Genomic DNA, 54,210 nt, shown 5'->3' with positions numbered 1-54,210 from the left:
GATATTTCCTTCCCCGAAATCGAAAAATTCGACCACATCCCGCCAGCGCGGGTCGAAGGCGGCGCGGCCTTTGTCTCCATCATGGAGGGGTGTTCGAAGTACTGTTCCTACTGCGTGGTGCCTTACACGCGTGGCGAAGAAGTCTCCCGCCCCTTCGACGATGTACTGGCCGAGGTGGCCGGACTGACGCAGCAGGGCGTGAGGGAAATCACCCTGCTCGGTCAGAACGTCAATGCCTACCGCGGCGAAATGGCCGATGGCGAAATCGCCGATTTCGCCCTGCTGCTCGAGTATGTGCACGCCATTCCCGGCGTCGAGCGCCTGCGCTTCACGACCAGCCACCCTCGCGAGTTTACCGAACGGCTGATCCAGTGCTTCGCTACGCTGCCGAAACTCGTTTCGCACCTGCACCTGCCGGTGCAGAGCGGCTCCGACCGCATCCTGATGGCGATGAAGCGCGGCTATACCTCGCTGGAGTACAAGTCCATCGTTCGCAAATTGCGCGCGGTACGCCCCGACTTGTGCCTGAGCTCCGATTTCATCGTCGGTTTTCCCGGCGAAACCGAAGCCGACTTCGACGCGACACTGAAACTGGTCGCCGATGTGGGCTTCGACCTGAGCTATGTGTATATCTACAGCTCGCGCCCCGGCACGCCCGCCGCCAACCTGGCCGACGACACCCCGCACGAGGAGAAGGTGCGCCGGCTGGAAGCGCTCAATCGCCTGATCGAGACCAAGGTGTTCAGCATCAATCAGGGCATGGTGGGGACAGTCCAGCGGGTGCTGGTCGAGGGCGTGGCACGCCGGGACGAAGGCATGCTCGCGGCCCGCACGCTGAATAACCGGGTGGTCAACTTCGCAGGCCATCCGCGACTGATCAAGAGCACGATAGATGTCGTCATTACCGATGCGAACCCGCACTCGCTCATCGGCGAAGCGGTCGTCGCAGATCCTGCCGTGGAGTGATTTTGCAAACCGAGCATATCAGCTTTACCCCTGTCGATAACGAACGGCTCGCCAGCCTGTGCGGGCCGCTCGACGAGAACCTGAAACAAATCGAAGTCGGCCTCGACGTCAGCATTGTCCGGCGCGGCGAAAGCTTTCGCGTCAAGGGCGAGCAGGCCCGCCGCGCGATCGAGCTGCTGACGCGCTGCTACCTGCAGGCAGAGAAACGCGCACTCGACATCGACGACATTCAGCTCGGCCTGGTCGAAGCGCGCCAGAACACTGGCACGGACAGCGAGGATGAAGCACCGGTGCTGCATACCCGCCGCGGCGAACTGCGCGGCAGGACGCTGCGCCAGAGCCGCTACATCACGGCGATCCGCGAGCACGACATAACCTTCGGCATCGGCCCCGCCGGGACCGGCAAAACCTATCTGGCGGTAGCCTGCGCCGTCGACGCGATGGAACGCGACCAGATCAAGCGCATCGTGCTGGTGCGCCCGGCGGTGGAAGCCGGCGAAAAGCTCGGCTTCCTGCCCGGCGACCTTGCGCAGAAAGTCGACCCCTATCTGCGTCCGTTGTACGACGCGCTGCACGACCTGATGGGCTTCGACCGTGTGATCCGCCTGCTTGAAAAAAACCTGATCGAGATCGCGCCGCTCGCCTACATGCGCGGCCGTACGCTCAACAACGCATTCATCATTCTGGACGAAGCGCAGAACACCACGCCGGAACAGATGAAAATGTTCCTGACGCGCATCGGCTTCGGCTCGCGCGCGGTCATTACCGGCGACGTGACGCAGATCGACCTGGCGCGCAATCAGAAAAGCGGCCTGGTCGAAGTGGAAAACATCCTCGGGACGGTCCGCGGCATCCACTTCCATCATTTCACTAGCGAAGATGTGGTGCGCCATCCACTGGTGCAGAAAATCGTCGACGCCTACGAAGCCTGGGAAAATGAAAAGAGCTAAACGTTATAATCCGGTACGGCAGGCCGCCGAACGGCTGACCCTGAGCATCCAGTTCGCCACGGCGGCCGACGGCCTGCCCTCGGCGGCGGACCTGACGCGCTGGGCACTCGCCGCCTTGCGGCCGGGCCGCAGCAACGCCGAAGTCAACCTGCGCCTGGTCGCCGCCGATGAGGCGCGCGCCCTCAACCGCGACTTCCGCGGCAAGGACTACGCCACCAATGTCCTGACCTTTGCCCTGCATGAGGACGAAGACGAGGGGTACGCCACCGGACAGGATCTGTTCGGCGACATCGTGCTGAGCACCGACGTCGTTGCCAGCGAGGCGACCGCTCAGGGCATCGCCCTAAGCGCGCATTATGCCCATCTTGTGGTACACGGCATGTTGCATTTGCAGGGCTTCGACCACGAAGAGGATGACGAGGCTCAAATCATGGAAGCACTGGAAACTGTCATCATGCTTCGGTTAGGATATTCCGATCCCTACGCCATGGAGAAAGCCTGAACACATGGAAGACCCCGGCAAGCCCAGACCCAGTTGGCTGGAGCGCCTTTCCGCTCTGCTGCTGCGCGAACCCGAAGACAGGGAGCAGCTGGTTGAACAATTGCACGCGGCATTCGAGCGCAACCTGCTCGACGCCGACGCGCTCGGAATGATAGAAGGTGTACTGTCGGTCAGCGAGTTGATGGTGCGCGACGTCATGATCCCGCGCAGTCAGATCGACGTCATCCGGCAGGACGAGGCGATAGAAAGCCTGCTGCCCACCGTCATCAACAGCGGACACTCGCGCTTCCCCGTCATCGGCAACGATCGCGACGATGTCATCGGCATCCTGCTGGCCAAGGACTTGCTCCGCTATTTTCACAATCCCGAAACCTTCAGCCTGGCCGATGTCCTGCGCCCCCCGATCTTTGTACCCGAGACCAAACCGCTGAACGTGCTGCTCACCGATTTCCGCAGCACGCGCAACCATCTGGCCATTGCGGTCGATGAGTACGGCGGTGTCGCCGGCCTGGTCACCATCGAAGATGTGATCGAGCAGATCGTCGGCGATATCGAGGACGAGTTCGACCCGGAAGGCGAAGAAGAACTTATCGTACCGGTGCGTGGCCAGCGCTACCGCGTCAGCGCCCTGACCCAGATCGACAATTTCAACGCCTACTTCGACACCCGCTTCCCGGATACCGAGCTGGACACGGTCGGCGGGCTTGTGATGTCAGTCTGCGGCACCGTCCCGAAACGCGGCGAAACCTGCGATGTGGAGGGACTGCGCTTTACCGTGCTAAAAGCCGACAGCCGTCGTCTGCACACCCTGCTGGTGGAAAAAATCCATTTCAGCACCGAACGACCGGACAGCCACTAGCCGATGCGTACCTTTCCGTCCTGCCTCGCCGCCACGCTTGCCGGCGCCGCCACCCTGTTCGCCTTTGCCCCGTGGCGCCTTTTCTGGCTGATGCCGCTGTCGCTCGCGGCCCTGGCCTGGATCGTCGAAAAAAATCGCGACCGCGCGTTTGCCTGCGGTTATTTGTGGGGAGCCGCAGCCTATCTCGGCAACTTTCACTGGGTATACAACAGCCTGCACGACATCGCCGACATGCCATCCTGGCTGGCGCTGCCGCTGACGGCCCTGCTGCCCGGTTATCTGGCGCTCTATCCCGCACTGGCGGTTCGCGTCGCCGCACGACTGGGGCACACCCCGCTTACCCGCTGGTCACTGGTTTTTCCCGCCTCCTGGCTGCTCGGCGAATGGCTGCGCGGCGTCCTGTTCACCGGCTTCCCCTGGGGCCAGATCGCGTACTCGCAAATCACGGAGAGCCCGCTGGCCGGCTTCGCGCCCGTCACCGGCATCTATGGGGTCAGCCTGCTGCTCGCCCTGCTTTCCGGACTGCTCGCCACGCTGGCCTTGACGGACTGGCGCTGGCGCACAGGCCGCCCCGTGCCCCCCGACTGGCGCCGCCGCATCGCACTGGCGGGGGGAATAGCCGCAATCGCTCTTGCCGGCAGCGCCCTGAAATCCATCAGTTGGACCGAACCGGTCGGTAAGCCGCTGACGGTAGCGCTCGCACAAGGCAATATTCCGCAAAGCATCAAGTGGGATCCGGTTTCCTACCAATCGACGCTGGAGCTTTACTATCGCCAGGTCGCCGAGACGCGCGCCGACCTGATGATCCTTCCTGAAACGGCGCTGCCAGTCTTCCTCGAGCAACTGCCGCCCGGCTATTTGTCCATGCTGGCCGGCGACGCACAGCGGCACGGCATGGCGGTTGCGCTCGGCGTGGTACGCCAGAGTCCCGACGGGCAGCACTATTACAATGCGGTCGTGGCCCCGACCGAAGTCGGCTTGCCCGGCTATGCCAAGGACCATCTGGTCCCCTTCGGCGAGTTCATTCCCCTGCCGGCGTTGACCGGCTGGATCTACCGCTTCATGAATATGCCGATGTCCGGTTTTAGCCGCGGCGGCGCCGACCAGCCCCCTTTGACGCTGGCCGGACAGCAGGTCGCGTTCAATATCTGCTACGAGGACAGCTTCGGTGAAGAATTGATCGGTCCTGCCGCGCACGCCACCTTGCTCGCCAATGTCAGCAACCTGGCCTGGTTCGGCAAAAGCAGCGCGGCCAGCCTGCATTTGCAGATGTCGCAGACACGTGCGCTGGAAACGGGGCGCTATATGCTGCGCGCGACCAATACCGGCATGACGGGGATCATTCTGCCCAATGGCGAGGTCTCGGAAGTCGCGGCGCCGTTCTCGCGCCAGGTACTGGAAGGACAGGTGGAGGGGCGGCGCGGGCTCACGCCATACATGAGAAGCGGCAACGCCCCGACGCTGATCGTGGCGTTGCTCATGTTGCTGCTCGCCTGGCGCCTGCCCCGCAGCGCCCGCGTGCCGGCTTACAGCCGGAAACGCGACACCAGCTCGCGCAATTGATCGGACAGACCGCGCATCTCGACGACGGCTTCGGACACGGTGGCCGAAGCCGTCGCGTTATTGCTGCTGCTTAGTGCGATCTTTTCGACGAGCTGCGCGATTTCCTGGCTGGCCTTGCCCTGCTCGGCCAGGGAACCGGAAATCTCGTTGACGGCTTGCACCACCGCCATCGCGCTCTCCCGGATGCGGGCGACGGCAACACCGCCTTGCTCGGCCAGCGCCAAGCCGGCGCCAACCCGCTCGACCGCCTCCCCCATATACTGATGCGACGTCTGCGAGCTACTCTGGATATCGGCAATCATACCGGCAATTTCCTGCGTCGCCGTGCCGGTGCGTTCCGATAGTTTGCGCACTTCATCCGCCACCACGGCAAAGCCGCGTCCGGTCTCGCCCGCGCGTGCCGCCTCGATCGCGGCATTCAGCGCCAGCAGATTGGTCTGGTCCGAAATGTCGCGGATGACCTGCATGATGGTCGAAATTCGCTGCACCTTGTCCGCCAACTGCCCTATCGTGCCCGCCGTATTGCCGACCGATTCGTGGATGCGCCGCATTTCCTGCGCCGCCTGCGCGATAACGTCGCTTCCCTCTTGCGATTGCTGACCGGACACCTCCGACAAATTCCGCGCATCGTTGGCATTGTCCGATATATGCTGGATGCTGACCGTCAGTTGCTCGACCGCCGCCGCCATCGATGCCGCCGCCTGGCTCTGCTGTTCGGACCCCTGCGCGACAGCTACCGCATTCTCCGTCACATGCGCGCTCGTCGAGGACAAACGCTTGGAGCTCATCGAAATCTCGCGGACCAGTTTGCGCAGCTGCTGCTGCATATTCGCCACCGACGCGAGCAAGCTGCTCTGATCCCCTGCCGCCAGCACCACTTCTTCATCCAGCTGATTACTGGCAATGCGCTGCACCACGACCGTCGTCACCAAGGGATCGGCACCGAGCTGACGCAGGATATTTCGAATCAACAGCATGCTCATGCCCAGCATCAGCAGCAATACGACCACCATCTCGGCAGCGAAACGCCATAGGGCGTGAAAGAAAAGGGCATCGACATCATCCACATACATGCCGGTACCGATGCGCCAGTGCCAGCGCTCCGAAGTGGTGATATAGGCAATCTTGGGCTGCGGCAGTTCCGAACCGGCCCGCGGAAAATAATAGTTGATATAGCCTTTGCCCCCGCCCTGCTCCATCGCTTGCGCAAACAACGCACCGATGCTTTGACCGGACGAGGGATCCTTGAGATTATGCGGGTCGCTGCCGACCAGGGCCGGCTTGGGCCCGATCACAACGTAATGAGTAAAGTCGTAATTTATTACGAAGAAATAATTGCCATTATCATACCGTATCGCCGACAACGCCCCCGCCGCCAAAGCCTGAGCCTGCGCCTCCCCGAGCCGGCCGCTAGCGGCCTGATCTTCAAAATTCCTCACCAGAGTCGCCGCCACGTCGACCTGGTTACGAACCTGTTCCTGACGACTGGACAGCATCGACGCTCGCTGGTGAAACAGACTGACCGCGCCCAGACCACAGATCAGCAACATCGCCGCAGCGACCAGGCCCAGCAACTGTCCCCGCAAGGTCATCCGATTAAACCGATTCATACCGCCCCCCAATTTGAATTTTTTCTTTGTAATACGCCACTCCCATCAGTATAACGACCATGATATGAAATTCTGTAAAGAGAAATAGGCAAGCCGCGCTTGCGACATGGAATTCTCCGGCTTCAAAGCCCAAAAAAACCGGCCCCATGGGCCGGCTGGCTCGTGCACAGACAGGTGCACCGCTAATATCCCGCCCCTCGGCGGGGCGGGAGGGACACTCATCGATTTACCGGCATCGCAAACTCGGCTCCGAGCGCTTCCGGCCAGCGCGTCGTCACCGCCTTGTGCCGCGAGTAGAAGCGTACCCCTTCGGGGCCATGCATATGCACGTCGCCGAACAGGGATGCTTTCCAACCGCCAAAACTGTGGAAGGCCATGGGCACCGGCAGCGGCACATTGACCCCGACCATGCCGACTTCGACCCGGTGCGCGAATTCGCGCGCCGCGCCGCCGGAACGCGTGAAAATACTGGTGCCATTAGCAAACGCATGCCCGTTCACCAAACGCAGGGCCGATTCGAAATCAGGCACCCGGACAATGGCCAGTACCGGACCGAATAATTCCTCGCGATAGACATCCATGTCCGGCGTCACGGCATCAAACAGGCATGGCCCCATGAAAAATCCGTTCTCGCGCCCAGGATGTCGGTAAGCACGACCGTCGACCACCAGATGCGCGCCCTGCGCAAGCGCGTGATCGACATGCCTGAGCACCGAGTCGCGGTGGGCGGCGGTGATCAGCGGGCCCATTTCGGCGCTGGCATCGTCGCCATGCCCGACCTTGATCGCACGCACCCGCGCCGCCAGTTTCTCCAACAGCGCATCCGCCCCATCCCCGACCGCCACCGCCACCGAGATCGCCATGCAGCGCTCGCCAGCCGAACCGAAGGCGGCCCCGATCAGCGCCGAAACCGCCTGCTCCAGGTCGGCATCCGGCATCACGACCATGTGATTCTTGGCTCCGCCCAGCGCTTGCACCCTCTTGCCGTGCCGAGTGCCGGTCTCGTAGACATGCCGCGCGACAGGGGTCGAGCCGACAAAGCTGACGGCAGCGACATCGGGATGAACGAGTAACGCGTCGACCGCGTGCCTGTCGCCTTGCACGACATTGAAGACGCCGTCGGGCAGGCCGGCTTCGCGCAACAGTTCAGCCAGAAACAGGGCCGCCGACGGAGCGCGCTCGGAAGGCTTGAGCACGAAGGTATTGCCGCAGGCCAGCGCAAGCGGAAACATCCACAGCGGGACCATCGCCGGAAAATTGAACGGCGTGATCCCGACCACCACCCCCAGCGCCTGGCGTACAGTATAGGCATCGACTCCGCTGCCGACCTGCTCGGTAATCTCCCCTTTCAATAACTGTGGAATACCGCAGGCAAACTCCACGACCTCGAGTCCGCGCGCCACCTCGCCCAACGCATCCGAAACCAGCTTGCCATGCTCCCGCGAGATCAATCGTGCGAGAGTCTCGCGCTGCTGCTCCAGCAGTTCCCTGAAACGAAACAGCACGCGTGCACGTCGCAACGGCGGCAGCGCCGACCAGGCAGGCAAAGCCGCACGCGCGCACGCCACGGCGGCATCGGCCTCGCCTTCGTCGGCCAGCGCAAGCTGTGCCACCACCTCACCAGCGGACGGGTCGTAGACGTCGACGTGGCGCCCGCTGGTGCCGGGGCAAATCCGTCCCGCCATGAAATGACCTAGTGTTGGCATCGCAGAATCCTATTCAGTGGCACGCAAGGCATCGGCCAGGGTAGAAAAAAGTCGATCGACATGGCTGGCCTCGTAAATCAGCGGCGGCGAAACGGCGATGATGTCACCGGTTTGTCGCACCAGCACCCCACGCTCCCAGCACTTGAGAAATACCTCATAACCGCGCTGTCCCGGCATGCCAGGGCGTGGTTCCAGCTCGATGCCGGCAACCAGCCCCAGATTGCGGATGTCGCGCAGATTCGGCAGGCCGCGCAACGCATGCGCGGCCTCGCCGAAACCGGGCGCCAGGTCGGCGCCGCGCTGGAACAGCGCCTCGTCGCGGTAAAGACGCAATGTTGCCAATGCGGCAGCGCATGCCAACGGGTGAGCGGAATAGGTATAGCCATGCGGGAACTCGACGGCAGACGGCTGGGCGGAAGCGGCCAGCAAGGTATCGTGGATATCGCGCCGCGCCAGCACCGCGCCCATGGGAACCATGCCGTTGGTCAGCCCTTTGGCGCAGGTCAGCAGATCCGGCTTCACGGCAAACAGATTGCTGGCCCAGTCGGCGCCAAGCCGACCGAAGCCGGTAATTACTTCGTCAAAGATAAGCAAAATTCCGTATTTGTCGCAGATCTCGCGCAAGCGGCGCAAATACCCGACCGGGGGCAGGATCACACCGGCCGAGCCCTGCATCGGCTCGACGATCAAAGCGGCGACCGTGGAGGGATCGTGCAGCGTAAGCAGACGCTGTTCAAACTCTTCGGCCAGTTCCGCGCCAAAGAGCGGCAAGCCCGTGCTAAAAGCATTCCGCGCAATATCCAGCGGGTGGCGCAGATGGTCGATGCCGGGCAAGCCGACGGAAAAATGCTTGCGGTTACCGGCGATCCCGCCGACCGCCATCCCTCCGAAATTGACGCCGTGGTAGCCCCGCTCGCGCCCGATCAACTTGACGCGCCCGGCCTCGCCACGGGCACGGTGATAGGACAATGCGATCTTGAGGGCCGTCTCGGCGGCTTCGGAGCCCGAATTGACAAAAAAGACACGATCCAGCCCCGTCGGCGCCATCTCGGCCAGCGCCGTCGCCGCTTCGAACGCGAGCGGGTGCCCCATCTGGAACGGCGGGGCGTAATCCAGACACGCGACCTGCCGCTGCACCGCTTCGACGATGGGACGCCGGTTATGCCCGGCGTTGACGCACCACAGCCCGGATGTCCCGTCCAGCACGCTGCGGCCCGCATCGTCGGTGTAGTACACGCCATCGGCTGCCACCAGCATCCGCGGGGCCGCCTTGAATTGGCGGTTGGCGGTGAACGGCATCCACAAAGCATCAAGATTCGGCTCCGACATCAGAAATCTCCCTGAGCGCCCGCAGGCGAATGCATCCAATGTAGGCGTACTCAGGGGACAGCAACAGATACGCCATGTCGCGTGCGCGCCGAACTGTCCCGGTCGCATTCCCTGTACAGCCGTCCGCTGCACACGCAAAAACGCCGCGGGCCGAAGTCCGCGGCGTGGATTTACTGAAGCCGTACGATGTCTCAGAGATGGAAGCGGGCGAACGTCTCGCGCATCTTGTTCGCCGTTTGTGTAAGCGAGGACAGCGTGCCATGCACCTGCTGCAACGAATTGTCGCTATCCACGATGCGTCCGTTGATACGCTCGGTACTCTGCGCGATAGCGGTCGTCGCATTGTGTTGCTCGCTGGTAGACAGGGAAATCTGACTCATCTTGGCCATGACATCCTGCATCACGCCACGGATTTCACTGATGCGCTGCACGGCGCTCTGGGTCAGCTCGACGCCGCCGTCAACCGAGTCGAGCGTGAGCTGCATGGTGTCGACAGCCTGGCTGGTCTCGCCGCGAATCGAATCGACCATGCTCGTGATCTCCAGGGTGGCCTGTGCGGTACGTTCGGCCAGCTTGCGCACTTCGTCCGCGACCACGGCAAAGCCGCGGCCCGCCTCCCCTGCTCGCGCCGCTTCGATCGCCGCATTGAGCGCCAGCAGATTGGTCTGGTCGGCGATATCCCGTATCACATTGGTGATGCCGCTGATCTGCTGGGAGCGCTTGTCCAGCGTCGACAACATCGACGACAAGCCCTTGACGGCGCCCACGGTATGCGTCATTTCGGACGAAATGCGCTCGATGTCCTGCACACTGCCTTCCGACACGGTACCGGCATGACGAACCAGATCATCCGCCTCGCGCGCGGCGTCCGCGATATGCGAAATACTGACGGTGATCTGCTCGAGCGTTGCGGCATTGCCACTGGAGACATCGGAAATCTGGCGCGAATCGTCGGCCACCGTCTGCACCGTCGACGAAACCTGTTGCACCCCGTCGACCACGTTTTCGGCCTCGCCCTTGACCGCGGCAAACATCTGCTGCAATTGCGCGATGAAATTATTGAACGCATGGGCGGTTTCTGCGATCTCGTCCTTGCCCGCAACCTCGATCCGGCGGGTCAGGTCGCCTTCACCCTGAGCGATTTCCTTCATGGCCAGATTCAAGCGGCGCAGTCCACTCAGCATTCCGGCCAATGCCATCCCGGCCAGCGGCAACAGAATGACAAGCAGCAGCACCCCAATGCCGATCACACTGAATAACAGCTTGGTCAGCGGCGCGAGAACCAGGTTCTTTTCCACCGCAAGCCCCAGCACCCAGTTCGTACCCTGGATAGGGACCAGGCGCACATACAAGGCCTTGCCGTTCATGCTCGCCTCGCTCATATCGCTGCCGGCGCTGGCCTTGGCGATCGCCTCGGCCGTCAGCTCGGGCATTGCGGCCTGCAACGGCTTGAGCGTCAACTCCTGCTGCGGGTGTGCAATGACCTTGCCGGACTTGTCGACCAGAAAGGCAAAGCCGTTGCCGCGCAGCTTGATCGACAGCACGGTCTTGACCAGATCGTCGATAAAGATATCGCCCCCGACGACGGCCTTGAGCGTACCGCCCGCACCGACCGGCGACACGAATGTGACGACGAGCTTCTTGGTATCGAAATCGACATAGGGCTCAGAGACGCCAGCCTTGCCGCTGGCCGCGGTTTCCTGATACCAGGGGCGGGCGACGGGGTCGTAACCGGCCGGTTGCGGCTTGCGGTCGGAGCGGATCATGCGATGATCCGCGGTTCCGATATAGGTCAGCGCAAAACCGCCGGCTTCGTTCAAATGCCCAAGCGGCGTCATGGGATCCGGCGCTTCGAGCAGGACGTTGCCGGCCTTGATGACCTGCAACTTGCTGTTATACCAATCCTGCACAAAGGTCACATAGCCCTGCGCGGTACTGGACAATTCATTATCCAGCCCCTGGATGATCGCCATGCGCATCTGGCTGTACACCATGCCGCTCAGGGCAAGGCCCAACAGGCTCAGCAGTGCCGCCATCAATATAATCAGTTTTGTTCTCATGGAGCGCATGCTTTACACCTCCCTCTTCCTTTGTAATAGTGAACCTGGCAGCGGCCATCGGCTATCCTCCGCCGCGACGCTGACCGGCACTTTTAATTTTTTGAATATTACCTGCACCACGACAGCTGAAGCATCGCTTTACTGGGCAAAAGCCCTTAAAACCTATGCCTTATCAGAATACTCGGTAAAATATTGATTTATTATGACGGTATGGAATAAAGCAACCCCAACGCTGGTTGAACGCTTGTGCGCCTCAATTTGCAGTGCGATCAAGTCCGGCCAGTTGCCGCCCGGGGCCCGCTTGCCGTCCATCCGCCGCCAGGCGGCCGAGCTGGGCGTCAGTACGTTTACGGTGGCTGACGCTTACGACAGGCTACTGACGCAGGGCCATATCCAGTCCCGCCCCGGTTCCGGCTTCTATGTGCTTGCGCGCCCGGCGGTGCCGGCACCCATAGGCCGAAGCTTGAGCGACTTGCCGATTGACGAACACTGGCTGCTGCACAAGGTCTACGAACACGCCGAGCGCGGCATCGCCGCAGGGGGTGGCTGGCTTCCGGCCCAGTGGTACGATGCCGAAGCATTGAACCGGGCGCTGCGCAGCATGGCGCGCGACGGCATGGCGCGACTCGACTACGGCGACCCCAGAGGTCTGCTGCCGCTGCGCCAGCTGCTTGCCCAGCGCATTACGGAACAAGGCATGAGCGCAACCGCCGCTTCGTTCATTCTGACCCAGGGGGCAAGTCAGGCGCTGGAGATGGTAGCGGCAACCATCGCGCGCGCAGGCGACACCCTGCTGGTGGACGACCCCGCCTATTGCAATCTGCTGTCCAGCCTCACCTATCGCGGCTTCCATCTGGTAGGCGTCCCCTGGACGGCGACCGGCCCCGATATCGGGGCACTCAAGCAACTGCTGACTCAGCATAGACCTCGAGCCTATTTTACCAATCCGCGCTTACACAACCCTACCGGCGCCAGCTACAGCCCTGCCGTCGCGCACCAGGTCGTTGCGCTCGCCGAGCAAAATGACTTTCTGCTGATCGAAGACGATGTCTCCGCCGACCTCAGCCCCAACCGGGCGCTGACCCTGGCGGCGCTCGGCGGCGCCGAACGCGTGGTGTATATCGGCAGTTTTTCCAAATCGATGTCCCCCGGCCTGCGCGTCGGGTATATCTGTGCGGCCGAGTCTCTGTGCGAGTCACTGGTGCGCTTCAAGATGCTATCCGGTCTCACCACCCCCGAACTGAACGAACAGCTCGCGCTTGCCATCCTCGGACAGCGCGACTACCGCCGCCAGTTGGAGCGCCTGCGCAACCGTCTGGCTGAAGCCCATTACCAGACCGAACGCCATTTCGATGCCCTTGGCTGGGAAGTGTTCGCGCGGCCTGGCGCCGGCGTCTATCTGTTCGCGCGGCCGCAGAGTGTCGCCGATAGCCACCCTCTGGCCGAAGCCGCGCTGAAGGAGGACATTTTGCTTGCGCCCGGCCGGCTGTTCCGTCCGCACTGCGCCGCCTCGCCCTGGTTGCGTTTCAACGTCGCCTTTTCACAATCGCCACGCCTGTGGGACTTTCTAGCCCGCAGCGGAGACATGCCATGCACCTGAGTTCACTCTATGTTCATCCTGCAAAGTCCATGCAAGGGATACGCTATCAGCGCGCTTACGCCGGAAGGCAGGGGCTGCTCCATGACCGCGAGTGGCTGCTGGCCCGCCCCGATGGAAGTTTTATCACCGCGCGCGAATTTCCGCACCTGCTGCGGGTCGTTGCCACGCCGATACCGGGTGCCGTACTGTTCGAAGCGCCGGGGCGAGCCCCACGCGTGGCGATGAGCAGTGTCTATACGCGCCGGATCGAGACGCAGGTGTGGAAAGACAGCTTTGCCGCGTGGCATGGCGACAGCGCCGTCGATGCGTGGTTCAGCGACTTTCTGGCCACTCCCTGCCAGTTGCTGTGGCTGGGACGCAGCAGCGAGCGGCGACAGAAAACGGGCGATGCCGGGCTGAGCTTTGCTGATGGCTATCCCTACCTGTTGATCAACCAGGCCTCGCTCGACGCACTGAATGGTGAATTGGCGCATGCCATCGATGCTCGCCATATGCGGCCGAATCTCGTTGTCACGGGTACCGGCAGCTATCAGGAAGACAACTGGAAACAGCTGCGCATCGGTGAGGTCGTGTTCGATGTCGCCTCGCCGTGCACGCGCTGTGTCCTCACGACCGTATCGCCGGACAGCGGCGTGCGCAGCCCCGATGGCGAACCGTTGCGCACTCTGGCCAGAACGCGAAGACGCGAACAGGGTGTCTGCTTCGGGGTCAATCTGGTCGCGCGAAACGAGGGAATCCTGGAATGCGGCAGCGAAGTGGAAATACTTGAATAGCGCAGCTGAAATGAAAAAAGCCAGCCCCGGACGGGACTGGCTTTTTTTGAACCACAACTTAATCGGCCGATTCGTCGACTGCAACGGCATCTTCGGGACGATCCAGCAGCTCGACCAGAGCCAGAGGAGCATTGTCGCCCTTGCGGAAGCCGTACTTCAGGATACGCACATAACCACCATTACGGGTGGTGAAGCGCGGTCCCAGTACGTCGAACAGCTTGACTACGATGTCGCGGTCGCGGGTACGGTCAAACGCCAGACGGCGGTTAGCCAGCGACGGCTTCTTGCCGAGCGTGATCAGGGGCTCGGCCACACGACGCAGTTCCTTGGCCTTCGGCAGCGTGGTCACGATAACTTCGTGACGCAGCAGCGAGTTAGCCATGTTACGCAGCATCGCCAGACGATGGCTGGTCGTGCGGTTCAGTTTACGATTACTGTAACGATGACGCATTGATGATATCCTTTTATCTCAAACCTTACGGTTTTTCCAGCCCTGCCGGAGGCCAATTCTCGAGCTTCATGCCCAGAGTAAGGCCCTTCGAGGCGAGAACTTCCTTGATCTCGTTAAGAGATTTTCGGCCGAGGTTCGGCGTTTTGAGCAACTCTGTCTCAGTGCGCTGAATCAAGTCGCCGATATAATAGATGTTCTCGGCTTTCAGGCAGTTGGCCGAACGAACCGTGAGTTCAAGATCGTCGACCGGGCGCAGCAGGATCGGATCGATCGGCGGCGCCTTTTCCACAACTTCTTCTACCGCTGTGCCCTGGAGGTCGGCGAAAATGGAGAGCTGATCAATCAGGATGCGAGCGGCATTGCGTACCGCCTGTTCCGGTTCGATCACGCCATTGGTCTCGATATCGAGAACCAGACGGTCGAGGTCGGTACGTTGCTCCACACGGGCGCTTTCCACCGAATAGCTCACACGGCGAACCGGCGAGAACGATGCGTCCAGTTGGATGGTACCGATGGCACGGTTGTCATCATGATTGGATCGAGCGGAAACGGGCTGATAACCGCGTCCCTTTTCGATCTTGATTTCCATTTCGATCTTGCCGCCAACGGAGAGATGGCCAATCACGTGTTCCGGATTGATCACTTCCACATCATGCGGCAGCTCGATGTCGCCAGCCAATACGTCGCCTTCGCCCTCTTTGCGGAGAGTCAGAACGACGCTGTCACGACCATGCAGCTTAAGCACCACACCCTTGAGGTTCAGGAGGATATCGACAACATCCTCCCGAACACCGTCAAGTGCGGAATACTCATGCAAAACGCCAGCGATGGTCACTTCGGTCGGGGCAAAGCCCGGCATCGACGACAGGAGAATCCGGCGCAGCGAATTGCCCAGAGTATGGGCATAGCCACGTTCGAACGGCTCCATCGACACGCGTGCGTGCGTAGCCGAAACCGGCTGTACATCGATGAGACGAGGTTTCAGAAATTCCGAAGCGCTGTTTTGCATAGTCATTCCCTAAGATCTAGCGATTACTTGGAGTAGAATTCCACAACGAGCTGTTCGTTGATATCGCTAGACAGTTCGGAACGTTCCGGAGAGTTCTTGAAAACGCCTTCCATCTTCTTCGGATCGACCGAGACCCAGGACGGGAAACCGCCCTGCTCGGCCAGCGACAGCGCTTCAGCGACGCGGACCTGTTTCTTGGCTTTTTCGCGAATAGCTACGACGTCGCCAACCTTAACTTGGTACGACGGAATGTTCACAACCTGGCCATTGACAACGATGGCTTTGTGGCTTACCAGTTGACGCGATTCAGCGCGCGTGGAGCCAAAACCCATGCGATATACAACATTGTCCAGACGTGCCTCGAGTAGCTTCAACAGGTTTTCGCCAGTGGAGCCCTTGCGACGAACCGCTTCCGCAAAGTAATTGCGGAATTGACGCTCGAGTACACCGTAAATACGACGAATTTTCTGCTTTTCACGCAGCTGGACGCCGTAGTCGGACAGGCGGCCCTTACGAGCGCCATGCTGACCCGGGATACTGTCCAGTTTGCACTTGGAATCCAGTGCACGACGCGCGCTCTTCAAGAAGAGATCGGTGCCTTCGCGACGCGCGAGCTTACATTTGGGGCCGATATAACGTGCCATGTCTCACAGTCTCCGAATTAAATACGACGTTTCTTGGGCGGACGGCAACCGTTGTGCGGTACCGGCGTCACGTCGGAGATGCTGGTAATCTTGAAACCAAGCGCGTTGAGAGCACGTACGGCGGATTCGCGACCCGGACCTGGCCCCTTGATACGAACTTCGAGATTCTTCACACCATATTCTTGGGCAACTTTACCAGCGTGCTCCGCAGCTACTTGAGCGGCGAAGGGTGTACTTTTGCGCGAGCCCTTAAAACCAGCGCCGCCTGAGGTAGCCCAAGATAAAGCATTGCCTTGGCGGTCGGTGATAGTGATGATGGTGTTGTTAAACGAAGCGTGCACATGCACGATACCTTCGCTAACACTCTTGCGCACTTTTTTACGTACACGAATAGCTGTGTTTGCTTTAGCCATTATCTGTGTTCCTTAAGTTACTTCTTGCCGGCGATCGGCTTGCGCGGTCCCTTGCGGGTACGGGCATTGGTACGGGTGCGCTGACCGCGGCACGGCAGACCACGACGATGACGAAGGCCGCGATAGCTGCCCATGTCCATCAGTCGCTTGATGCTCATCGTAACTTCGCGACGCAGGTCACCTTCTACGGTGAACTTTGCCACTTCGGTACGAAGCGCTTCCATTTCAGCATCGTTCAGATCCTTAACCTTGACGGAAGGATTGACGCCTGCGGCAGCACAAAGCTGCAGCGCACGAGTCTGACCGATGCCGTAAATTGCCTGCAGGCCGATAACGGCATGCGCATGATTGGGGATATTTACCCCTGCAATACGGGCCATACTCTTTCCTTAAGCCTTAAGACCTTGAAAAGTTTGCGATTGTAACACGCAAAGTCAGGTCTAACAATGTTAGCCTTGTCTTTGCTTGTGACGCGGGTCCGTGCAGATCACGCGAACTACGCGATTGCGGCGGATGATTTTGCAGTTACGGCAAATTTTCTTTACCGACGGCTGTACTCGCATATCAGTTCCTTTCAGTACTCAAAAAGAGCGAGTGCGCTATTTTGCACGGAACACGATTCGGGCGCGGGTCAGATCGTATGGAGTCAACTCCACGGTCACCTTGTCGCCAGGCAGGATGCGGATATAGTGCATCCGCATCTTCCCTGAAATATGCCCGAGTACCACGTGTCCATTCTCAAGCTGGACCTGGAAAGTTGCGTTCGGCAACATTTCCAGGACCTCGCCTTGCATCTGGATGGTGTCTTCCTTAGCCATACAACCCAGCGTGCATCGTTGTATCAGCGGGTAAGAGAGTTGCCTTTGAAGTTGGCCTTCTTGAGCAAGCTCTCATACTGATGCGACAACACGTAGGACTGGACCTGAGCCATGAAATCCATGGTCACCACCACAATGATCAGCAGTGATGTGCCGCCGAAGTAGAACGGAACGTTCCACTTCAACACCAAAAATTCAGGCAACAGGCAAACCAACGTGATGTAAATCGCACCGACCAAGGTCAGCCGGAGAGTGATTTTCTCGATGTAGCGAGAAGTCTGCTCCCCGGGACGAATGCCCGGAATAACCGCCCCACTCTTCTTCAGGTTATCGGCCGTTTCTTTCGGATTGAACATCAATGCCGTATAGAAATAGCAGAAGAAGATGATGGCCGTCGCATACAGCAACACATACAAAGGCTGACCAGGGTGCAGCTTGTCGGCCACACTCTTCAGAAAGCCAAGTCCTTCCGTGTTTCCGAACCATCCGAGGATAGTCGCCGGAAACAGGATGATGCTGGACGCAAAAATCGGCGGGATCACCCCTGCCATGTTGAGCTTGAGCGGAAGATGCGAGCTCTGGCCCTGCATGACACGATTACCGACCTGACGCTTGGCATAGTTGACCAGCACCTTGCGCTGACCGCGTTCGGCGAACACGACCAGATAGGTAACCAGCGCAACGCCGACAAACAGCACGACGGCAAACAGAATGGGCAAAGAGCCTTGACTGGTCAGAGTCAGAGTCTTGCCGATCGCCGCCGGCACGCCGGAAGCGATACCGGCGCAGATGATGAGCGAAATACCGTTGCCGATACCCCGCTCGGTAATCTGCTCACCAAGCCACATAAGGAACATGGTGCCGGTTACCAGCGTGATCACAGTGGTCAGGTAAAACTCCCACTGCACGGACACAACCAGGTTCGGCTGCTTGTAAAGCATCACCGCAATACCGAAGCTCTGGAACGAAGCCAGCGCTACGGTTGCATAACGAGTGTACTGGGTTACCTTACGACGTCCAGAGTCGCCTTCCTTCTTCAGCTGCTTCAGGGTCGGAACGACTTCCGAAGCCAGCTGCAGAATAATGGAAGCCGAGATATACGGCATGATGCCCAGGGCAAAGACCGTAAACCTCGAAAGGGCGCCCCCCGAGAACATGTTGAACATGTCGAGGAGCCCCGTTTGCGACGTGTGGAACAACTTCGCTAGTTCGGCAGGATTGATCCCGGGAACCGGAATGTGCGCACCGATACGATAAACGATCAGGGCACCGATCAGGAACCAGATACGGCTCTTCAGATCGCCAAACTTGTTAGCATTTGCCACTAGAGAAGTATTCGCCACGTACGTGTGCCTTATTCTACGAAGCTGCCGCCGGCGGCTTCGATGGCTGCACGGGCGCCGGCAGTCGCCGACACGCCACGCAACGTCAGAGCACGCTCAACTTTGCCGGACAGGATCACCTTGGCCACTTCGGCCTTGATGCTGACCAGACCGGCTTGCTTGAGGGCGAGCAAATCGATTTCATCAACGGGCAGCAGGTTCAGTTCGGAGAGGCGGACCTCGGCGACTTTGCCAACGCTCAGGGATTTGAAGCCACGCTTCGGCAGGCGACGTTGAAGCGGCATTTGACCGCCTTCGAAGCCCACGCGGTGGAAACCGCCTGCGCGGCTCTTCTGACCCTTGTGACCGCGGCCTGCAGTCTTACCCAGACCGCTACCGATGCCACGACCCACGCGACGCTTTGCGTGCTTCGCGCCTTCGCCGGGTTTGATGGTATTGAGTTCCATGTTAGCCCTCGCTCTTCAGCAGGTAGCTGATCTTGTTGATCATGCCACGGTTCTCAGGCGTATCGATCACTTCGACGGTCTGACGGATTTTCTTCAGACCGAGGCCGCGAGCGCATGCCTTGTGCGATTCAAGACGGCCAATCAGGCTCTTGACCAGAGTCACCTTGACGGTCTTCGCGTTAGTCATGATCAACCCCCAGAATTTCTTCTACGGTCAGACCACGCTTGGCCGCGATTTGCGCCGGAACGCAGATCTTGTTCAAGCCGTCCAGCGTGGCGCGAACCACGTTGTACGGGTTGGTCGAGCCCTGGATCTTGGCGGAGATGTTGTGTACGCCCATTGCGTCGAAAATCGCACGCATGGCGCCACCCGCCTTGATACCGGCACCGTCTTTGGCCGGCTGCATGAACACGGTGGTCGCGCCATGCTTGCCGATTACGGTGTGGTGCAGCGTGCCGTTCTTCAACGGGATCTTCACCAGGTTGCGACGAGCCGCTTCCATGGCCTTCTGTACGGCGACCGGGACTTCCTTGGAACGTCCCTTACCCATACCGATGCCACCGTCTCCATCACCGACTACGGTGAGAGCGGAGAAAGCCATGATGCGACCGCCCTTCACCACTTTGGTGACGCGGTTGACGCTGATCATTTTCTCGATCAGACCGTCGCCACGATCTTCCATTTCGTGCTTAGCCATTCTTCACTCCGAATTAGAATACCAGACCGTGTTCGCGTGCAGCATCGGCCAGTGCCTTGATGCGACCGTGGTATTTGAAACCCGAGCGGTCGAACGACACTTTTTCGATACCGGCAGCCTTGGCTTTTTCAGCGATACGCTGGCCGATAAGAGCTGCTGCAGTCACGGTGCCACCATTGGTGAGATCGGTGCGAAGCTCGGCTTCCAGCGAGGAAGCGCTGGCCAATACCTTGCTACCCGTCTCATCGATGATCTGAGCGTAAATGTGGCAATTGGTGCGATAAACCGTGAGGCGCACCATCTTGAGCTCCGCAATACGGGCACGGGTTTTACGTGCGCGCCGGAGTCGAGCTTGTTTCTTGTCCATGTCAGTGCCTCAGTTACTTCTTCTTGGTCTCTCTCAGAACCACGACCTCGTCGGCATAGCGGACGCCCTTGCCCTTGTACGGTTCCGGGGAACGGTACGCGCGGACTTCGGCGGCTACCTGGCCTACGAGCTGCTTGTCAGCGCCCTTGATCAGGATCTCGGTCTGAGTCGGAGTTTCTGCCTTGATCCCGGCGGGCATTTGATGCACGACAGGATGGGAGAAACCAAGAGTGAGGTTCAGCGCATCGCCCTGAGCCTGGGCACGATAGCCCACGCCAACCAGGGTCAGCTTCTTTTCGAAGCCCTTGGATACGCCGATAACCATGTTATTGAGCAGCGAGCGCAGCGTGCCGGACATGGCACGAGCGAACTTGCTGTCATTCTTGGCAGCGAAGGTCAGCTGGTTGTTATCCAGTTTGACGTCCACTTCCGAGCACAAAGCGGTGCTCAGAGTACCAAGTGTGCCCTTAACGCTCACCTCTTCGGCGCCGAATTTTACTTCTACGCCAGCCGGGATGGCTACGGGATTCTTAGCTACGCGAGACATTAAACCCTCTCCTTAAGCCACGATGCAGAGCAGCTCACCACCGACGCCGGCGGAACGCGCCTTGCGATCGGTCATCACACCCTTGGAGGTGGACAGGATAGCCACGCCGAGGCCGTTCATGACCTTCGGGATTTCAGTGGAGCCCTTGTACACTCGCAGGCCGGGGCGCGAAACGCGTTCGATGCGTTCGATGACCGGACGACCAGCATAGTACTTGAGCTGGATATCGAGGACAGGCTTCTTTTCTTCGCCGGCTACGGCGAAATCTTCGATATAGCCTTCTGCCTTAAGCACCGCGGCAAGCGCAACTTTCAGCTTCGACGACGGCATGGAAACCGCCACCTTGGAAGCGCGCTGGGCGTTGCGAATGCGGGTCAGCATATCGGAAATAGGATCATGCATGCTCATTCTGTGTCTCCTATTACCAGCTGGCCTTCACAATACCCGGGATCTCGCCTTTCATGGCGATTTCGCGAAGCTTGTTACGACCCAGACCAAATTTACGGAACACACCACGCGGACGACCGGTGATGGCGCAACGACGACGTTGACGCACCGGGGAGGCATTGCGCGGCAGCTGCTGCAATTGCAGACGTGCGGCGAAACGCTCTTCTTCCGACAGGCTCGGATTGTTGATGATGGCAAGAAACGCTTCGCGCTTGACGGCGAACTTCGCTGCCAGCTTTACGCGCTTCTCTTCACGGTTAATCAGTGCGAGTTTTGCCATGTGCTTAACCCTTGAACGGGAACTTGAACGCGGCCAGCAGTGCGCGGGCCTCTTCGTCAGTTTTCGCCGTTGTAGTAATGGTAATATTCATACCACGCAGAGCATCGATCTTGTCGTACTCGATTTCCGGGAAGATGATCTGCTCTTTCACGCCCATGTTGTAGTTGCCGCGGCCATCGAAGGACTTGGCGGAAACACCACGGAAGTCACGAACGCGCGGCAGCGCGACGGTAACCAGGCGATCCAGGAACTCGTACATCCGTTCGCGGCGCAGGGTAACCTTGCAGCCGATCGGATAATCGTCGCGGATTTTAAAACCGGCGATCGACTTGCGAGCCGTGGTGACAACCGGCTTTTGACCGGCAATCTTGGTCATATCGCCAACGGCGTGTTCCATGACCTTTTTATCGGCCACGGCTTCGCCCACACCCATGTTCAGGGTGATTTTTTCGATACGCGGAACTTCCATGATCGACTTGTAACCGAATTGCTTGGTCAGATCAGGAACCACGCTATCTTTGTAGAAATCGTAGAGACGTGCCATATTGACTCCTTACGCCCCGATAACTTCGCCATTGGACTTGAATACGCGTACTTTGCTGCCGTCTTCAAGAATCTTGAAGCCTACGCGATCAGCCTTTTGGCTAGCCGAATTGAAGATCGCCACATTGGACGTTTCAATCGGCATGGTCTTGTCAACGATGCCGCCAGCGACACCACGGATCGGATTCGGCTTTTGATGTTTTTTGACAACATTAACGCCTTCAACGACCAGCTTGTCGTCCAGGACGCGCAGGACAGTTCCGCGCTTACCCTTGTCTTTGCCGGTGATTACTACGACTTCATCACCCTTGCGAATTTTACGCATGCGAGCTCCTTACAGCACTTCCGGCGCCAGCGAAACGATCTTCATGAAACGCTCGGTACGCAGTTCACGCGTTACCGGCCCGAAGATGCGAGTGCCGATTGGCTCTAATTTGGCATTGAGCAACACAGCCGCATTGCCGTCGAATTTGATCAACGAGCCGTCCGGACGACGCACGCCTTTGGCGGTACGTACGACCACAGCGTTGTACACGTCGCCCTTCTTGACGCGACCGCGCGGAGCAGCATCCTTGATGCTCACCTTGATGATGTCGCCAACACTAGCATAGCGACGCTTGGAGCCACCCAACACCTTGATGCACATAACGTGACGCGCACCCGTGTTGTCAGCGACCTCAAGCATGGTCTGCATTTGGATCATTTAGTGATTACCTTTCTATCCAACTTATCCCGTCACTTTCGGCTGGAGTTTCGACGGATCGGCAGACCCGAGGACAACAGACGAAACGCCGCAGAAATCTGCGGCGTGTCAAACGGCCAGTTTTGGACCCCGTACAGGGCAGAATCCCGCCCTATTTACGAGGCAGGAAAATGGCCATTATACAGAGGAGCAAGCCCCTCTGCAAGTCTTTACACTTGGCGAGATTTCTCGACAAGCGCGGTCACAACCCACGACTTGGTCTTCGAGAGAGGACGGGATTCGCTGATAACAACGATATCGCCAGTCTTGTACTCGTTTTTCTCGTCATGAGCGTGGAACTTCTTCGACAGACGTACGATCTTGCCGTACATCGGGTGCTTAACCTTGCGCTCGATCAGTACGGTAACGGTCTTGTCCATCTTGTCGCTGACAATTTTGCCGGTCAGCGAGCGGACCACTTTGGTATCGCTCATATTAAGCGGCCTTCTCGTTCAGAAGGGTGCGCACGCGAGCGATGTCGCGGCGTACTTTCTTCAGTTCACTGTTTTTGGTGAGCTGTTGGGTCGCGTGCTGCATACGCAGCGCGAACTGGGCCTTCAACAGGCTCAGCAGTTCGGCCTTCAGCTCTTCCACGCTCTTGGCTCTAAGTTCGGTCGCTTTCATCACTGACCCACCTGTCTAGTTACAAACACAGTCGCGATCGGCAACTTGGCGGCAGCCAAACGGAATGCTTCGCGAGCGATCTCTTCCGCAACGCCGTCCATTTCGTACAGCATCTTGCCCGGCTGAATTTCAGCCACGTAGAACTCCGGCGTACCCTTACCGTTACCCATACGGACTTCGGCAGGTTTGGAGGTGATCGGCTTGTCCGGGAAAATACGGATCCAGATCCGGCCGCCACGCTTGATGTGACGAGTCATTGCACGACGCGCAGCTTCGATCTGACGAGCCGTCAGACGACCGCGACCCATAGCCTTCAGACCATACTCACCGAAGCTAACCTTGTTGCCACGGGTAGCGATACCAGTGTTGCGGCCTTTATGCTGTTTACGGTACTTGAGTCTAGTTGGCTGCAACATTGCGCGGGCCCTTTCTCACTTTCTTCTCGGGAGCAGCGGGAGCAGCCTGCACTTGGCCCGGCTTCAGCTCACCCTTGTATACCCAAACCTTGATACCGATGATGCCATACGTGGTCTTCGCTTCCGAAGTCGCGTAGTCCACATCGGCACGCAGGGTATGCAGCGGCACGCGGCCTTCGCGGTACCATTCGCTACGCGCGATATCGATACCGTTCAGACGACCCGAGCTCATGATCTTGATGCCCAGGGCACCCATGCGCATTGCATTCTGCATGGAACGCTTCATGGCGCGACGGAACATCACGCGCTTTTCCAGCTGCGAAGCGATACCGTCGGCGATGATTTGCGCGTCCAGTTCCGGCTTGCGAACTTCTTCGATGTTCACATGGACCGGCACACCCAGCAGCTTCTGCAGCTGTTGCTTCAAGACTTCGATGTCTTCGCCTTTTTTACCGATCACGACACCCGGACGGGCGCTATGAATGGTGATGCGGGCGGACTTTGCCGGACGCTCGATGGTCACACGACCAACGGAGGCGTGAGCCAGGCGCTTCTTCAGGAATTCGCGAACATCGATATCCTGCTTCAGCATCACAGGGAAATCTTTGCTGCTGGCGAACCACTTGGAAGACCAGTTTTTATTAACGGCAAGACGGAATCCCGTCGGATGAATCTTCTGACCCATTTCTTACCCCTTAATTGCCCACGGTCAACGAGATGTGGCAAGTCTGCTTTTCAATGCGATTGCCACGACCTTTTGCTCGTGCCGTGAAACGCTTCAGGCTCGCACCTTTGTCCACGAAAATGCTCTCCACCGCCAGGGTGTCGATATCAGCGCCTTCGTTATGCTCAGCATTAGCGATAGCGGATTCGAGCAGCTTCTTGACGAGTACGGCACCTTTTTTCGGGCTGAAAGCCAGAATGTTGAGTGCCTCATCGACGGACTTGCCGCGGATCAGGTCTGCCACCAGACGGCCCTTTTGGGCCGACAGGCGGACGTTTTTCAGATATGCAGATACTCTCATCGCTTCACCTTACCTCTTCTTCGCCTTCTTATCGGCCGCGTGGCCCTTGAAGGTACGAGTCAGGGAGAATTCGCCCAGTTTATGGCCGACCATGTTTTCGGATACATAAACCGGAACGTGGGTGCGACCGTTGTGTACAGCGATGGTCAGACCAATGAAATCCGGCAGGATGGTCGAACGACGCGACCAAGTCTTGATCGGACGCTTGTCACTGGTCGCACGCGCCGCGTCAACCTTCTTCAGAAGGTGCAGATCAACGAACGGGCCTTTTTTCTGCGAACGTGCCATGTCAATTAGCCTTTAGTGGAATAGCGACGGCGTACAATCATATTCGAAGTACGCTTGTTGCGACGGGTACGGTAGCCCTTCGTCGGCTGGCCCCACGGGCTAACCGGCACACGGCCTTCACCAGTACGACCTTCACCACCACCGTGCGGGTGATCGATCGGGTTCATGGCCGTACCACGTACGGTCGGACGAATACCACGCCAGCGGTTTGCACCGGCCTTGCCGATTTTAGCCAGGCTGTGTTCTTCGTTACCGACTTCGCCAACGGTCGCGCGGCAGTCGACATGCACCTTGCGGATTTCGCCAGAGCGCAGACGCAGCTGAGCATAGATGCCCTCGCGAGCCAGCAGCAATGCCGAAGCGCCGGCAGAGCGCGCCATTTGTGCGCCACGACCCGGCTGCAATTCGATGCAGTGGATGGTGGTACCGACCGGAATATTGCGGATCGGCAGCGTGTTGCCCACCTTGATCGGGGCTTCAACGCCAGACAGCAGGACAGCACCCGGCTTGACGCCGCGCGGAGCCACGATGTAGCGACGTTCGCCATCCGCGTAGCACAGAAGAGCGATATGCGCGGTGCGGTTCGGATCGTATTCGATACGCTCTACCTTGGCCGGCACGCCATCCTTGTTGCGACGGAAGTCGATGATACGGTAATTCTTTTTATGGCCACCGCCCATGTGACGGGTGGTGATACGGCCATTATTGTTGCGGCCGGCAGTCGAGTTTTTCTTCTCGACCAGCGAAGCCAGCGGCGCGCCCTTATGCAGGTCAGGGTGCACTACCTTGACCACCGCACGACGGCCCGCGGAAGTCGGTTTTACCTTAACGATAGGCATGCTCTATCTCCTCACTCCGCAGCCGCGCCGGTCAGATCGATTTCCTGACCTTGCACCAGGCTTACGTAAGCCTTTTTCCAGTCCTTGCGACGGCCGAAAGAACGACCGAAACGCTTGACCTTGCCCTTGACGTTCACGGTAGATACGCTTTCAACCTTGACGCTGAACAACAGTTCAACGGCAGCCTTGATTTCAGGCTTGGTTGCGTCAGTAGCTACGCGGAAAACGACTTGTTGGTTCTTCTCGGCAACGAACGTGCTTTTCTCGGAAACAACCGGAGCGAGAATTACTTGCAAAAGACGTTCTTGATTCATGCCCATTGCTCCTCGAGTTGCTGCACGGCTTCGCGAGTCATAACGATCTTCTTGAAGCGAAGCAGGCTGTACGGATCGACCTGTTGAGCCTCGATCACCAGCACGTTCGGCAGGTTGCGCGACGAGAGATAGAGGTTTTCGTCCAGTTCCTTGGTAATGAACAGACCCTGTTCAAGACCCATGGACTTGACCAGTGCCGCGAATTCCTTGGTCTTCGGCGTTTCAACCGTCAGGCTGTCAACCACGATCAGACGTTCGTCACGCAGCAGTTGCGACAGGATCGCAGCCATGCCGGCACGGAACATCTTGCGGTTAACCTTGTGGCTGAAGTTTTCGTCCGGCTTGTTCGGGAACGCACGACCACCACCACGCCACACCGGGGACGACGTCATACCGGAACGCGCACGGCCGGTACCCTTCTGACGCCACGGCTTTTTGGTAGCATGGTGAACTTCGGCACGAGTCAGCTGGGAGCGGTTGCCGCTACGGGCGTTAGCCAGGTAGGCGGTAACAACCTGATGCACCAGTGCTTCGTTGTAATCGCGACCGAAAAGACTTTCGCTCGCTTGCAGGCCTTCGACAGCCTGACCTTGCGTATTGATAACTTTCAGTTCCATCACGCACCTGCCTTCACGCTGGGACGTACCACCACGTCGCCATTGATGGCGCCGGGCACACCGCCCTTGACCAGCAACAGTTGACGTTCGACGTCGATACGGACAATTTCCAGGCACTGTACGGTGCTCTTGACGTTACCGTACTGGCCCGCCATGCGCTTACCCGGAAGAACGCGACCCGGGTCCTGCGCCTGACCGATGGAACCGGCGGAATTATGCGACCGCGAGTTACCATGCGAGGCACGGTTGGAAGAGAAGTTGTGACGCTTGATCGCGCCAGAGAAACCCTTACCCTTGGAAGTACCCGTCACGTCAACAATTTGACCGACCTGGAAAATTTCCACGGCAATGGAGTCGCCCGGCTTGAAGGTCGACAGTTGTTCGGCGGACAGGGTGAACTCGGTCAAACCACGGCCGGCTTCAACGCCTGCCTTGGCAAAGTGGCCGGCCTCAGCCTTGACCACACGGTTCGCCTTGCGGGCGCCAAAAGTAACTTGAACGGCAGTGTAGCCGTCCACTTCGGGGGTTTTGATTTGCGTGACGCGGTTGGCGGACATGTCCAGCACAGTCACCGGGATGGAAGCTCCATCTTCAGCGAAAATGCGGGTCATGCCGACTTTGCGACCGACAAGACCTAAACTCATGTTTATTTCCTTTTGCAGGTGCCGATTACGATTGACCGGCATACAAAAACAAAAGCGGACTCGCAAAATTGCGAGTCCGCTAATGTATCACAGAAAATTCAAGAATCGCAAGTACTTAGCACACTTACGATACTCTGACTTCCATTACTGCAGCTTGATTTCCACATCCACGCCAGCCGGCAGGTCGAGCTTCATCAGGGCATCGACAGTCTTGTCGGTCGGATCGACGATGTCCATCAGGCGCAAGTGGGTACGGATTTCCAGCTGATCGCGGGAAGTCTTGTTCACGTGCGGCGAACGCAGGACGTTGAAACGCTCGATTTTGGTCGGCAGCGGAACCGGACCCTTGACAACGGCACCGGTACGTTTTGCGGTTTCAACAATTTCCTGGGCGGAGCGGTCGATCAGGTTGTAATCGAAAGCTTTCAGGCGGATGCGAATTTTTTGGCTCTGCATGTCAGCTTCCTATTACGCGATGATCTTGGAGACAACGCCGGCGCCAACGGTACGGCCGCCTTCGCGAATAGCGAAACGCAGACCTTCTTCCATGGCGATCGGAGCGATCAGTTCCACGGTGATGGCCACGTTATCGCCAGGCATAACCATTTCCACGCCTTCGCCCAGCGTCACGGCGCCGGTCACGTCGGTGGTGCGGAAATAGAACTGCGGGCGGTAGTTTGCAAAGAACGGGGTGTGACGACCGCCTTCGTCCTTCGACAGAACGTAAACTTCAGCCGAGAACTTGGTGTGCGGGTTGATGGAACCCGGCTTCGCCAGAACTTGACCGCGTTCGACTTCTTCACGCTTGGTGCCGCGCAGCAGCACGCCCACGTTGTCGCCAGCCTGACCTTGATCCAGCAGCTTGCGGAACATTTCCACGCCGGTGCAAGTCGTCTTGACCGTGGCCTTGATACCCACGATTTCGATTTCTTCGCCGACTTTGACCACACCGCGTTCTACGCGACCGGTCACAACGGTACCGCGGCCGGAGATCGAGAACACGTCTTCGATCGGCAGCAGGAACGGCTTGTCGATGGCGCGTTCCGGAGTCGGGATGTAGCTGTCCAGAGCGTCCGCCAGACGGAAGATCGCCGGTTCGCCGATTTCGGACTGGTCGCCTTCCAGCGCCTTTAGAGCCGAACCCTTGATGATAGGAACGTCATCACCCGGGAAATCGTAGGAAGACAGCAGGTCGCGAACTTCCATTTCGACCAGTTCCAGCAGCTCTTCGTCATCCACCATGTCGCACTTGTTCAGGAACACGATGATGTACGGAACGCCAACCTGGCGGGCCAGCAGGATGTGTTCGCGGGTTTGCGGCATCGGACCGTCGGCGGCCGAGCAAACCAGGATCGCGCCATCCATCTGGGCGGCACCGGTAATCATGTTCTTGACGTAGTCGGCGTGCCCCGGGCAGTCGACGTGAGCGTAGTGGCGAGCCGAGGTTTCGTATTCGACGTGCGCGGTATTGATGGTAATACCACGAGCCTTTTCTTCCGGCGCGCTATCGATCTGTGCGTAGCCCTTGGCTTCGCCGCCGAATTTCTTCGACAGAATGGTGGTGATAGCTGCGGTCAGCGTGGTTTTACCGTGGTCGACGTGACCGATGGTGCCGACGTTTACGTGCGGTTTCGTCCGCTCGAACTTTTCCTTAGCCATGGCAAATTCCCTGAATCCGAAACATATAAAGTTAAGCGATGGTGCCCATGGACAGAATTGAACTGTCGACCTCTCCCTTACCAAGGGAGTGCTCTACCCCTGAGCTACATGGGCCCTAAAACAGGCATTTTACGCTTGGAGCGGGTGAAGGGAATCGAACCCTCGTCATAAGCTTGGAAGGCTTCTGCTCTACCATTGAGCTACACCCGCCTTACACACACCGACGACCTAAGTTACACGCCGCCAAGACGCTAGAAAATCTGGTGGGGGGAGAAGGATTCGAACCTTCGAAGGCTGAGCCGTCAGATTTACAGTCTGATCCCTTTGACCGCTCGGGAATCCCCCCTGAAAGAGACCCGAATCATATAGAACACTCGGCGCCCCGTCAACCCGATTTTTGTCTTTTTCGCTATTTTTTTAATGTTGAATCGAAAAACGCCCCATTCGCACGATTGGCAAACGGGGCGCCGCAAGAAAAATCAGTGACTTGCGCCAATCAGGCCTTGACCGAGATGACCAGGTACTTCTTGTACAACTGGTCATGATCTTCGACGCGATCCGGGTCGAAGGGGATGCAATCCACCGGACAGACTTGCTGGCACTGCGGTTCGTCGTAGTGGCCCACGCATTGCGTGCAGAGGTCCGGATTGATCTGGTAGATCTCTTCGCCCTGCGAAATGGCGTTATTGGGGCACTCGGGTTCACAGACGTCGCAATTGATGCATTCGTCGGTAATCATCAAAGCCATGCTAATTCCTCAACTGTTCCAGTGTATAAAATACTGTCATCCACCGCGCTCCGCGGCAAGGGACAACGCAATATCGCCTCATGCGACCGCAGAACGACGCAGCAGACCATAATGCACCTGGCCCGCGCGATCCTTGCGCTCGACTTCCCATCCTTCCAGCCCGGGCCACGCCCGCGCCTCGAAGTAGACAACCCCGTCCTCGGCCAGCACCGCTTCGACTCGACTCAGCGCCTGCGGCAGCAGGTCCAGCGCGTAGGGCGGATCGAGAAACACGACGTCAAATCGTTCGTGCGCACTCCTTAGATATAGCATGGCATCCTGCACGGCAATGGAAACCGCCGCCGCACCCAGTGCGGTGCGATTGCCTTCAAGCGATGCCGCCACCTGGCGCGATTTTTCCACCATCACCACGCGCGCCGCGCCGCGCGATGCGGCCTCGAAGCCGAGTGCACCGCTGCCGGCAAACAGATCCAGGCAGGACAGGCCGTCCAGACGCTGTCCGAGCCAATTGAAAACGGTCTCCCGCACGCGATCCGGAGTCGGGCGCAAACCGTCGACCGCGGGGAACGGTAAAAGCCGGCGCCGGTAGTCGCCGCCGATGATCCTTACTTTCTGCTGATTCATGGAGCCGTAGGGAAAATTTGCAAACCGCGTATTTTACCCCAAGCGGAGCACGGTGGTGCTAATTCGCTGAAATTCTACGTAATTTCGGCCTGCCCGTCACCTTGAAGCGCAGCCGCTAGCGCCCCCGCCTTCCCCCGGATACGGCCGGCCGGCCCCCGGGCCTGCCTAAATGCGCAATAAAGGATACAATTTACCCATTTATCCGTATCCGAACAGGTAAGCATGTTCAGCTTCTTCAAGAAAAAACCCCAGGATGACGCGGCCCCCGTCTCCGAACCCGTCTCCTCCGCGCCTGACGCATCCCCGGCCGGCATCGCGCAGCGCCCGGCCTGGACCGAACGGCTGAAAGCCGGACTCGCCAAAACGCGCGACCGTCTGGGCAAGCAGATGGCGGGCCTGTTCGGTGGCGGCAAGATCGACGATGAGCTCTATGACGAGCTCGAAGCCGCGCTGCTGACTGCCGACATGGGGGTCGATGCGACGCAGCATCTGCTGGCCGTGGTGCGCGAACGGGTCAGCTTGCGCGGATTGAAGGATGCATCCGAACTCAAACAGGCGTTGAAAGATGCGCTTACCGAGCTGATCCTTCCCCTGGAAGTTCCGCTCGACGTGAGCGGGCACACACCGTATGTCATCATGCTCGCCGGCGTCAACGGCGCCGGCAAGACCACCTCGATCGGCAAACTGGCCAAATACTTCCAGCAGCAGGGCAAATCGGTCCTGCTCGCCGCCGGCGACACCTTCCGTGCCGCCGCACGCGAACAGCTGGTCGCCTGGGGCGAGCGCAACGACGTCACCGTCATTGCGCAACAGGGCGGCGATGCCGCTGCCGTATGCTTCGATGCGATCAATGCGGCGCGCGCGCGCGGCATTGACGTCGTTCTCGCCGACACCGCCGGACGTCTGCCGACCCAGTTGCATCTGATGGAAGAAATCCGCAAGGTCAAGCGTGTCATACAAAAAGCCCTGCCCGAGGCTCCGCACGAGATTATTCTGGTGCTGGATGCCAATATCGGACAAAACGCGATCAGCCAGGTCAAGGTTTTCGACGATGCACTCGGCCTGACCGGCCTGATACTGACCAAGCTCGACGGCACGGCCAAGGGGGGAGTCATCGCGGCCATCGCCAAGCAGCGCCCCATCCCCTTGCGCTTCATCGGCGTAGGCGAGAGCATCGACGATCTGCGCCCGTTCTCGGCGCGCGATTACATCGACGCCCTGTTCGACTAAGTTTTGCTGCCGCCGCGCGACGGCAGCAGCCAACCCTGAAGGGAATCGAATCGCATGATCCAGTTCGACCAGGTGACCAAGCGTTACCCAGGAGGCATCGAAGCGCTGAAAAATCTGTCGTTTTCGATTGCCAGCGGCGAAATGGTCTTTCTCGCCGGCCACTCCGGCGCCGGCAAATCGACACTGCTCAAGCTGATAGGCGGCCTCGAGCGCGCCACTAGCGGCAGCGTACTGGTCAACAACCAGAATCTGTCGCGTCTGCGCGCCAATCAGATCGCCTTCGTCCGTCAGCATATCGGCATGGTATTTCAGGACCACAAAATTCTGTTCGATCGCAGCGTATTTGACAATGTAATGCTTCCGCTCGACATCATCGGTTTCGACCGCCGCGAAGCGCAGAAGCGGGTACGTGCCGCGCTCGACAAGGTCGGCCTGCTCGGCAAGGAAAAAATGATGCCGGTCCGGCTTTCGGGAGGCGAGCAGCAACGCTTGTGCATTGCGCGCGCGGTCGTCCACCGCCCCACCCTGCTTCTGGCGGACGAACCCTCGGCCAACCTCGATCGCGCTTATGCGCTCGATATCATGGAGCTATTCAAATCGTTCCATCAGGTCGGCGTCACCGTGGTGATTTCCGCTCATGACGAAAGTCTGATGGAAGATTACGGCCGCCGCATCATCCGCTTGCGTGAAGGACAATTTGCCGCATGAAACACTTCTTCTTTCTGCACTGGCAAAGTGCGCGGAATGCGCTCTCGAAAATCCTGCGTCAGCCGCTGGCCAGCCTGCTGACCCTGCTCATGCTTTCCGTCGCGCTGTCCCTGCCCATCAGCCTCTATCTGACCGTCAGCAGCTTGCAGCAATGGGTCGGACGACTGACCGCCACCCCCCAGATCACGCTGTTCATGGAGCGCAGCGCGGAAGATGCCGACCTCGCTGCGGTCAACGGGATTTTGCGGCAGCATCCGAAAATTCTGACCTACACCTTCGTCAGCAAGAGCCACGCCCTGACCGACCTTGAAAAACGCAACGGTCTGCAGGGATTGGCCGACGGCCTCGGTGGCAACCCCCTCCCCGACGCCTTCATCATCACCCCGCACGATATCGACGTCCGCGACCTCGAAGTGTTGCAGAAAGAGCTGTCCGGCCTGCCCATGGTCGAGACTGCCCAGTTCGACGCCGGCTGGGCGCGCCGGCTATACGCAATGGTCGAGCTGGGTCGCGGCCTGACGATATTCCTGGCTGCGGCACTCGGCATTGCTCTCGTCCTGGTCACGCACAACACGATCCGCATGCAGATACTCGCGCGGCGCGACGAGATAGAGGTATCCAAACTCATCGGAGCGCCGGACAGCTTCATTCGCCGCCCCTTCCTCTACCATGCGCTATGGCAGGGCGTGCTGGCGGCACTGGCGGCCTGGGGCCTGACCTCTCTGCTGGTCAGGCAGGCGAATCCGGCCATCGCCGAGTTCGCCCGCCTCTATAACGAACATGTCGAGCTGCGCGGTCTCGATCTACGCGAGCTCGGCGTCGTCATCGGCCTTTCAGCCTTGCTGGCCGTGATCGGCGCACGCCTGGCGGCCGACCATCACCTGCGCCAGATTGAACCGCGCTAGAGCCGCACGCCGCGACGGAATGCGATCAACCCATATAACTGGCTATGAGTACGATTAAAAAATATCATCCCCGAACGGAAACTTTCCTTGCTAGCACTCGACTAATACGAGTGCTAAGATTGCACTACCCATCAAGGAGGGCGTAAGACACATGACCGCTACTTTTGCATTGCCCGTTCCTTCTACCAGCGGCAGCCTGGAACAGTATATTCAGGCCGTCAACAGCGTACCGATGCTGACTGCGGAAGAAGAAACCGAGCTGGCCACCCGTTTCCACGGCTCGAACGATCTCGAAGCCGCGAAAAAGCTTGTGCTATCGCATCTGCGCGTCGTCGTATCCATCGCTCGCGGCTACAACGGCTATGGACTGCAGCAGGCCGATCTGATCCAGGAAGGCAATATCGGCCTGATGAAGGCCGTCAAGCGCTTCCAGCCGGATCGTGGCGTGCGCCTGTTCTCGTTCGCCGTGCACTGGATCAAAGCCGAGATTCACGAATTCATCCTGCGCAACTGGCGTCTGGTCCGTATCGCCACCACGAAGCCGCAGCGCAAGCTGTTCTTCAACCTGCGCAGCATGAAGCAGGGGTTTTCCGCACTGAGCGACAAGGAAGCGCAGCGCATCGCCGACGACCTCGGAGTCAAGCGCGAAGAAGTGCTCGAAATGGAAACCCGGCTGACCGGGCAGGATATCGCTCTGGTGGCCGATGAAGGCGACGACGAAGGTTTCGCACCCATAGACTGGCTGGCAGACAACGACTCCGAGCCGACGCGGCAGATCGAGAAACGCGCGTTCGACCACCTGCAGACCGCGGGCCTCGAACATGCTCTCAGCTCGCTCGATGCCCGCAGCCGCCGCATTATCGAGGCGCGCTGGCTGGCAGATGACGGCGGTGCGACCCTGCACGAACTCGCCGCAGAGTTCGGCGTTTCCGCTGAACGCATCCGCCAGATCGAAGCCAAGGCGCTCGGCAAGATGAAAACGGCGCTGCAGCCGGCCTGACCGTCGGCGCCTCCGCAAAAAAACCCGCTCAGGCGGGTTTTTTTATCAACGGTGGACGGGAGGGACACCTCCCGTCCACCGCTTCAATCGAGGTCGCCGCGGGTGCGCATCGCAGGCGGCAGACGGTTGTAAGCCGCCTTGCACTCCTTGCGCAACGGCGCCCACTCCGGATGGTTGTCGTCGTCCAGCTGCTCCATGAACTCGCCGGCATACGTCGGAAACGAAGCAAGGGCGAGACGCAACGAAGCCAGTGCCTGCTGCGGATGTTTGTCGCCGGCCTCGAATTCGGCTTTCTTCAACAAGACGTCCGGATAGGGGCGAATAGCGGCCAGCAGATAGATCCAGCGCCGTTTCTCAGGCAGCGTATCCGGAGCCGCCTCCAGATAATTGTCCAGCGTATACAGGGCGTGAAAAGCGTACAGCGGCTCATGATCGACGATCTCGGACAAGCGTGCCATGCGCTTGGCATCCTGCTTCGGGTTGTCCAGGGGCGTGTACAAGCCCACCAACTCGTTATAGTGCCCGATGGCCTGCACCGACAGCCCGAGCAGGGCCAGCATGGCGGCCAGGGCCGGCACGCGCACAAGCAGAACCGAGCGTATACCCTGCGCCGGTGCCAGCGCGCAGAACACAACCAGCATGCCCAAGAAGTATAGATACCAGAGCGGGTATTCGAGCATGCTGTGGATAGAAGTCACGGCGATGCACGCCACCGCCAGCAAGCCTTCGGCTTCGGCACTGCGGGTAAAAAAGGGCAGGATGCACCAGACGAAGCCGAGCAGCACGATAGCCGTCACCACGCCCCCCATTTCCGCCAGCAGCTGCAGAATCAGATTGTGCGCATTGGTAAACAGACCACTGTTGAAGCCGTCCCCCGCGAATTGCGGCAACTGCTGCAAGTCCACGCTTTGCTTGGCAAACTGCGACCAACCGACTCCGAACAGAGGATGGGCCCGGAACACCAGCCACGCCTTGTGCATCTCGGCGAAACGGCGTGCCCCCATATCGTCGCCATTGGCCGCCAGTCGCTGCATGCCCGATGCCACCCCCACCCCGAGCAGATGGTTGATCACCGGCAAAAGGAACTGCACGGCGACGACCAGGCCGCAGGCAAACAGCATCGCCAGCATCAGGCGCCGCGATACTTCATTGCGCAGACGCAGATGCCACAACACGCCCAATGCGGCGATGGCCAGCACATACAACAAGGTCGTACGCGACCCCGCCCAGCCGACCATCAGCGCCAGCCACAGCGTCAGCAAGGCGAAGCCGATGCGGCCAAGACGGCCGGTCGCATGTAAGTAGACACCCCCGATCAAACCCCACATCAGATAATGGGCGTATTGGTTGCGCTGCCCGATATGGCCGAAGATATTGGTGGTCGGATGCTCCGAATCGTAAAACACCAGCCCGCTCATATGCTGCGCCAGTCCGCTCAGCTGAGTGAATCCGATCGCGGTCTGCACCAGCGCCCCGGCAATCAGCGCATAGGCGAGCAAGACCGTCAGCCTGACCGTACCCACTTCATCGCGCAAGGCCACCGTCACGCAAGCCAGCACCGCCAGCGCCCCCCAGGCCAGCGCGGTCGCATCGTTCATGCCCGGGAACAAGGTCGGCACCAGTAGCGGGTGGACCGCCCAGCACACGGCCATCAGCATGCACCACAGCGCCGCCCGCGGCAGACGTTCGAAAAGGGTCCCGTGGACGGTCAACAGAACACCGGCGCCGAGGGTCAGCCATACGACCAGCATTTCACCCCACCACTGCGGCAAGGGGACATAGTGGATTCGGGATGCGAACGGCAGAATGGCGATCAGGCACCAAAGCAAGGTGGCCACGCCCAGCAGTAGCGATTTGAGTTGCATAGCGACGCTTGTCGGAAGTGAAGTGTGCAAGGATAGCAAAATGCGCGGCTTCGGACTCCCGAAATTATCCTGTTCGGGCAAATTCAGCCGTTCTCACCCGGGATTCCACCTTTCTCGCCACGCCGGCACGGCCCGGGCAAATAGCGTGCAGGCACCGCACGGCTGTCGCCGCCGACGGCGTCCCCCGGTCGACAGCGCCATACGATCGCACCGGCCAGGACCTCGCCTACCAGCGAAAAATACTTGTCGTCGGCCTCGCTCCCGGTATTGCGCACCCGAACCGACAGGACGCCGCCGCTGCCGACGCGATGGTATTCCAGGCCCGCCATATAGTCCGTCGCGGCCGAGTCCATGCCGTCGTAGCCATCCGGCGGGAACGCCCCCTCCGCCAGGACATGCTCCGCCAGCGCGTTCCTGCCGACGGCGAGCGCCTGCAGGCCTTCGCCGAGCTTGGCGCGCACCGCATAATCCTGGTACTGCGGAATGGCCAGCGTGGTCAGAATGGCGACGATGGCCACGACCACCATCAGCTCGATCAAGGTATATCCGTTTCTCATGGCTTTCTCCCCGCTCCGGCTTCGACTGCGCACTGCTTCAGCCTAGGCCCGGCTGCTCCTGGGCGCACCCGCACACGGGCCATCCCTGTGTTAGCATCGTCGCAACTTACATGGAGAATCTGTCCCATGAGCAATCAGGACTGGCTGGAACGCAGCCGACAGGCGGTCTGGCACCCCTGCACCCAGATGAAGCAGCACGAAACGCTGCCCATCGTTCCCATTGCGCGTGCCGAAGGCATGCGCCTGACCGACTTCGATGGCAACACCTACCTCGATGGCATAAGTTCCTGGTGGGTCAACCTGTTCGGGCACGGCGAGCCGCGGATTCGCGCGGCCATCGAGCAACAACTCGCGAGCCTGGAACACGTCATGCTCGCGGGTTTCACGCACCGTCCCGTGGTCGAACTCTCGGAGAGGCTCTCCGCGCTGACTGGGCTCGGTCATGCCTTCTACGCTTCGGATGGCGCAAGCGCCACCGAGATCGCGCTGAAGATGAGCTTCCATTTCTGGAAAAATGCGGGTCGTCCGCAGAAAAGCCGCTTCGTCTGCCTCGAGAACAGCTACCACGGCGAGACGATGGGGGCACTCGGCGTCACCGACGTGCCATTGTTCTCCGACACCTACGCACCCTTGCGCCGCGCCGCACGGGTCGCGCCCAGCCCCGATGCCCGTCAGGCCGGCGCAGGGATGGGAGCCGAGGACGTGGCGCTGGCGGCGGCGGAAAAACTGGAGGCCCTGTTCGCGCAAGAAGCCGACACGCTCGCCGCCATCATCGTCGAGCCGCTGGTCCAGGGCGCGGCGGGCATGGCCTTCCACCACCCGCGCTATCTGCGCGAAGTCCGCCTTTTGTGCGATCGCTACGATATCCACCTGATCGCCGATGAAATCGCCGTCGGCTTCGGCCGCACGGGCACGCTGTTCGCCCATGAGCAGGCGGGCATCCGTCCCGACTTCCTGTGTCTGTCCAAGGGCATCACCGGAGGTTTCCTTCCGCTGTCATGCGTCCTGACCCGCGATGCGATCTACCAGCGTTTCTACCACGACGATGTGAGCCGGGGTTTTCTGCATTCGCATAGCTACACCGGTAACGCGCTCGCCTGCAGCGCGGCACTGGCCGTACTCGATATCTTCGAGAATGACCGTATCCTGGAGAAGAACCGGGCGACCGCCGAGCGCTTCAGCGCCGCTCTCGCCGCCGTGCGCACCCACCCAAGCGTCCGCCATTTCCGCCATCTCGGCATGATCTGGGCCTTCGATGTCGAAACGCCGCGCACCGACTTTGCGCGTGCCTTCTTTGCCGAGATGCTGGCGGCCGGCTGCCTGCTGCGCCCGATCGGCAATACCGTCTACTTCATGCCGCCGTACTGCATCGCCGACGCCGAGATGGAGCAGTTCGCGGCGGCAACGCTGCACGCGCTCGACAAACTGGGCTGCGCAGGCGCCAGCGCGGCCGGCCCCGCGCTGCCATGAGCCACGGGACCGGCGTAGGCAAGCGTCGGCCCCGCTTCTATAATGTCTGGTTTTTGGAGAAGGTGTTTCCATGCATTCGGTCATCCACGCGTCCAACCGCATTGTCGTGAAAGTCGGCTCCAGTCTGGTCACCAATGACGGGAAAGGCCTTGACCTGCCGGCGCTCGGGCGCTGGGCGGCCGAAATCGCCGATCTCAAGCGGCGCGGCAAGCAAGTGGTTCTTGTCTCGAGCGGCGCCATCGCCGAAGGATGCCAGCGCCTGGGCTGGAGCCGGCGCCCGGAAGGGGTCCACCAGTTACAGGCCGCGGCCGCCGTCGGGCAGATGGGCTTGTGCCAGGCTTACGAATCGGCCTTTCGTGCCTACGGCCTCGGCACGGCGCAGATTCTGCTCACGCACGAGGATCTGGCCGACCGCACGCGTTATCTGAACGCCCGCTCGACGCTGACCACGCTGCTCAATCTGAATGTGGTGCCCATCATCAATGAAAACGACACCGTGGTCACCGCGGAAATCCGCTTCGGCGACAACGACACGCTGGGTGCGCTGGTCACGAACCTGATAGAAGCCGACGCGCTGATCATCCTCACCGACCAGCGCGGACTGTATACGGCGGATCCGCGCAAGGATGCCGACGCGCGGCTGGTTGAAACGGCGCAAGCCGGAGACCCGGCACTGGAAGAGATGGCGGGGGGAGCGGGCAGCTCGATCGGGACCGGCGGCATGATCACCAAAATCCTGGCCGCCAAGCGCGCGGCGCGCAGCGGCGCGGCGACCGTCATCGCCTGCGGCCGCGAAGCGCATGTCCTGTCGCGGCTGGCAGACGGCGAAAGCATCGGCACGCAGTTGCTGGCGCCGACCAATCGCATCACGGCGCGCAAGCAATGGCTGGCCGATCACCTGCAGTTGCGCGGTCAGGTCACACTGGACGCCGGCGCCGCGAGCGCAGTCCGCGACCGTGGCACGAGCTTGCTGCCGATTGGCGTCCTCGCCGTCGAAGGGGATTTTCTGCGCGGCGAAGTGATCGCCTGCATCGATGAAGAGGGCAGCGAGGTGGCACGCGGGCTGATCAACTACAGCTCGGACGAAGCCCGCCTGATCATGCGCAAGAGCACGCGCGAGATCGAGTCGGCTCTCGGCTATATCGTCGAGCCGGAGTTGATCCACCGCGACAATATGGTCAGTCTGCACGACTGAACGCCAACGCCGCGCGGCCCCAGAGGGCCCCGCGCGGCGTTGGACGCCTGGCGAACTACTCGGTATCTGCGCGGCGCTCTATCGCGCGCATGATGACAAAGGCCACCAGCGCGCACAGGAAGAACAGCAGCAACATCCACGCGATCGACTGCAGGGTTTCGATCACGGAACGATAGATCTCCAGCACCCAGCGCATGGCATTGAGTTCGAGCGGCGCACTATCCCCCTTGCCGGTAATGTATTTCTCCAGCTCCCACAGCCTGACGCCGCCGGACACCCCCACCACCACGATGGCGAACAGCAGATACTTGCGCCAGGCCGAAGTATCTTCGTCCCCTACCAGCCTGATCAGTATCCGGTGCACGGCCCCGTCGAAAAAGCGGGCCGTCAGGATGGAGGTCCCCAGCGAAACCACCAGGGTTACAATGAGCAAAACGAAAAACATGTTTCATTCCTCAGAATAAATGCGGCTGATTGCACGGCTTGCCCGGGCGCTCCGTCAGGATGGCGGCGCGCTACTCGTACTTCCCCGGCAGGCCAAAATGGGTAAATGCCAGCGGCGTAGCCACCCGCCCGCGCGGGGTACGTTGCAGATAACCTTGCTGGATCAGGTAGGGTTCGATCACATCCTCGATGGTATCGCTGCTTTCGCCAATGGCTGCCGCGACGTTGTCGAGCCCGACCGGGCCGCCTGCAAATTTCTCGATCACGGCTGACAGCAGTTTGCGATCCATGACGTCGAGACCGGCGGCGTCGACATCGAGCATGGACAACGCGGCATCGGCCACCTCGGCCGAAACCACCCCATCGGCGCGCACCTCGGCATAGTCGCGCACCCGGCGCAGCAAGCGATTGGCGATACGCGGCGTGCCGCGGCTGCGACGCGCAACTTCAAAGGCGCCGTCTTCGGCCAGGCTGACATCGAGCAGCGTGGCCGAGCGGCGCACGATACGGGTCAATTCCTCCGCATTATAAAATTCAAGACGGGCGACGATGCCGAAGCGGTCGCGCAGGGGATTGGTCAACATGCCCGCGCGCGTCGTTGCGCCGATCAGGGTAAACGGCGGCAGGTCGAGTTTGACCGAACGCGCGGCCGGCCCTTCTCCGATCATGATGTCGATTTGATAATCCTCCAGCGCCGGATACAGGATTTCTTCGACCACGGGGCTCAGCCGATGGATCTCATCGATGAACAGCACATCGTGCGGCTCGAGGTTGGTCAGCAAGGCGGCCAGGTCGCCGGCCCGCTCCAGCACCGGCCCCGACGTCTGCCTCAGGTTGACGCCCATCTCGCGCGCGATAATGTGGGCCAGCGTCGTTTTGCCGAGACCGGGCGGACCGAACAACAGCACGTGATCGAGCGCCTCTCCGCGCTTTCGCGCCGCTTCGATGAAGATCTCCAGCTGTTCGCGCGCCTTGACCTGCCCGACGTATTCGTCAAGCAGTTTGGGACGCAACGCCCGCTCCTGGGCCTCTTCCTGCGTAGACAAGGGCTCGCGCGCCACCAGGCGCGGGGCGTCACCGCCGATCAGCTTATCGGTTTCAATCATGGGTCGGGACCGCAATGGACATCATCAAGAGCGTATATTACCAGAGAGAACAGCCGCCTCCGTCGACAGTGATATACTGTAGGCCGGGTCTCAGACCCACAGCAGCGTCTTCAGGGCGGGGCGAAATTCCCCACCGGCGGTATACCGGGCGGCGGAGCGGGCAGATGGACTTTTCATTTTCCCGCCCGCCGCCCCGGCAAGCCCGCGAGCGCTCGCGCCCTCTCTTGGTACTGGACGCGGGGTCAGCAGATCCGGTTGAATCCCGGAGCCGACGGTCATAGTCCGGATGAGAGAAGACTGGCAGTGCGCGTGTTTCTGCGCGCCGCCTGCTGCATGTCGCCGTCGCGGCGTGCCTCAGCATGTCCATTGCCCTGGAACGTTTTTCTCAGTCCCATTCAGAGAGGACCGTTTCATCATGAATAGTCGTTGCGATTCCTTGCCCATCCGTATCGAAGCCGCTCTCAACGCCATGCGCGAAGGCCGTCCCGTGGTCCTGCTCGATGACGAAGACCGCGAAAACGAAGCCGACCTGATACTGGCCGCCGAAAAAATAAGCGAGCGCGAGATGGCGCGCCTGATCCGCGATGGAAGCGGTATCGTCTGCCTGTGCCTGACCCCCGAGCACGCCGATCGTCTCGAATTGCCGCCCATGGTCGAAAACAACCAAAGCCGAAACCAGACCGGATTCACAGTCAGTATCGAGGCGCGCGATGGCGTCAGCACCGGCGTCAGCGCTGCCGACCGCGTCACGACCATCCGCACCGCCGTCGCCGCCGGCGCACGGCCGGAGCACCTCGCGCGTCCCGGCCACGTCTTTCCGCTGCGTGCGCAAAACGGCGGCGTTCTGACCCGTCGCGGCCATACCGAAGGATCGGTCGATCTGGCCCGCCTGGCAGGGCTGGCGCCCGCCGCCGTGCTGTGCGAGATGATGAACCCGGACGGCAGCATGATGCGGGGCGAGACGATTGCCGCGTATGCGCGCGAACATCGCCTGCCGGTATTGACCATCGAAGAGCTGGTCAGCTATCGCCGGGCGCACTAGCTCAGACCCGCGACAAGCCTTTCAGCGCGAGCCGGATGCCGTCGCTGACGCCGATATCCAGCGGCAGCGGTTTCAGTGCGGCGGCGGCTTCCTTCTCGTTGTACCCGAGCGCAATGAGCGCATTGAGGATGTCACTGCGGGCATCGGGCTCGGCGGCGAACGGCAAGCCGCCCGGCGTGGCGACAGTCGTCCCGCTGACCAGTTTTCCGCGCAACTCCAACACCAGCCGCTCTGCGGTTTTCTTGCCGATGCCGGGCACCGACGACAAACGCTTCACATCCTCCGCCGCAATGGCCACCGCCAACTCGTCGGCCGTCATGCCCGACAGAATGGCCAGCGCGATGCGCGCGCCGATGCCGCTGACCTTGATCAGTTGCCGGAACGACGTCCGTTCCTCGCGACTGGCAAAACCGAACAGCAAATGGGCGTCTTCGCGCACGACCAGGTGCGTAAACAAGCTTACTTTTTCGCCAGGTGCAGGCAACTGATAAAAAGTGTTCATCGGGACGTCGACTTCGTAGCCGACTCCATTGACATCCACGACCACCTGCGGTGGCATTTTTTCGGCGAGAATCCCGCTTAATCGTCCGATCATGTTGCGTCCTTGTTATGTGATGCCAGAAGGGCTCAGGCCAGCCGGCCGCCCTTGACCCGCAGGCCGCCGCGGGTGAACGCCGCCAACGCGGAGTGGCTGTGATTGGCATGGGCAAGCGCCACGGCAAGCGCGTCGGCGGCATCGGCCTGCGGCGTGCCGGACAACGACAACAAACGCACGATCATGGCCTGCACCTGTTCTTTGGGCGCCTTGCCGTGCCCGACGACAGACTGCTTGACCTGCAGGGCGGTATATTCGGCCACGGGCAGCTTGCGCAGCACCATCGCCGTCACCGCCGCGCCGCGCGCCTGGCCCAGCATCAGCGTCGCGGCCGGGTTGACATTGACGAAGACCTGCTCGATCGCCGACTCCTGCGGCTGGTAAGTATCGATCACTTCAAACAGATGCGAGACGATCACTTCGATGCGCTCGCTCAGGGGAGCGCCGGCCGGCGTGCGGATGCAGCCCGAGGCGACATAGTGCCGTTCCTGTCCCACCACATCGATCACGCCAAACCCGGTGATGCGCGAACCGGGATCGATGCCCAGAATGCGCCGGCTCACTCCGTCATCCCCGCGGCCAGGGCGCGCGCCGCGTCCAGCCGCTCGGGCGTCCCGACATCCAGCCACTGCCCTCGATGATGCTCTGCCGCGATGCTGCCGCGCGCCATGCCGTCCAACAGCAGCGGCAACAGCTTGCAAGGTTGAGCCGGGCGGGGCAATCCCGCGAAAAATTCGGGGTGATAAATGGCGACGCCGGAATAGGTCAGTTTGTTCGCGCCGTCGCGTCGTGCCAGACCGGTTTCAGTGATGGAAAAATCGCCGTCCGGATGATGTGGCGGGTTATCCACCATGATCAGCCGCGCCTGTTTCTGGCTGCCGTCCAGCTCGGAGCCACGGCGCGCCAGCGCGGCAAAATCGATATCGGTAAAAATATCGCCATTGACCACGAGGAAGGGCTCGGCGCCAAGCAAGGGCAAGGCATTGGCAATCCCGCCCGCCGTTTCCAGCGCCACGGCTTCGGGCGACCACGCAATGTGCACGCCCCAGTCGCGACCGTCGCCAAGGCGGCGTTCAAGGGCATCCCCGAGCCAGGCATGGTTGATCACCAGCTCGGTCACCCCTGCCGCCGCCAGACGGCGCACGTGCCAGCCTATCAGCGGCTCCGCGCCAACCTGCAGCAGGGGCTTGGGCGTATGGTCGGTCAACGGCCGCATGCGCTCGCCGCGACCGGCCGCAAGAATCATTGCCTTCATCAGAAGGTATATCCGGTTTGCACGCTGTCGTCGCCGGCGATATCCACGATCAGCCGGTACAGGGGGGCCAGCTCGACATAGCGGCGCGTGGTCTTTTTCAGATACGACAGGAAGCGCGGGACTTCGGGCAAGTAGCGGTCCTTGCCGTCGCGGTGGTGGAGACGACAGAAAATACCGGCCACCTTAAGATGGCGCTGCACGCCCATCCACTCGAAATCGCGATAGAAGTCATCGATATTCGCCGTCACGGGCAAGCCTGCCTTACGCGCCTTCTCCCAGTAGCGCACGACCAGATCGATGACCTGCTGCTCCTCGAACTCGATAAAGGCATCGCGCAGCAGGGATACCAGATCGTAGGTGATCGGTCCGTATACCGCATCCTGGAAATCGAGCACGCCGGGACGCCCCGGGGTCAGCATCAGGTTGCGGACGATAAAATCGCGATGGACGAAAACGCGGGGCTGCGCGAGCGCACGCGCCAGCAATGCCGCGACCATCGTCTCCCAGGTCCGGCGCTGATCGTCGTTCAGCGTTTTTTTCAGTTCGTGTCCGACGAACCACTCGGGAAACAGCTCCATTTCGCGCGCGAGGAGTGTGGCGTCGTAATCGGGCAACACTCCCGGGCGACTCGCGAGCTGCATTTCGATCAGGCTGTCTATCGCTTCCAGCAACAGGGTGTGCGTCGTGAGCGCATCGCCCTCTTGTTGCAGCGCGGCCATGAAGGTCACCCGCCCGAGGTCCTCGAGTTCGAGGAAGCCTTGCCCGGCGTCGCATGCGTAAATGGCGGGGACATTGAGCATGGACAGGACTTCACGCGCGCGGACATAGGGAGCGGTGTCCATTTTATCGGGCGGCGCGTCCATCACGATGCGCGTCGAGGCGTCCGGAAACGTCGCGCGGAAATAGCGCCGGAAGTCGGCATCGGCGGCGGCAAAGTCCACCCGAATGTCAACTCCTGCGTGTTGCGTGGCAAGCCACGCCTTAAGTTGGGCTAATCGCTGCATGTCGGTTGATTGCGGTACTGGTAGAATTGTGCGATTTTATACCGCTGACAGCCCCCACGATATGGCTTTGTGCATGCCCAGAATCCAAAAGACACCGATAGCTTTGGCGCTAGCCGCCGCGTTTTCAATGCAGCATGCATATTCCGATGACTTTCCGGAACCTGTTGCCACCCCTGCCAAGGTCGAGGGTCAGACGCATCTGACTGCCGACAAGCTGGACGGGGAGATGAACAAGGTCCTGAAAGCGCGGGGAAATGTCGTGGTAACGCGCGACGATGCACGGCTGACTTCCGACTGGCTCGACTACTACCAGGACAAGAATGAACTCAAGGGGGGAGATCGCTTCACCCTGACCCGACCGCACGAACGGGTCGATGGCACCACCATCACCTACGATATGGACACCCACACCGGCGACGGACAAAAACCGGTGTTCTCGGGCGGAACGCCGCCGATGGTGTTGCGCGGCAACGGCGAACGGGTCGAATTCCGCGGCCCGGATCGCTATGCCCTGTACAACTCGCGCGCAACGACCTGCTCGGTCAACGACGATTCGTGGTATCTGGTGTCCTCGCGGCTGGACCTCGATTACACCACCGAGGTCGGCGTGGCGCACAACGCCTGGATCCAGTTCCAGGGCGTTCCCCTGCTCTACACCCCATGGATAGACTTTCCGCTGGACGGCAACCGCAAGTCGGGTCTGCTGGTGCCGTCGTTCACCAGCGGCACCCGCGGCCTGGGCATCGCCCTGCCCTACTACTGGAATATCGCGCCGAATTATGACGCGACGATCACTCCCAGCTACTCGCAGACGCACGGCACGGGCCTGGGGCTCGAGCTGCGCTACCTGCAGCCGGACTATTCGGGCACGATATACACCGACCAGCGTTTGAACGACCCGACCACCAACACGCACCGCTATCTGTGGTCGGTAAAGCACACCCAGACACTGGCGCCGGGCCTGACGATGGGCGTCGACGCGACCACCGTGTCCGACGACAACTATTTCACCGACTTTGCCGACCGCATCACGATCGCCGACAATACCAATCTGCTGCGTCAGGCCTGGGTCAACTATGCCTACAGCTGGAATGGCGGTTCGGCCTCGACCGGGCTGGTCGCGCAGCGCTATCAGACGCTGCAGAACACCAGCAATAGCGTCACCCCGCCCTATGCGCTGCTGCCGCAGCTGAGCTTCAGCGCCAACCAGAGCCTGCCTGCAAATTTCAGCGCCAACCTGACCAGCAGCATCACGCGTTTTTCGCATCCGACCCTGCAGGAAGGCGATCGCACGATACTCTACCCGAGCGTCAGCTGGAATTTCGACCAGATGTGGGGTTTCGTCAAACCGAAGATCGGGGTCAATTACACCTATTACGATCTGTCGGCCTATAGCGGGACCGCCGAGCACAGCATCACGCGCACGCTGCCCATATTCAGCACCGACAGCGGGCTGTATTTCGACCGCGACACGACGCTGGGGGGGACCAACTACACCCAGACGCTGGAACCGCGCCTCTACTATCTGTATGTTCCGGTGCGCGACCAGAGCAAGATCCCGGCCTTCGACAGCTCGCTCAACGACTTCAGCTTCGCGCGCCTGTACTCGGAGAACGACTTCTCCGGCGGCGACCGCATCAATGGCGCCAACGACCTGACCGGGGGGCTGACCACGCGTATGCTCAATGTCGACACCGGGCGCGAAATCGCGCGCCTGATGGTCGGGCAGCGTTACTATCTGAACAAGCAGTACATCAATAGCAGCGGCACCATCGTCACCCACGATTCGAATTCGAATTATCTGGTCAGCCTGGCCGGCGAGCCGATCGAACACTGGAACTTCGACAGCTTGCTCGAATACGATCCGATCAGCCGCCAGTCGCAGCAATATAACGCGCAACTGCGCTATCAGCCGGCGACCGGCAAGACGGTCAGCCTGCGTCTGCGCTTCCAGCGCGAGGGCCAGACCGACGTCGACGGCAATCTGCAAGACCTGCACCAAATCGACTTCGGCTTCCAGTGGCCGCTGACCCGCAACTGGTACGCACTCTTCCACAAGCAATACTCGCTGCAAGACAAGCAAGCGCTCGACACCCTGGCCGGGGTCGAGTACAACGAGGGCTGCTGGACGCTGCGGCTGGTGGCCGACCGCTATGTGACCAACTACGTCAATGTTACCAACAGCATCTTCTTCCAGATAGAACTGAAGGGCCTGGGCGATCTCGGAACCAGTCCGCTTGAAACCCTGCGCCTCGCCATCCCCGGTTACACCAAGACTAACGAGTCTCAACCATGAATATGAAAAAGAACCTGCTAGCCCTGCTGCTCGTCCTGTCCATGCCGGTCGTGCACGCAGCCAGCGTCCAGGAAGTCGATCGCATCGTCGCGGTGGTGAACAAGGACATCATCACCAGCCTCGACCTGCAGCAGCGCGTTGCCCAGGCCACACGCAGCCTGCAGACCCAGCACATCGCTCCGCCCGATCAGGCCGTGATGTCGCGTCAGGTCCTCGATCAGATGATCAACGAGCAACTGCTGTCGCAGTTTGCCGCCAACAACAACGTCAAGATCGATGACAGCGAGATCGATCAGACCGTGCTGCGGCTGGCGAAGCAGAACAAACTCGATCTGGCGGGCATGAAGGCGCAGCTGGCCCGCGACGGCACGACCTTCGAGCACTTCCGCCAGGAGGTCAGGCGCGAAATGTTGACTGCCCGGCTGCGGCAGAACGAGGTTGAATCGCATGTCAGCGTCAGCGACACCGAGGTGGAACAGGTTCTGAAGAGCGCCCAGTTCGCCAATAATACCGAGTACCGTCTCGCCAACGTTCTGGTCGAGGTTCCTGAACGCGCGGACGGAAAACTGCTCGAAGAATTATCCCGCAAGGCTAACAAGGCGCTGTCCGAACTCGATGCCGGCCAGGCTTTCGGCAAGGTCGCAGCCACGTATTCCAATAGCGGAAATGCGCTGAAAGGCGGCGAACTCGGCTGGCGCCCCGCCGCCAGCCTGCCCCCCGACTTCGTGGCCTTGCTGGAAAAACTCGCGCCCGGGCAACACACTGGCGTGATCCGGACCCAGCAGGGTTTCTTCATATTCCAGCTGGAAGAGAAGCGCAACAACTCCGGGCCGCAACTGGTCGAGCAATACCATGTCGAGCATATTCTGGTCCGCACCAATGAAGCGGTATCGGACAGCGACGCCAAGACCCGCATTCTGCAGATTCGCGACCGCATCCTGCGCGGGGCGAGCTTCGCCGAAACCGCCAAACTCTATTCTGACGATGGCAGCGCCAACAAGGGCGGCGATCTGGGGTGGGTCAATCTTGGCGATACCGTGCCGGAATTCGAGAAGGCCATGCTGGCGCTGCCGCCGAACACCCTGTCCGAACCGGTCCGCTCGCCTTTCGGCTGGCATTTGATAGAACTGCTGGGCAAACGCACTCAGGATGTGGCCGGCGAACGCGAGAAAATGCAGGTCAAGCAGCAGATTCGTTCCCGCAAGGTGGAAGAAGCCTATCTCGACTGGATGCGCCAGCTGCGCGATGCCGCCTTTATCGAAGATCACCTCGACGACAAATAACGACATGCCAGAAACCATCGTCATCACGGCGGGCGAGCCCGCCGGCATCGGCCCGGATCTGGTGCTGCAACTGGGCTTCCAGCCGGGCGGACCGCGGCGGGTCGTCATCGCGGACCGCGAGTTGCTGGCACGACGCGCCCAACTGCTCGGAGTCGGCGCCGTCCTGCGCGATTACCAGCCCTCGCGCCTACCGCAGGCTGGCGAGATCGAAGTCCTGCACCTGCCGCTCGCGCGCCAGGAAATCGCCGGCCGGCTCGATGCCGCCAATGCCCGCTATGTGCTCGACACCCTGGACCGTGCGCTGGACGGCTGCCTGAGCGGCGAATTCGCGGCGCTCGTCACCGCACCGGTGCACAAAGGCATCATCAACGACGCCGGCATCGCCTTTACCGGACATACCGAATACCTGGCCCAGCAAAGCGAGACCGACCAGGTCGTCATGATGCTGACCGGAGGCGGCATGCGCGTCGCGCTCGCGACGACGCACCTGCCGCTGGCCGAGGTTCCGGCCGCGATCACCCGCGAAGGGCTCGAGCGCACCCTGCGTATCCTGCACAAGGATCTGGTGACCCGCTTCGGGCTGCCTGCGCCGCGCATTCTGGTCGCAGCCCTGAATCCCCACGCAGGCGAAAGCGGGCATATGGGACGCGAAGAGATCGATGCCATCGCTCCGGTGCTCGACCTCCTGCGCCAGGAGGGCTGGCATCTGAGCGGCCCGCTCCCCGCCGATACCCTGTTCAATCCGGACAAGCTCGCATGCTGCGACGCCGTTCTCGCGATGTACCACGACCAGGGCCTCCCGGTGCTGAAATACGCCTCTTTCGGCCACGGCATCAATATCACCCTCGGGTTGCCGTTTATCCGCACCTCGGTCGACCACGGTACCGCACTCGAATTGGCCGGCAGCGGCCGCGCCGACTCCGGCAGCCTCTTCGCGGCGCTCAAGCTGGCCGGCGAACTCGCCGCCCATTCGGCTTGACTGTCGCCCCGTCACAGGCATTTCGACGTAAAAACAATCGCTTCCGCGTATAACCCTGTTGCCGGCAGCATTTTTCGCGACGCAGCAATTCGGATACACTCAAGCACGATAACCATAACGCCGAGCAGTGGACAATGAACAGCACGACGCCCCCCATGCGGGTTCGCGAGATCCCGTATAACTACACATCCTATTCAGACCGCGAAATCATCATCCGCCTGCTGGGCGAACAGATGTGGCAGACGCTGGAATCCTTACGCGGCGAACGCAAGACCGGCCGCTCCGCCCGCATGTTGTTCGAAGTTCTGGGCGACATCTGGGTCGTCGACCGTAACCCCTATCTGGTCGACGACCTGCTGGACAACCCGAAGCGCCTGTCTGCACTGGTCGCGGCCATGCAGCACCGGCTCAACGAAATCGAGAAACGGCGAGAAGGCAACGAGAAGGTCGACAGCATGATCGCCGCCGCCCGCCTCGCCGTCGAACGTTTCGAGAGCCGCTTCGAGGAAACCCGTCTATTGCGCGCGCGTATCCTGAAGCGGGTGGGCCAGCTCACTCGTCGCGACAACATCATGTTCGACGGGCTGGCCCGGGTATCGCATGTGACCGATGCGACCGACTGGCGCGTTGAATACCCATTCGTAGTGCTATGCCCCGATAGCGAAGCTGAAATCGCCCCGCTCGTGCGCGCCTGCATCGAGCTGGGGCTGACGCTGATCCCGCGCGGCGGCGGTACCGGCTACAACGGCGGAGCCGTGCCCCTCGACCGCCTTTCGGCTGTCATCAACACGGAGAAACTCGACCGTCACGACGGCGTCGAATATATCGCCCTGCCCGGGCATGCCGGCACCCACGCCACCATCCAGTGCGGCGCAGGCGTCGTGACCGCCCGCGTATCCGAAGCCGCCGCCGCCGCCGGTCTCGTGTTCGCCGTCGACCCCACTTCGGCCGATGCATCCTGTATCGGCGGCAACGTAGCGATGAACGCTGGCGGGAAAAAAGCCGTACTCTGGGGCACCGCGCTCGACAATCTCGCCAGCTGGAAAATGGTCGACCCCGATGGCAACTGGCAGTTCATCGAACGCCTGGACCACAATTTCGGCAAGATCCACGACATCGGGGTCGCACGTTTCCGCGTATCCCGCCTCGACGACGACGGCAGCACCATACTGTCTTCGGCCGAGCTCGAGATTCCCGGCGCCTCCTTCCGTAAAGTCGGGCTCGGCAAGGATGTCACCGACAAATTCCTGTCCGGACTGCCCGGTGTCCAGAAAGAAGGGTGCGACGGCATCATCACCAGCGCGCGCTTCGTACTGCACCGCATGCCGGACCATATCCGCACCGTCTGCCTCGAGTTTTTCGGCACCGTGGCGCAGGCGACACCGGCCATCGTCGAGATCAAGGACTACCTCGATGCCAATCCGCAGGTTGCGCTCGCCGGCCTCGAGCACCTGGACTGGCGCTATGTGCGCGCAGTCGGCTACGCCAGCAAGGCCAAATCGCGCGGCAGACCCAAGATGGTGCTGGTCGCCGATATCGTTTCGGACAACGAGGCGGCCGTAGCCGAAGCCGCCAGCCATGTCGTAAGACTGGCCAACGCGCGCACAGGGGAAGGCTTCATTGCCGTTACCGAGGAAACGCGCAAGCGCTTCTGGCTCGACCGCGCCCGCACCGCCGCCATCGCTCGCCATACCAATGCCTTCAAGATCAACGAGGACGTGGTGATTCCCCTGCCGCGCCTGGGCGACTATTCGGATGGCATCGAGCGCATCAATATCGAGTTGTCCATCAGCAACAAGATTCGCCTGCTCGACGCCCTGGCCGAATTCTTCCATGGCCGCCTGCCGGTCGATACCGAGGGCGACACCGTCTCCGCCGACACCTTGCTCGGCGACCGGCGCGATGGCGCCCTGGGTCTGATCGAGGCGGTAAAGGCACGCTGGAACTGGCTGCTGGCCAACCTCGATGCACCGTGGGAGGAATTCGCCGCACGCTGGCCCGAAGCGGCGAGCCACATCGTCGGCCATCGCCCCGAGACGGTCTTCATCGCCATGCGCGACTTCCAGCTGCGAGTCAGCTGGAAAGCGGAACTCCTGGCCGACCTCGAATCGATGTTTGCCGGCAAGACCGACGCTCCGATATTGCAGGCACTGCGGACGATTCACCAGAAAGTGCTGCGCGGCCGCGTCTTCGTCGCCTTGCACATGCATGCTGGCGACGGCAATGTCCACACGAACCTGCCAGTAAACTCCGACGATTACCGCATGCTCCACGACGCGCACCAGGCCGTGGCGCGCATCATGGCACTGGCCCGCGAACTGGATGGCGTGATTTCGGGCGAGCACGGCATCGGCATCACCAAACTGGAATTCCTGACCGAGGCCGAACTGGCGCCCTTTGTCGACTACAAGCGCCGCATCGATCCGAATGGCCATTTCAATCGCGGCAAGCTGATGCCCGGCTCCGACCTGCGTATGGCCTACACGCCGTCGTTTGAACTGCTGGGTGCCGAGTCGCTGATTCTGGAACAGTCCGACATCGGTCAGATTGCCGACTCGGTCAAGGACTGCCTGCGTTGCGGCAAGTGCAAGCCCGTGTGCTCGACTCATGTTCCGCGCGCCAATCTGCTCTATTCTCCGCGCAACAAGATTCTCGGAGTCGGATTGCTGACCGAGGCCTTCCTGTACGAAGAGCAGACGCGCCGCGGAGTCAGCATCAAACATTTCGATGAACTGTCCGATGTCGCCGACCATTGCACGACCTGTCATCGCTGCGTGAACCCCTGTCCGGTCAATATCGATTTTGGCGACGTTTCCATTGCGATGCGCAGCTTCCTGCGCAAAGTCGGCAAAAAACGCTTCAATCCCGGCACCGCACTGGGCATGGCTTTTCTCAACGCCAAGGATCCGGCCACGATCAAGATGCTGCGCACGGGCATGATACGCTGGGGCTATCTCGCGCAACGCAGCGCGCATATGGTCGCACGCCGCTTCGGCCTGATCGGCGATCAGACGCGCCACCCGCCCGCGACGGTGGAGAAACCGACGCTCAAAGCCCAGGTCGTCCACTTCATCAACAAACCGATGCCCGGCGGGCTCCCGAAAAAAACCGCGCGCGCCCTGCTCGATCTGGAAGACCCCACCGTGGTCCCTGTCATCCGCCAGGCAGAACTGGCAGATGATGCGGAAGCGGTATTTTACTTCCCGGGCTGCGGCTCCGAACGGCTGTTCAGCCAGGTCGGCCTGGCGACCCAGGCCATGCTGTGGCATGTCGGCGTACAAACCGTGCTGCCTCCCGGCTACCTGTGCTGCGGCTACCCGCAGGCGGCAACGGGGTCGACAGCCAAGGGTGAGCAAATCACCACGGAGAACCGTGTGCTGTTCCACCGCGTAGCCAATACCCTCAACTACCTCGACATCCGTACTGTCGTCGTCAGCTGCGGTACCTGCTATGACCAACTGATCAAATATCGTTTTGAAGAAATATTCCCGGGCTGCCGCATCCTTGATATTCACGAGTATCTGATGGAGAAGGGGCTCAAACTGGAGGGCATCAGCGGTCAGCGCTATATGTACCACGACCCCTGCCACACCCCGATGAAGGCCTACCAGCCGTTGAAAGTCGTCAACGAGTTGATGGGCGGCGGCGTGATTCTCAGCGACCGCTGCTGCGGCGAGGCAGGAACATCCGCCATCAGCCGTCCCGATATCGCAACCCAGGTCCGCTTCCGCAAGCAGGAAGAAATCGCCAAGGGCGTCGCCATTCAGCAGGCGGGCGATCCGGCGCAGCAAGTCAAGATACTGACCTCATGCCCATCCTGCCTGCAAGGCCTGTCGCGCTACCGCGAAGATTCCGCCATCGAGGCTGACTATATCGTGGTGGAAATGGCGCGCCATATCCTCGGTGCCGACTGGATGCCGGAATACATCGAGAAAGCCCGCAACGGCGGCATCGAGCGCGTACTGCTCTGAGGACTTGCGCCAGGCTGGCGGTCGAGTCTCGCGACCGCCAGCCTGGCTCACACCGGCCGGCGGTGCCGATTCGGCGAACGGGACACGGCAATCCTGCCCGCAAAAAAAGCCACGGAGGTATCCGTGGCTTTTTCTATTGCGGTGCCGGGGTCTTCTCCGGCACACACTGGTGCGCTGGCTTAGTTTGCAGCAGAAGCGGCAGCCTTCTTGGCGACATGCTTCTTGGCTACATGCTTCTTGGCAACCTTCTTGGCCGGAACTGCAGCGGAGGCAGCGTCGGCTTGAGCGGCTTGCGAAGCTTCAACCTTCTTGGCAACTTTCTTGTGGGTCTTCTTGGCTACATGCTTCTTGGCAACCTTCTTGGCCGGAGCCGCGGCGGAGGCATCATCGGCTTGAGCGGCTTGCGATGCTTCAACCTTCTTGGTGGCCTTCTTGGCGACATGCTTCTTGGCTACGTGCTTCTTGGCAACCTTCTTGGCCGGAACCGCAGCGGAGGCATCGGCTTGAGCGGCTTGCGAAGCTTCAACCTTCTTGGCGGCCTTCTTGTGCGCCTTCTTGGCTACGTGCTTCTTGGCAGCCTTCTTGGCCGGAACCGCAGCGGAGGCATCGGCTTGAGCGGCTTGCGAAGCTTCAACCTTCTTGGCGGCCTTCTTGTGCGCCTTCTTGGCTACGTGCTTCTTGGCAGCCTTCTTGGCCGGAACCGCAGCGGAGGCATCGGCTTGAGCGGCTTGCGATGCTTCAACCTTCTTGGCGGCCTTCTTGGCGACATGCTTCTTGGCTACGTGTTTCTTGGCAACCTTCTTGGCCGGAACCGCAGCGGAGGCGTCGGCTTGAGCGGCTT

63 protein-coding genes, 3 tRNA genes, 1 pseudogene and 1 riboswitch (1 of these 68 cut by a window edge) are annotated in these 54,210 nt (G+C 60.5%); of the genes and pseudogenes, 19 read left to right on the top strand and 48 right to left on the bottom strand.

All coding sequences use genetic code 11. The features are described from left to right. The 5 genes in view from miaB to lnt are tightly spaced (at most 4 nt apart) and all read left to right on the top strand, a layout consistent with a single transcriptional unit that may run on beyond the window. Positions 1-966, top strand: partial view of a tRNA (N6-isopentenyl adenosine(37)-C2)-methylthiotransferase MiaB gene (gene miaB, locus G520_RS0117940; RefSeq protein WP_028536864.1) — the 3' portion only. 375 nt of this gene lie to the left of the window's left edge; the window shows 966 of its 1,341 coding nt (coding positions 376-1,341); the start codon falls outside the window, past its left edge; its stop codon occupies positions 964-966. After that, entirely contained in the window at positions 966-1,916 is a 951-nt protein-coding gene (locus G520_RS0117935) for a PhoH family protein (protein WP_211222870.1), read from the top strand. The genes miaB and G520_RS0117935 overlap by 1 nt, the downstream gene beginning before the upstream one ends. Continuing rightward, positions 1,903-2,418 carry an rRNA maturation RNase YbeY gene (gene ybeY / locus G520_RS0117930; RefSeq protein WP_028536862.1) on the top strand — a complete coding sequence of 172 codons (516 nt, stop codon included), beginning with the start codon at positions 1,903-1,905 and terminating at the stop codon, positions 2,416-2,418. Before G520_RS0117935 ends, ybeY begins: the two co-directional genes overlap by 14 nt. A gap of 4 nt (positions 2,419-2,422) precedes the next feature. Then, positions 2,423-3,277 carry a CorC family transporter gene (locus G520_RS0117925; RefSeq protein WP_028536861.1) on the top strand — a complete coding sequence of 285 codons (855 nt, stop codon included), beginning with the start codon at positions 2,423-2,425 and terminating at the stop codon, positions 3,275-3,277. Positions 3,278-3,280: 3 nt separating this feature from the next. After that, entirely contained in the window at positions 3,281-4,840 is a 1,560-nt protein-coding gene (gene lnt, locus G520_RS23360) for an apolipoprotein N-acyltransferase (RefSeq protein ID WP_051229502.1), read from the top strand. Here the strand turns inward: lnt and G520_RS0117915 are convergent. The 4 genes from G520_RS0117915 to G520_RS0117900 all read right to left on the bottom strand — a co-directional run bounded on the left by G520_RS0117915 (position 4,804) and on the right by G520_RS0117900 (position 11,545). Then, positions 4,804-6,450: a methyl-accepting chemotaxis protein gene (locus G520_RS0117915; protein ID WP_028536860.1), complete on the bottom strand. Its 1,647-nt coding sequence runs from the start codon at positions 6,448-6,450 to the stop codon at positions 4,804-4,806. The genes lnt and G520_RS0117915 overlap by 37 nt on opposite strands. 218 nt (positions 6,451-6,668) lie before the next feature. Beyond that, a complete protein-coding gene (locus tag G520_RS0117910; protein ID WP_028536859.1) occupies positions 6,669-8,156 on the bottom strand; it encodes a CoA-acylating methylmalonate-semialdehyde dehydrogenase in 1,488 nt (495 codons plus the stop codon). A gap of 9 nt (positions 8,157-8,165) precedes the next feature. Further along, complete coding sequence (gene aptA / locus G520_RS0117905) at positions 8,166-9,485, bottom strand: omega-aminotransferase AptA (RefSeq protein WP_028536858.1); 1,320 nt, start codon at positions 9,483-9,485, stop codon at positions 8,166-8,168. 191 nt (positions 9,486-9,676) lie between these two features. Next, the gene (locus tag G520_RS0117900; protein ID WP_051229501.1) at positions 9,677-11,545 is read right to left on the bottom strand and encodes a methyl-accepting chemotaxis protein; all 1,869 of its coding nucleotides are present in this window, start codon (positions 11,543-11,545) and stop codon (positions 9,677-9,679) included. A gap of 7 nt (positions 11,546-11,552) precedes the next feature. On the opposite strand from G520_RS0117900, the gene G520_RS25105 reads away from it, so the two are divergent. Genes G520_RS25105 through G520_RS23355 form a run of 3 tightly spaced genes read left to right on the top strand, consistent with a single transcriptional unit; the run spans position 11,553 to position 13,918 of the window. Next, positions 11,553-11,741 (top strand): hypothetical protein, encoded by a 189-nt coding sequence (locus G520_RS25105; protein WP_156877012.1) that lies wholly within the window; start codon positions 11,553-11,555, stop codon positions 11,739-11,741. A 6-nt stretch (positions 11,742-11,747) separates the two neighbouring features. Beyond that, positions 11,748-13,145 carry an aminotransferase-like domain-containing protein gene (locus G520_RS0117895; RefSeq protein WP_028536856.1) on the top strand — a complete coding sequence of 466 codons (1,398 nt, stop codon included), beginning with the start codon at positions 11,748-11,750 and terminating at the stop codon, positions 13,143-13,145. After that, complete coding sequence (locus G520_RS23355; RefSeq protein WP_036666495.1) at positions 13,136-13,918, top strand: MOSC domain-containing protein; 783 nt, start codon at positions 13,136-13,138, stop codon at positions 13,916-13,918. Before G520_RS0117895 ends, G520_RS23355 begins: the two co-directional genes overlap by 10 nt. A 58-nt stretch (positions 13,919-13,976) precedes the next feature. On the opposite strand, the gene rplQ is transcribed toward G520_RS23355, so the two are convergent. The 35 genes from rplQ to rsmD all read right to left on the bottom strand — a co-directional run bounded on the left by rplQ (position 13,977) and on the right by rsmD (position 30,464). Beyond that, positions 13,977-14,369: a 50S ribosomal protein L17 gene (gene rplQ / locus G520_RS0117885; RefSeq protein WP_028536855.1), complete on the bottom strand. Its 393-nt coding sequence runs from the start codon at positions 14,367-14,369 to the stop codon at positions 13,977-13,979. A gap of 25 nt (positions 14,370-14,394) precedes the next feature. Then, on the bottom strand, positions 14,395-15,378 hold the full coding sequence (locus G520_RS0117880) for a DNA-directed RNA polymerase subunit alpha (RefSeq protein WP_028536854.1): 984 nt from the start codon (positions 15,376-15,378) through the stop codon (positions 14,395-14,397). A 23-nt stretch (positions 15,379-15,401) separates the two neighbouring features. Then, positions 15,402-16,022 carry a 30S ribosomal protein S4 gene (rpsD, locus tag G520_RS0117875; RefSeq protein ID WP_028536853.1) on the bottom strand — a complete coding sequence of 207 codons (621 nt, stop codon included), beginning with the start codon at positions 16,020-16,022 and terminating at the stop codon, positions 15,402-15,404. Positions 16,023-16,039: 17 nt separating this feature from the next. Continuing rightward, positions 16,040-16,435, bottom strand: a complete 396-nt coding sequence (rpsK, locus tag G520_RS0117870) for a 30S ribosomal protein S11 (RefSeq protein ID WP_028536852.1) — start codon at positions 16,433-16,435, stop codon at positions 16,040-16,042. 17 nt (positions 16,436-16,452) lie between these two features. Continuing rightward, positions 16,453-16,815 carry a 30S ribosomal protein S13 gene (rpsM, locus tag G520_RS0117865; RefSeq protein WP_028536851.1) on the bottom strand — a complete coding sequence of 121 codons (363 nt, stop codon included), beginning with the start codon at positions 16,813-16,815 and terminating at the stop codon, positions 16,453-16,455. Positions 16,816-16,884: 69 nt separating this feature from the next. After that, positions 16,885-16,998 carry a 50S ribosomal protein L36 gene (rpmJ, locus tag G520_RS24630; RefSeq protein WP_003697674.1) on the bottom strand — a complete coding sequence of 38 codons (114 nt, stop codon included), beginning with the start codon at positions 16,996-16,998 and terminating at the stop codon, positions 16,885-16,887. Positions 16,999-17,034: 36 nt separating this feature from the next. Further along, complete coding sequence (gene infA, locus G520_RS0117860) at positions 17,035-17,253, bottom strand: translation initiation factor IF-1 (protein ID WP_028536850.1); 219 nt, start codon at positions 17,251-17,253, stop codon at positions 17,035-17,037. A gap of 23 nt (positions 17,254-17,276) precedes the next feature. Then, positions 17,277-18,596 (bottom strand): preprotein translocase subunit SecY, encoded by a 1,320-nt coding sequence (secY, locus tag G520_RS0117855; protein ID WP_028536849.1) that lies wholly within the window; start codon positions 18,594-18,596, stop codon positions 17,277-17,279. 11 nt (positions 18,597-18,607) lie between these two features. Continuing rightward, entirely contained in the window at positions 18,608-19,042 is a 435-nt protein-coding gene (rplO, locus tag G520_RS0117850) for a 50S ribosomal protein L15 (protein WP_028536848.1), read from the bottom strand. 1 nt (position 19,043) lies between these two features. Then, positions 19,044-19,229 carry a 50S ribosomal protein L30 gene (gene rpmD / locus G520_RS0117845; RefSeq protein ID WP_028536847.1) on the bottom strand — a complete coding sequence of 62 codons (186 nt, stop codon included), beginning with the start codon at positions 19,227-19,229 and terminating at the stop codon, positions 19,044-19,046. Then, the gene (gene rpsE, locus G520_RS0117840) at positions 19,222-19,740 is read right to left on the bottom strand and encodes a 30S ribosomal protein S5 (RefSeq protein ID WP_028536846.1); all 519 of its coding nucleotides are present in this window, start codon (positions 19,738-19,740) and stop codon (positions 19,222-19,224) included. The genes rpmD and rpsE overlap by 8 nt, the downstream gene beginning before the upstream one ends. 13 nt (positions 19,741-19,753) lie before the next feature. Further along, complete coding sequence (gene rplR, locus G520_RS0117835) at positions 19,754-20,107, bottom strand: 50S ribosomal protein L18 (RefSeq protein WP_028536845.1); 354 nt, start codon at positions 20,105-20,107, stop codon at positions 19,754-19,756. 13 nt (positions 20,108-20,120) lie between these two features. Further along, entirely contained in the window at positions 20,121-20,654 is a 534-nt protein-coding gene (rplF, locus tag G520_RS0117830; protein ID WP_028536844.1) for a 50S ribosomal protein L6, read from the bottom strand. A gap of 12 nt (positions 20,655-20,666) precedes the next feature. Further along, positions 20,667-21,062, bottom strand: a complete 396-nt coding sequence (gene rpsH / locus G520_RS0117825) for a 30S ribosomal protein S8 (protein ID WP_028536843.1) — start codon at positions 21,060-21,062, stop codon at positions 20,667-20,669. 13 nt (positions 21,063-21,075) lie between these two features. Beyond that, complete coding sequence (gene rpsN / locus G520_RS0117820; RefSeq protein WP_028536842.1) at positions 21,076-21,381, bottom strand: 30S ribosomal protein S14; 306 nt, start codon at positions 21,379-21,381, stop codon at positions 21,076-21,078. Positions 21,382-21,385: 4 nt separating this feature from the next. Next, a complete protein-coding gene (gene rplE, locus G520_RS0117815) occupies positions 21,386-21,925 on the bottom strand; it encodes a 50S ribosomal protein L5 (RefSeq protein WP_028536841.1) in 540 nt (179 codons plus the stop codon). Between the two features lie 9 nt (positions 21,926-21,934). Then, complete coding sequence (rplX, locus tag G520_RS0117810; protein WP_028536840.1) at positions 21,935-22,249, bottom strand: 50S ribosomal protein L24; 315 nt, start codon at positions 22,247-22,249, stop codon at positions 21,935-21,937. Between the two features lie 9 nt (positions 22,250-22,258). Then, positions 22,259-22,627 carry a 50S ribosomal protein L14 gene (gene rplN, locus G520_RS0117805; protein ID WP_028536839.1) on the bottom strand — a complete coding sequence of 123 codons (369 nt, stop codon included), beginning with the start codon at positions 22,625-22,627 and terminating at the stop codon, positions 22,259-22,261. A gap of 209 nt (positions 22,628-22,836) precedes the next feature. Next, on the bottom strand, positions 22,837-23,100 hold the full coding sequence (gene rpsQ, locus G520_RS0117800; RefSeq protein WP_028536838.1) for a 30S ribosomal protein S17: 264 nt from the start codon (positions 23,098-23,100) through the stop codon (positions 22,837-22,839). A 1-nt stretch (position 23,101) separates the two neighbouring features. Beyond that, on the bottom strand, positions 23,102-23,290 hold the full coding sequence (gene rpmC / locus G520_RS0117795) for a 50S ribosomal protein L29 (protein WP_028536837.1): 189 nt from the start codon (positions 23,288-23,290) through the stop codon (positions 23,102-23,104). Next, the gene (gene rplP, locus G520_RS0117790) at positions 23,290-23,706 is read right to left on the bottom strand and encodes a 50S ribosomal protein L16 (protein ID WP_028536836.1); all 417 of its coding nucleotides are present in this window, start codon (positions 23,704-23,706) and stop codon (positions 23,290-23,292) included. The genes rpmC and rplP overlap by 1 nt, the downstream gene beginning before the upstream one ends. After that, complete coding sequence (rpsC, locus tag G520_RS0117785) at positions 23,690-24,391, bottom strand: 30S ribosomal protein S3 (protein ID WP_028536835.1); 702 nt, start codon at positions 24,389-24,391, stop codon at positions 23,690-23,692. The genes rplP and rpsC overlap by 17 nt, the downstream gene beginning before the upstream one ends. A 10-nt stretch (positions 24,392-24,401) precedes the next feature. After that, positions 24,402-24,731: a 50S ribosomal protein L22 gene (gene rplV, locus G520_RS0117780; RefSeq protein ID WP_028536834.1), complete on the bottom strand. Its 330-nt coding sequence runs from the start codon at positions 24,729-24,731 to the stop codon at positions 24,402-24,404. Between the two features lie 9 nt (positions 24,732-24,740). Further along, a complete protein-coding gene (rpsS, locus tag G520_RS0117775; RefSeq protein ID WP_028536833.1) occupies positions 24,741-25,019 on the bottom strand; it encodes a 30S ribosomal protein S19 in 279 nt (92 codons plus the stop codon). A 5-nt stretch (positions 25,020-25,024) separates the two neighbouring features. Then, on the bottom strand, positions 25,025-25,858 hold the full coding sequence (rplB, locus tag G520_RS0117770) for a 50S ribosomal protein L2 (RefSeq protein WP_028536832.1): 834 nt from the start codon (positions 25,856-25,858) through the stop codon (positions 25,025-25,027). 11 nt (positions 25,859-25,869) lie between these two features. Beyond that, positions 25,870-26,178 (bottom strand): 50S ribosomal protein L23, encoded by a 309-nt coding sequence (gene rplW, locus G520_RS0117765; RefSeq protein WP_036666494.1) that lies wholly within the window; start codon positions 26,176-26,178, stop codon positions 25,870-25,872. Continuing rightward, positions 26,169-26,789: a 50S ribosomal protein L4 gene (rplD, locus tag G520_RS0117760; RefSeq protein WP_028536830.1), complete on the bottom strand. Its 621-nt coding sequence runs from the start codon at positions 26,787-26,789 to the stop codon at positions 26,169-26,171. Before rplD ends, rplW begins: the two co-directional genes overlap by 10 nt. Then, the gene (gene rplC, locus G520_RS0117755; RefSeq protein WP_028536829.1) at positions 26,789-27,433 is read right to left on the bottom strand and encodes a 50S ribosomal protein L3; all 645 of its coding nucleotides are present in this window, start codon (positions 27,431-27,433) and stop codon (positions 26,789-26,791) included. The genes rplD and rplC overlap by 1 nt, the downstream gene beginning before the upstream one ends. A 144-nt stretch (positions 27,434-27,577) precedes the next feature. After that, positions 27,578-27,889 (bottom strand): 30S ribosomal protein S10, encoded by a 312-nt coding sequence (gene rpsJ, locus G520_RS0117750; protein WP_017507377.1) that lies wholly within the window; start codon positions 27,887-27,889, stop codon positions 27,578-27,580. A gap of 12 nt (positions 27,890-27,901) precedes the next feature. Then, positions 27,902-29,092 (bottom strand): elongation factor Tu, encoded by a 1,191-nt coding sequence (gene tuf, locus G520_RS0117745; RefSeq protein WP_028536828.1) that lies wholly within the window; start codon positions 29,090-29,092, stop codon positions 27,902-27,904. 39 nt (positions 29,093-29,131) lie between these two features. Beyond that, positions 29,132-29,206 (bottom strand) — tRNA-Thr (locus G520_RS0117740). Positions 29,207-29,228: 22 nt separating this feature from the next. After that, positions 29,229-29,302, bottom strand: a tRNA-Gly gene (locus G520_RS0117735). A 51-nt stretch (positions 29,303-29,353) separates the two neighbouring features. Continuing rightward, a tRNA-Tyr gene (locus G520_RS0117730) sits at positions 29,354-29,438 on the bottom strand. Between the two features lie 150 nt (positions 29,439-29,588). Further along, complete coding sequence (locus G520_RS0117725) at positions 29,589-29,840, bottom strand: YfhL family 4Fe-4S dicluster ferredoxin (RefSeq protein WP_028536827.1); 252 nt, start codon at positions 29,838-29,840, stop codon at positions 29,589-29,591. Positions 29,841-29,918: 78 nt separating this feature from the next. Continuing rightward, positions 29,919-30,464: a 16S rRNA (guanine(966)-N(2))-methyltransferase RsmD gene (gene rsmD, locus G520_RS0117720; RefSeq protein WP_028536826.1), complete on the bottom strand. Its 546-nt coding sequence runs from the start codon at positions 30,462-30,464 to the stop codon at positions 29,919-29,921. A gap of 222 nt (positions 30,465-30,686) precedes the next feature. On the opposite strand from rsmD, the gene ftsY reads away from it, so the two are divergent. The 4 genes from ftsY (at position 30,687) to rpoH (ending at position 34,307) form a co-directional block, all read left to right on the top strand. Then, positions 30,687-31,694, top strand: coding sequence for a signal recognition particle-docking protein FtsY (gene ftsY / locus G520_RS0117715; protein ID WP_028536825.1), 1,008 nt, complete (start codon positions 30,687-30,689; stop codon positions 31,692-31,694). 54 nt (positions 31,695-31,748) lie between these two features. Further along, the gene (ftsE, locus tag G520_RS0117710) at positions 31,749-32,402 is read left to right on the top strand and encodes a cell division ATP-binding protein FtsE (RefSeq protein WP_028536824.1); all 654 of its coding nucleotides are present in this window, start codon (positions 31,749-31,751) and stop codon (positions 32,400-32,402) included. Then, positions 32,399-33,307: a permease-like cell division protein FtsX gene (gene ftsX, locus G520_RS0117705; RefSeq protein WP_028536823.1), complete on the top strand. Its 909-nt coding sequence runs from the start codon at positions 32,399-32,401 to the stop codon at positions 33,305-33,307. The genes ftsE and ftsX overlap by 4 nt, the downstream gene beginning before the upstream one ends. A 151-nt stretch (positions 33,308-33,458) precedes the next feature. After that, the gene (gene rpoH / locus G520_RS0117700; RefSeq protein ID WP_028536822.1) at positions 33,459-34,307 is read left to right on the top strand and encodes an RNA polymerase sigma factor RpoH; all 849 of its coding nucleotides are present in this window, start codon (positions 33,459-33,461) and stop codon (positions 34,305-34,307) included. Between the two features lie 83 nt (positions 34,308-34,390). On the opposite strand, the gene G520_RS0117695 is transcribed toward rpoH, so the two are convergent. Together G520_RS0117695 and G520_RS0117690 are read right to left on the bottom strand one after the other, a co-directional pair. Next, entirely contained in the window at positions 34,391-36,172 is a 1,782-nt protein-coding gene (locus tag G520_RS0117695; RefSeq protein WP_028536821.1) for a PglL family O-oligosaccharyltransferase, read from the bottom strand. A gap of 83 nt (positions 36,173-36,255) precedes the next feature. Continuing rightward, positions 36,256-36,729, bottom strand: coding sequence for a pilin (locus G520_RS0117690; protein ID WP_028536820.1), 474 nt, complete (start codon positions 36,727-36,729; stop codon positions 36,256-36,258). 126 nt (positions 36,730-36,855) lie between these two features. Between G520_RS0117690 and G520_RS0117685 the strand changes: the two genes are divergently transcribed. Together G520_RS0117685 and proB are read left to right on the top strand one after the other, a co-directional pair. Continuing rightward, positions 36,856-38,199, top strand: coding sequence for an adenosylmethionine--8-amino-7-oxononanoate transaminase (locus G520_RS0117685; RefSeq protein ID WP_028536819.1), 1,344 nt, complete (start codon positions 36,856-36,858; stop codon positions 38,197-38,199). 70 nt (positions 38,200-38,269) lie between these two features. Then, on the top strand, positions 38,270-39,394 hold the full coding sequence (gene proB / locus G520_RS0117680; protein ID WP_028536818.1) for a glutamate 5-kinase: 1,125 nt from the start codon (positions 38,270-38,272) through the stop codon (positions 39,392-39,394). A 55-nt stretch (positions 39,395-39,449) separates the two neighbouring features. On the opposite strand, the gene G520_RS0117675 is transcribed toward proB, so the two are convergent. Next, the gene (locus G520_RS0117675; protein WP_028536817.1) at positions 39,450-39,839 is read right to left on the bottom strand and encodes a hypothetical protein; all 390 of its coding nucleotides are present in this window, start codon (positions 39,837-39,839) and stop codon (positions 39,450-39,452) included. Between the two features lie 70 nt (positions 39,840-39,909). After that, positions 39,910-40,944, bottom strand: a complete 1,035-nt coding sequence (ruvB, locus tag G520_RS0117670; RefSeq protein ID WP_028536816.1) for a Holliday junction branch migration DNA helicase RuvB — start codon at positions 40,942-40,944, stop codon at positions 39,910-39,912. 102 nt (positions 40,945-41,046) lie between these two features. Then, positions 41,047-41,246, top strand: a riboswitch (FMN riboswitch). Positions 41,247-41,359: 113 nt separating this feature from the next. Here ruvB and ribB point away from each other — a divergent pair. Then, a complete protein-coding gene (gene ribB / locus G520_RS0117665) occupies positions 41,360-41,986 on the top strand; it encodes a 3,4-dihydroxy-2-butanone-4-phosphate synthase (RefSeq protein WP_028536815.1) in 627 nt (208 codons plus the stop codon). A gap of 1 nt (position 41,987) precedes the next feature. Here ribB and ruvA read toward each other — a convergent pair whose 3' ends face one another. From ruvA to amgK, 4 genes are read right to left on the bottom strand one after another with little or no spacing between them, the layout of a single operon-like run. Next, the gene (gene ruvA, locus G520_RS0117660) at positions 41,988-42,581 is read right to left on the bottom strand and encodes a Holliday junction branch migration protein RuvA (RefSeq protein ID WP_028536814.1); all 594 of its coding nucleotides are present in this window, start codon (positions 42,579-42,581) and stop codon (positions 41,988-41,990) included. Between the two features lie 32 nt (positions 42,582-42,613). Next, a complete protein-coding gene (ruvC, locus tag G520_RS0117655; RefSeq protein ID WP_028536813.1) occupies positions 42,614-43,144 on the bottom strand; it encodes a crossover junction endodeoxyribonuclease RuvC in 531 nt (176 codons plus the stop codon). Next, positions 43,141-43,836: an N-acetylmuramate alpha-1-phosphate uridylyltransferase MurU gene (murU, locus tag G520_RS0117650; RefSeq protein WP_028536812.1), complete on the bottom strand. Its 696-nt coding sequence runs from the start codon at positions 43,834-43,836 to the stop codon at positions 43,141-43,143. The genes ruvC and murU overlap by 4 nt, the downstream gene beginning before the upstream one ends. After that, positions 43,836-44,840 carry an N-acetylmuramate/N-acetylglucosamine kinase AmgK gene (gene amgK, locus G520_RS0117645; RefSeq protein ID WP_028536811.1) on the bottom strand — a complete coding sequence of 335 codons (1,005 nt, stop codon included), beginning with the start codon at positions 44,838-44,840 and terminating at the stop codon, positions 43,836-43,838. Before amgK ends, murU begins: the two co-directional genes overlap by 1 nt. A gap of 127 nt (positions 44,841-44,967) precedes the next feature. On the opposite strand from amgK, the gene G520_RS0117640 reads away from it, so the two are divergent. The 4 genes from G520_RS0117640 (at position 44,968) to G520_RS0117625 (ending at position 53,369) form a co-directional block, all read left to right on the top strand. Further along, positions 44,968-47,136: an LPS-assembly protein LptD gene (locus G520_RS0117640; protein WP_246542691.1), complete on the top strand. Its 2,169-nt coding sequence runs from the start codon at positions 44,968-44,970 to the stop codon at positions 47,134-47,136. Next, complete coding sequence (locus tag G520_RS0117635) at positions 47,133-48,419, top strand: peptidylprolyl isomerase (RefSeq protein WP_036666493.1); 1,287 nt, start codon at positions 47,133-47,135, stop codon at positions 48,417-48,419. Before G520_RS0117640 ends, G520_RS0117635 begins: the two co-directional genes overlap by 4 nt. Before the next feature lie 4 nt (positions 48,420-48,423). Then, positions 48,424-49,398 carry a 4-hydroxythreonine-4-phosphate dehydrogenase PdxA gene (pdxA, locus tag G520_RS0117630; RefSeq protein ID WP_028536808.1) on the top strand — a complete coding sequence of 325 codons (975 nt, stop codon included), beginning with the start codon at positions 48,424-48,426 and terminating at the stop codon, positions 49,396-49,398. Positions 49,399-49,532: 134 nt separating this feature from the next. Beyond that, positions 49,533-53,369, top strand: a complete 3,837-nt coding sequence (locus G520_RS0117625; RefSeq protein WP_028536807.1) for a DUF3683 domain-containing protein — start codon at positions 49,533-49,535, stop codon at positions 53,367-53,369. A 179-nt stretch (positions 53,370-53,548) separates the two neighbouring features. Here G520_RS0117625 and G520_RS25260 read toward each other — a convergent pair. Further along, positions 53,549-54,210: pseudogene (locus G520_RS25260) on the bottom strand (hypothetical protein); the annotation flags it as partial.

The sequence above is a fragment of the Paludibacterium yongneupense DSM 18731 genome (assembly GCF_000422925.1).
Taxonomy (GTDB): Bacteria; Pseudomonadota; Gammaproteobacteria; order Burkholderiales; family Chromobacteriaceae; genus Paludibacterium; species Paludibacterium yongneupense.
The sequence above is the reverse complement of the archived record's forward strand: the minus strand, read 5'-3'. Positions and strand labels throughout refer to the sequence as shown.

What these genes read in the sequence shown, in the direction of transcription:
- ybeY (WP_028536862.1), top strand. Translation starts at nt 1,903, where the DNA reads ATGAAAAGAGCTAAACGTTATAATCCGGTACGGCAGGCCGCCGAACGG.
- G520_RS0117925 (WP_028536861.1), top strand. Translation starts at nt 2,423, where the DNA reads ATGGAAGACCCCGGCAAGCCCAGACCCAGTTGGCTGGAGCGCCTTTCC.
- lnt (WP_051229502.1), top strand. Translation starts at nt 3,281, where the DNA reads ATGCGTACCTTTCCGTCCTGCCTCGCCGCCACGCTTGCCGGCGCCGCC.
- G520_RS0117915 (WP_028536860.1), bottom strand. Translation starts at nt 6,450, where the DNA reads ATGAATCGGTTTAATCGGATGACCTTGCGGGGACAGTTGCTGGGCCTG.
- G520_RS0117910 (WP_028536859.1), bottom strand. Translation starts at nt 8,156, where the DNA reads ATGCCAACACTAGGTCATTTCATGGCGGGACGGATTTGCCCCGGCACC.
- aptA (WP_028536858.1), bottom strand. Translation starts at nt 9,485, where the DNA reads ATGTCGGAGCCGAATCTTGATGCTTTGTGGATGCCGTTCACCGCCAAC.
- G520_RS0117900 (WP_051229501.1), bottom strand. Translation starts at nt 11,545, where the DNA reads ATGAGAACAAAACTGATTATATTGATGGCGGCACTGCTGAGCCTGTTG.
- G520_RS25105 (WP_156877012.1), top strand. Translation starts at nt 11,553, where the DNA reads ATGCTTTACACCTCCCTCTTCCTTTGTAATAGTGAACCTGGCAGCGGC.
- G520_RS0117895 (WP_028536856.1), top strand. Translation starts at nt 11,748, where the DNA reads ATGACGGTATGGAATAAAGCAACCCCAACGCTGGTTGAACGCTTGTGC.
- G520_RS23355 (WP_036666495.1), top strand. Translation starts at nt 13,136, where the DNA reads ATGCACCTGAGTTCACTCTATGTTCATCCTGCAAAGTCCATGCAAGGG.
- rplQ (WP_028536855.1), bottom strand. Translation starts at nt 14,369, where the DNA reads ATGCGTCATCGTTACAGTAATCGTAAACTGAACCGCACGACCAGCCAT.
- G520_RS0117880 (WP_028536854.1), bottom strand. Translation starts at nt 15,378, where the DNA reads ATGCAAAACAGCGCTTCGGAATTTCTGAAACCTCGTCTCATCGATGTA.
- rpsD (WP_028536853.1), bottom strand. Translation starts at nt 16,022, where the DNA reads ATGGCACGTTATATCGGCCCCAAATGTAAGCTCGCGCGTCGCGAAGGC.
- rpsK (WP_028536852.1), bottom strand. Translation starts at nt 16,435, where the DNA reads ATGGCTAAAGCAAACACAGCTATTCGTGTACGTAAAAAAGTGCGCAAG.
- rpsM (WP_028536851.1), bottom strand. Translation starts at nt 16,815, where the DNA reads ATGGCCCGTATTGCAGGGGTAAATATCCCCAATCATGCGCATGCCGTT.
- rpmJ (WP_003697674.1), bottom strand. Translation starts at nt 16,998, where the DNA reads ATGCGAGTACAGCCGTCGGTAAAGAAAATTTGCCGTAACTGCAAAATC.
- infA (WP_028536850.1), bottom strand. Translation starts at nt 17,253, where the DNA reads ATGGCTAAGGAAGACACCATCCAGATGCAAGGCGAGGTCCTGGAAATG.
- rplO (WP_028536848.1), bottom strand. Translation starts at nt 19,042, where the DNA reads ATGGAACTCAATACCATCAAACCCGGCGAAGGCGCGAAGCACGCAAAG.
- rpmD (WP_028536847.1), bottom strand. Translation starts at nt 19,229, where the DNA reads ATGACTAACGCGAAGACCGTCAAGGTGACTCTGGTCAAGAGCCTGATT.
- rpsE (WP_028536846.1), bottom strand. Translation starts at nt 19,740, where the DNA reads ATGGCTAAGCACGAAATGGAAGATCGTGGCGACGGTCTGATCGAGAAA.
- rplR (WP_028536845.1), bottom strand. Translation starts at nt 20,107, where the DNA reads ATGGACAAGAAACAAGCTCGACTCCGGCGCGCACGTAAAACCCGTGCC.
- rplF (WP_028536844.1), bottom strand. Translation starts at nt 20,654, where the DNA reads ATGTCTCGCGTAGCTAAGAATCCCGTAGCCATCCCGGCTGGCGTAGAA.
- rpsH (WP_028536843.1), bottom strand. Translation starts at nt 21,062, where the DNA reads ATGAGCATGCATGATCCTATTTCCGATATGCTGACCCGCATTCGCAAC.
- rpsN (WP_028536842.1), bottom strand. Translation starts at nt 21,381, where the DNA reads ATGGCAAAACTCGCACTGATTAACCGTGAAGAGAAGCGCGTAAAGCTG.
- rplE (WP_028536841.1), bottom strand. Translation starts at nt 21,925, where the DNA reads ATGGCACGTCTCTACGATTTCTACAAAGATAGCGTGGTTCCTGATCTG.
- rplX (WP_028536840.1), bottom strand. Translation starts at nt 22,249, where the DNA reads ATGCGTAAAATTCGCAAGGGTGATGAAGTCGTAGTAATCACCGGCAAA.
- rplN (WP_028536839.1), bottom strand. Translation starts at nt 22,627, where the DNA reads ATGATCCAAATGCAGACCATGCTTGAGGTCGCTGACAACACGGGTGCG.
- rpsQ (WP_028536838.1), bottom strand. Translation starts at nt 23,100, where the DNA reads ATGAGCGATACCAAAGTGGTCCGCTCGCTGACCGGCAAAATTGTCAGC.
- rpmC (WP_028536837.1), bottom strand. Translation starts at nt 23,290, where the DNA reads ATGAAAGCGACCGAACTTAGAGCCAAGAGCGTGGAAGAGCTGAAGGCC.
- rplP (WP_028536836.1), bottom strand. Translation starts at nt 23,706, where the DNA reads ATGTTGCAGCCAACTAGACTCAAGTACCGTAAACAGCATAAAGGCCGC.
- rpsC (WP_028536835.1), bottom strand. Translation starts at nt 24,391, where the DNA reads ATGGGTCAGAAGATTCATCCGACGGGATTCCGTCTTGCCGTTAATAAA.
- rplV (WP_028536834.1), bottom strand. Translation starts at nt 24,731, where the DNA reads ATGAGAGTATCTGCATATCTGAAAAACGTCCGCCTGTCGGCCCAAAAG.
- rpsS (WP_028536833.1), bottom strand. Translation starts at nt 25,019, where the DNA reads ATGGCACGTTCGCAGAAAAAAGGCCCGTTCGTTGATCTGCACCTTCTG.
- rplB (WP_028536832.1), bottom strand. Translation starts at nt 25,858, where the DNA reads ATGCCTATCGTTAAGGTAAAACCGACTTCCGCGGGCCGTCGTGCGGTG.
- rplW (WP_036666494.1), bottom strand. Translation starts at nt 26,178, where the DNA reads ATGGGCATGAATCAAGAACGTCTTTTGCAAGTAATTCTCGCTCCGGTT.
- rplD (WP_028536830.1), bottom strand. Translation starts at nt 26,789, where the DNA reads ATGGAACTGAAAGTTATCAATACGCAAGGTCAGGCTGTCGAAGGCCTG.
- rplC (WP_028536829.1), bottom strand. Translation starts at nt 27,433, where the DNA reads ATGAGTTTAGGTCTTGTCGGTCGCAAAGTCGGCATGACCCGCATTTTC.
- rpsJ (WP_017507377.1), bottom strand. Translation starts at nt 27,889, where the DNA reads ATGCAGAGCCAAAAAATTCGCATCCGCCTGAAAGCTTTCGATTACAAC.
- tuf (WP_028536828.1), bottom strand. Translation starts at nt 29,092, where the DNA reads ATGGCTAAGGAAAAGTTCGAGCGGACGAAACCGCACGTAAACGTCGGC.
- G520_RS0117725 (WP_028536827.1), bottom strand. Translation starts at nt 29,840, where the DNA reads ATGGCTTTGATGATTACCGACGAATGCATCAATTGCGACGTCTGTGAA.
- rsmD (WP_028536826.1), bottom strand. Translation starts at nt 30,464, where the DNA reads ATGAATCAGCAGAAAGTAAGGATCATCGGCGGCGACTACCGGCGCCGG.
- ftsY (WP_028536825.1), top strand. Translation starts at nt 30,687, where the DNA reads ATGTTCAGCTTCTTCAAGAAAAAACCCCAGGATGACGCGGCCCCCGTC.
- ftsE (WP_028536824.1), top strand. Translation starts at nt 31,749, where the DNA reads ATGATCCAGTTCGACCAGGTGACCAAGCGTTACCCAGGAGGCATCGAA.
- ftsX (WP_028536823.1), top strand. Translation starts at nt 32,399, where the DNA reads ATGAAACACTTCTTCTTTCTGCACTGGCAAAGTGCGCGGAATGCGCTC.
- rpoH (WP_028536822.1), top strand. Translation starts at nt 33,459, where the DNA reads ATGACCGCTACTTTTGCATTGCCCGTTCCTTCTACCAGCGGCAGCCTG.
- G520_RS0117695 (WP_028536821.1), bottom strand. Translation starts at nt 36,172, where the DNA reads ATGCAACTCAAATCGCTACTGCTGGGCGTGGCCACCTTGCTTTGGTGC.
- G520_RS0117690 (WP_028536820.1), bottom strand. Translation starts at nt 36,729, where the DNA reads ATGAGAAACGGATATACCTTGATCGAGCTGATGGTGGTCGTGGCCATC.
- G520_RS0117685 (WP_028536819.1), top strand. Translation starts at nt 36,856, where the DNA reads ATGAGCAATCAGGACTGGCTGGAACGCAGCCGACAGGCGGTCTGGCAC.
- proB (WP_028536818.1), top strand. Translation starts at nt 38,270, where the DNA reads ATGCATTCGGTCATCCACGCGTCCAACCGCATTGTCGTGAAAGTCGGC.
- G520_RS0117675 (WP_028536817.1), bottom strand. Translation starts at nt 39,839, where the DNA reads ATGTTTTTCGTTTTGCTCATTGTAACCCTGGTGGTTTCGCTGGGGACC.
- ruvB (WP_028536816.1), bottom strand. Translation starts at nt 40,944, where the DNA reads ATGATTGAAACCGATAAGCTGATCGGCGGTGACGCCCCGCGCCTGGTG.
- ribB (WP_028536815.1), top strand. Translation starts at nt 41,360, where the DNA reads ATGAATAGTCGTTGCGATTCCTTGCCCATCCGTATCGAAGCCGCTCTC.
- ruvA (WP_028536814.1), bottom strand. Translation starts at nt 42,581, where the DNA reads ATGATCGGACGATTAAGCGGGATTCTCGCCGAAAAAATGCCACCGCAG.
- murU (WP_028536812.1), bottom strand. Translation starts at nt 43,836, where the DNA reads ATGAAGGCAATGATTCTTGCGGCCGGTCGCGGCGAGCGCATGCGGCCG.
- amgK (WP_028536811.1), bottom strand. Translation starts at nt 44,840, where the DNA reads ATGCAGCGATTAGCCCAACTTAAGGCGTGGCTTGCCACGCAACACGCA.
- G520_RS0117640 (WP_246542691.1), top strand. Translation starts at nt 44,968, where the DNA reads ATGCAGCATGCATATTCCGATGACTTTCCGGAACCTGTTGCCACCCCT.
- G520_RS0117635 (WP_036666493.1), top strand. Translation starts at nt 47,133, where the DNA reads ATGAATATGAAAAAGAACCTGCTAGCCCTGCTGCTCGTCCTGTCCATG.
- pdxA (WP_028536808.1), top strand. Translation starts at nt 48,424, where the DNA reads ATGCCAGAAACCATCGTCATCACGGCGGGCGAGCCCGCCGGCATCGGC.
- G520_RS0117625 (WP_028536807.1), top strand. Translation starts at nt 49,533, where the DNA reads ATGAACAGCACGACGCCCCCCATGCGGGTTCGCGAGATCCCGTATAAC.